Source organism: Mycolicibacterium sp. XJ662 (genome assembly GCF_053484035.1).
The window spans coordinates 1-53,585 of the sequence record NZ_JBEFTL010000008.1 but is presented as its reverse complement, the minus strand read 5'-3'; the positions used below and the strand labels follow the sequence as shown (position 1 = coordinate 53,585).

At 67.5% G+C, this 53,585-nt stretch carries 62 protein-coding genes (1 of these 62 running past the window's edge); 27 read left to right on the top strand and 35 right to left on the bottom strand.

Annotated elements, in window-relative coordinates:
* Window positions 1-1,292, bottom strand: the 5' portion of a protein-coding gene (locus ABQE93_RS19690; protein WP_448409968.1) for an FUSC family protein. It extends 694 nt beyond the left edge of the window; 1,292 of the gene's 1,986 nt are visible here — the first part of the coding sequence; the start codon lies at window positions 1,290-1,292; its stop codon lies beyond the left edge, outside the window.
* 243 nt (window positions 1,293-1,535) lie between these two features.
* On the opposite strand from ABQE93_RS19690, the gene ABQE93_RS19685 reads away from it, so the two are divergent.
* The 5 genes from ABQE93_RS19685 (at window position 1,536) to ABQE93_RS19665 (ending at window position 5,020) form a co-directional block, all read left to right on the top strand.
* Window positions 1,536-2,375 carry an SH3-like domain-containing protein gene (locus ABQE93_RS19685; RefSeq protein ID WP_448409970.1) on the top strand — a complete coding sequence of 280 codons (840 nt, stop codon included), beginning with the start codon at window positions 1,536-1,538 and terminating at the stop codon, window positions 2,373-2,375.
* Window positions 2,376-2,390: 15 nt separating this feature from the next.
* Window positions 2,391-3,110 (top strand): thiocyanate hydrolase subunit gamma, encoded by a 720-nt coding sequence (scnC, locus tag ABQE93_RS19680; protein ID WP_448409971.1) that lies wholly within the window; start codon window positions 2,391-2,393, stop codon window positions 3,108-3,110.
* A 68-nt stretch (window positions 3,111-3,178) separates the two neighbouring features.
* Complete coding sequence (locus tag ABQE93_RS19675) at window positions 3,179-3,460, top strand: thiocyanate hydrolase (protein WP_448410064.1); 282 nt, start codon at window positions 3,179-3,181, stop codon at window positions 3,458-3,460.
* A gap of 55 nt (window positions 3,461-3,515) precedes the next feature.
* The gene (locus ABQE93_RS19670; RefSeq protein WP_448409973.1) at window positions 3,516-4,244 is read left to right on the top strand and encodes an EthD domain-containing protein; all 729 of its coding nucleotides are present in this window, start codon (window positions 3,516-3,518) and stop codon (window positions 4,242-4,244) included.
* 14 nt (window positions 4,245-4,258) lie between these two features.
* Window positions 4,259-5,020 carry an enoyl-CoA hydratase/isomerase family protein gene (locus ABQE93_RS19665; protein ID WP_448410065.1) on the top strand — a complete coding sequence of 254 codons (762 nt, stop codon included), beginning with the start codon at window positions 4,259-4,261 and terminating at the stop codon, window positions 5,018-5,020.
* Between the two features lie 9 nt (window positions 5,021-5,029).
* Here the strand turns inward: ABQE93_RS19665 and ABQE93_RS19660 are convergent, their stop codons facing one another.
* Window positions 5,030-5,224 (bottom strand): (2Fe-2S)-binding protein, encoded by a 195-nt coding sequence (locus ABQE93_RS19660; RefSeq protein ID WP_448409974.1) that lies wholly within the window; start codon window positions 5,222-5,224, stop codon window positions 5,030-5,032.
* 8 nt (window positions 5,225-5,232) lie between these two features.
* Window positions 5,233-5,868, bottom strand: a complete 636-nt coding sequence (locus ABQE93_RS19655; protein ID WP_448409976.1) for a fatty-acid--CoA ligase — start codon at window positions 5,866-5,868, stop codon at window positions 5,233-5,235.
* A gap of 242 nt (window positions 5,869-6,110) precedes the next feature.
* On the opposite strand from ABQE93_RS19655, the gene bfr reads away from it, so the two are divergent.
* From bfr to ABQE93_RS19640, 3 genes are all read left to right on the top strand, one after another.
* A complete protein-coding gene (gene bfr, locus ABQE93_RS19650; RefSeq protein WP_448409978.1) occupies window positions 6,111-6,596 on the top strand; it encodes a bacterioferritin in 486 nt (161 codons plus the stop codon).
* A 110-nt stretch (window positions 6,597-6,706) separates the two neighbouring features.
* The gene (locus ABQE93_RS19645) at window positions 6,707-8,758 is read left to right on the top strand and encodes an MDR family MFS transporter (protein WP_448409980.1); all 2,052 of its coding nucleotides are present in this window, start codon (window positions 6,707-6,709) and stop codon (window positions 8,756-8,758) included.
* 21 nt (window positions 8,759-8,779) lie between these two features.
* A complete protein-coding gene (locus ABQE93_RS19640; RefSeq protein ID WP_448409981.1) occupies window positions 8,780-9,262 on the top strand; it encodes a carboxymuconolactone decarboxylase family protein in 483 nt (160 codons plus the stop codon).
* Window positions 9,263-9,266: 4 nt separating this feature from the next.
* Here ABQE93_RS19640 and ABQE93_RS19635 read toward each other — a convergent pair whose 3' ends face one another.
* The 3 genes from ABQE93_RS19635 to ABQE93_RS19625 all read right to left on the bottom strand — a co-directional run bounded on the left by ABQE93_RS19635 (window position 9,267) and on the right by ABQE93_RS19625 (window position 12,771).
* The gene (locus ABQE93_RS19635) at window positions 9,267-10,469 is read right to left on the bottom strand and encodes an FUSC family protein (RefSeq protein WP_448409983.1); all 1,203 of its coding nucleotides are present in this window, start codon (window positions 10,467-10,469) and stop codon (window positions 9,267-9,269) included.
* Between the two features lie 78 nt (window positions 10,470-10,547).
* Complete coding sequence (locus ABQE93_RS19630; RefSeq protein WP_448409984.1) at window positions 10,548-10,964, bottom strand: nuclear transport factor 2 family protein; 417 nt, start codon at window positions 10,962-10,964, stop codon at window positions 10,548-10,550.
* Between the two features lie 16 nt (window positions 10,965-10,980).
* Entirely contained in the window at window positions 10,981-12,771 is a 1,791-nt protein-coding gene (locus ABQE93_RS19625; RefSeq protein WP_448409986.1) for an N-acyl-D-amino-acid deacylase family protein, read from the bottom strand.
* Window positions 12,772-12,889: 118 nt separating this feature from the next.
* Between ABQE93_RS19625 and ABQE93_RS19620 the strand changes: the two genes are divergently transcribed.
* From ABQE93_RS19620 to ABQE93_RS19600, 5 genes are all read left to right on the top strand, one after another.
* On the top strand, window positions 12,890-13,795 hold the full coding sequence (locus tag ABQE93_RS19620) for a dienelactone hydrolase family protein (RefSeq protein WP_448409987.1): 906 nt from the start codon (window positions 12,890-12,892) through the stop codon (window positions 13,793-13,795).
* A gap of 80 nt (window positions 13,796-13,875) precedes the next feature.
* Window positions 13,876-14,274 carry a hypothetical protein gene (locus ABQE93_RS19615; protein WP_448409988.1) on the top strand — a complete coding sequence of 133 codons (399 nt, stop codon included), beginning with the start codon at window positions 13,876-13,878 and terminating at the stop codon, window positions 14,272-14,274.
* Between the two features lie 58 nt (window positions 14,275-14,332).
* A complete protein-coding gene (locus ABQE93_RS19610; RefSeq protein ID WP_448409989.1) occupies window positions 14,333-14,722 on the top strand; it encodes a cupredoxin domain-containing protein in 390 nt (129 codons plus the stop codon).
* Window positions 14,723-14,834: 112 nt separating this feature from the next.
* Complete coding sequence (locus tag ABQE93_RS19605; RefSeq protein ID WP_448409991.1) at window positions 14,835-15,221, top strand: hypothetical protein; 387 nt, start codon at window positions 14,835-14,837, stop codon at window positions 15,219-15,221.
* On the top strand, window positions 15,211-15,909 hold the full coding sequence (locus tag ABQE93_RS19600) for an HAD family hydrolase (protein WP_448409992.1): 699 nt from the start codon (window positions 15,211-15,213) through the stop codon (window positions 15,907-15,909). Before ABQE93_RS19605 ends, ABQE93_RS19600 begins: the two co-directional genes overlap by 11 nt.
* Before the next feature lies 1 nt (window position 15,910).
* Here the strand turns inward: ABQE93_RS19600 and ABQE93_RS19595 are convergent, their stop codons facing one another.
* Together ABQE93_RS19595 and ABQE93_RS19590 are read right to left on the bottom strand one after the other, a co-directional pair.
* The gene (locus ABQE93_RS19595) at window positions 15,911-17,008 is read right to left on the bottom strand and encodes an Rv2629 family ribosome hibernation factor (RefSeq protein WP_448409993.1); all 1,098 of its coding nucleotides are present in this window, start codon (window positions 17,006-17,008) and stop codon (window positions 15,911-15,913) included.
* A gap of 52 nt (window positions 17,009-17,060) precedes the next feature.
* On the bottom strand, window positions 17,061-18,344 hold the full coding sequence (locus ABQE93_RS19590) for a cytochrome P450 (RefSeq protein ID WP_448409995.1): 1,284 nt from the start codon (window positions 18,342-18,344) through the stop codon (window positions 17,061-17,063).
* A gap of 79 nt (window positions 18,345-18,423) precedes the next feature.
* On the opposite strand from ABQE93_RS19590, the gene ABQE93_RS19585 reads away from it, so the two are divergent.
* Window positions 18,424-20,343 (top strand): flavin-containing monooxygenase, encoded by a 1,920-nt coding sequence (locus ABQE93_RS19585; protein ID WP_448409997.1) that lies wholly within the window; start codon window positions 18,424-18,426, stop codon window positions 20,341-20,343.
* Here ABQE93_RS19585 and ABQE93_RS19580 read toward each other — a convergent pair.
* Window positions 20,340-20,843 carry a nuclear transport factor 2 family protein gene (locus ABQE93_RS19580; RefSeq protein ID WP_448409998.1) on the bottom strand — a complete coding sequence of 168 codons (504 nt, stop codon included), beginning with the start codon at window positions 20,841-20,843 and terminating at the stop codon, window positions 20,340-20,342. The genes ABQE93_RS19585 and ABQE93_RS19580 overlap by 4 nt on opposite strands.
* A gap of 75 nt (window positions 20,844-20,918) precedes the next feature.
* Entirely contained in the window at window positions 20,919-22,379 is a 1,461-nt protein-coding gene (locus ABQE93_RS19575; RefSeq protein WP_448410000.1) for a glycosyltransferase family 39 protein, read from the bottom strand.
* 25 nt (window positions 22,380-22,404) lie between these two features.
* Here ABQE93_RS19575 and ABQE93_RS19570 point away from each other — a divergent pair, with 25 nt between their 5' ends.
* Window positions 22,405-23,370 carry an alpha/beta hydrolase gene (locus ABQE93_RS19570; RefSeq protein WP_448410002.1) on the top strand — a complete coding sequence of 322 codons (966 nt, stop codon included), beginning with the start codon at window positions 22,405-22,407 and terminating at the stop codon, window positions 23,368-23,370.
* A 24-nt stretch (window positions 23,371-23,394) separates the two neighbouring features.
* On the opposite strand, the gene ABQE93_RS19565 is transcribed toward ABQE93_RS19570, so the two are convergent.
* Window positions 23,395-23,859 carry an SRPBCC family protein gene (locus ABQE93_RS19565; RefSeq protein WP_448410003.1) on the bottom strand — a complete coding sequence of 155 codons (465 nt, stop codon included), beginning with the start codon at window positions 23,857-23,859 and terminating at the stop codon, window positions 23,395-23,397.
* A gap of 160 nt (window positions 23,860-24,019) precedes the next feature.
* A complete protein-coding gene (locus ABQE93_RS19560) occupies window positions 24,020-24,319 on the bottom strand; it encodes a hypothetical protein (RefSeq protein WP_448410004.1) in 300 nt (99 codons plus the stop codon).
* 233 nt (window positions 24,320-24,552) lie between these two features.
* Between ABQE93_RS19560 and ABQE93_RS19555 the strand changes: the two genes are divergently transcribed.
* On the top strand, window positions 24,553-25,437 hold the full coding sequence (locus ABQE93_RS19555; protein ID WP_448410005.1) for a cyclopropane mycolic acid synthase family methyltransferase: 885 nt from the start codon (window positions 24,553-24,555) through the stop codon (window positions 25,435-25,437).
* Here the strand turns inward: ABQE93_RS19555 and ABQE93_RS19550 are convergent, their stop codons facing one another.
* The 3 genes from ABQE93_RS19550 to ABQE93_RS19540 are packed head-to-tail and all read right to left on the bottom strand — an operon-like array spanning window position 25,438 to window position 28,397.
* Window positions 25,438-25,668, bottom strand: a complete 231-nt coding sequence (locus ABQE93_RS19550; RefSeq protein WP_448410066.1) for a DUF1660 family phage protein — start codon at window positions 25,666-25,668, stop codon at window positions 25,438-25,440.
* A 5-nt stretch (window positions 25,669-25,673) separates the two neighbouring features.
* Window positions 25,674-27,500: an MFS transporter gene (locus ABQE93_RS19545; RefSeq protein ID WP_448410006.1), complete on the bottom strand. Its 1,827-nt coding sequence runs from the start codon at window positions 27,498-27,500 to the stop codon at window positions 25,674-25,676.
* 54 nt (window positions 27,501-27,554) lie between these two features.
* Window positions 27,555-28,397: an alpha/beta fold hydrolase gene (locus ABQE93_RS19540; RefSeq protein WP_448410008.1), complete on the bottom strand. Its 843-nt coding sequence runs from the start codon at window positions 28,395-28,397 to the stop codon at window positions 27,555-27,557.
* Between the two features lie 61 nt (window positions 28,398-28,458).
* Here ABQE93_RS19540 and ABQE93_RS19535 point away from each other — a divergent pair, with 61 nt between their 5' ends.
* On the top strand, window positions 28,459-29,109 hold the full coding sequence (locus ABQE93_RS19535; RefSeq protein WP_448410010.1) for a TetR/AcrR family transcriptional regulator: 651 nt from the start codon (window positions 28,459-28,461) through the stop codon (window positions 29,107-29,109).
* Window positions 29,093-29,638, top strand: a complete 546-nt coding sequence (locus ABQE93_RS19530) for a lipoprotein LppJ family protein (protein ID WP_448410011.1) — start codon at window positions 29,093-29,095, stop codon at window positions 29,636-29,638. The genes ABQE93_RS19535 and ABQE93_RS19530 overlap by 17 nt, the downstream gene beginning before the upstream one ends.
* A gap of 10 nt (window positions 29,639-29,648) precedes the next feature.
* On the opposite strand, the gene ABQE93_RS19525 is transcribed toward ABQE93_RS19530, so the two are convergent.
* Both ABQE93_RS19525 and ABQE93_RS19520 read right to left on the bottom strand, forming a co-directional pair.
* Entirely contained in the window at window positions 29,649-30,026 is a 378-nt protein-coding gene (locus ABQE93_RS19525; protein ID WP_448410012.1) for a thiol-disulfide oxidoreductase DCC family protein, read from the bottom strand.
* A gap of 5 nt (window positions 30,027-30,031) precedes the next feature.
* Window positions 30,032-31,021, bottom strand: a complete 990-nt coding sequence (locus ABQE93_RS19520; protein ID WP_448410014.1) for an NAD(P)H-dependent flavin oxidoreductase — start codon at window positions 31,019-31,021, stop codon at window positions 30,032-30,034.
* Window positions 31,022-31,054: 33 nt separating this feature from the next.
* On the opposite strand from ABQE93_RS19520, the gene ABQE93_RS19515 reads away from it, so the two are divergent.
* On the top strand, window positions 31,055-32,023 hold the full coding sequence (locus tag ABQE93_RS19515) for a threonine ammonia-lyase (RefSeq protein ID WP_448410015.1): 969 nt from the start codon (window positions 31,055-31,057) through the stop codon (window positions 32,021-32,023).
* Window positions 32,024-32,257: 234 nt separating this feature from the next.
* Window positions 32,258-32,971: a L,D-transpeptidase gene (locus ABQE93_RS19510; RefSeq protein ID WP_448410067.1), complete on the top strand. Its 714-nt coding sequence runs from the start codon at window positions 32,258-32,260 to the stop codon at window positions 32,969-32,971.
* Window positions 32,972-32,976: 5 nt separating this feature from the next.
* Here the strand turns inward: ABQE93_RS19510 and ABQE93_RS19505 are convergent, their stop codons facing one another.
* From ABQE93_RS19505 to ABQE93_RS19485, 5 genes are read right to left on the bottom strand one after another with little or no spacing between them, the layout of a single operon-like run.
* Window positions 32,977-33,651, bottom strand: coding sequence for a sterol desaturase family protein (locus tag ABQE93_RS19505; protein ID WP_448410016.1), 675 nt, complete (start codon window positions 33,649-33,651; stop codon window positions 32,977-32,979).
* A complete protein-coding gene (locus ABQE93_RS19500) occupies window positions 33,648-34,370 on the bottom strand; it encodes a FadR/GntR family transcriptional regulator (protein WP_448410017.1) in 723 nt (240 codons plus the stop codon). The genes ABQE93_RS19505 and ABQE93_RS19500 overlap by 4 nt, the downstream gene beginning before the upstream one ends.
* A gap of 51 nt (window positions 34,371-34,421) precedes the next feature.
* The gene (locus ABQE93_RS19495; protein WP_448410018.1) at window positions 34,422-34,793 is read right to left on the bottom strand and encodes a nuclear transport factor 2 family protein; all 372 of its coding nucleotides are present in this window, start codon (window positions 34,791-34,793) and stop codon (window positions 34,422-34,424) included.
* Window positions 34,794-34,801: 8 nt separating this feature from the next.
* Entirely contained in the window at window positions 34,802-35,221 is a 420-nt protein-coding gene (locus ABQE93_RS19490; RefSeq protein ID WP_448410019.1) for a lipoprotein LpqH, read from the bottom strand.
* A 42-nt stretch (window positions 35,222-35,263) separates the two neighbouring features.
* Entirely contained in the window at window positions 35,264-36,040 is a 777-nt protein-coding gene (locus ABQE93_RS19485; protein WP_448410021.1) for a helix-turn-helix domain-containing protein, read from the bottom strand.
* Window positions 36,041-36,143: 103 nt separating this feature from the next.
* On the opposite strand from ABQE93_RS19485, the gene ABQE93_RS19480 reads away from it, so the two are divergent.
* A complete protein-coding gene (locus tag ABQE93_RS19480; RefSeq protein WP_448410022.1) occupies window positions 36,144-36,455 on the top strand; it encodes a hypothetical protein in 312 nt (103 codons plus the stop codon).
* Here the strand turns inward: ABQE93_RS19480 and ABQE93_RS19475 are convergent.
* Complete coding sequence (locus ABQE93_RS19475) at window positions 36,434-37,675, bottom strand: cytochrome P450 (RefSeq protein ID WP_448410024.1); 1,242 nt, start codon at window positions 37,673-37,675, stop codon at window positions 36,434-36,436. The two genes, ABQE93_RS19480 and ABQE93_RS19475, sit on opposite strands and share 22 nt — an antisense overlap.
* A gap of 218 nt (window positions 37,676-37,893) precedes the next feature.
* Here ABQE93_RS19475 and ABQE93_RS19470 point away from each other — a divergent pair, with 218 nt between their 5' ends.
* Window positions 37,894-38,439, top strand: a complete 546-nt coding sequence (locus tag ABQE93_RS19470; protein ID WP_448410025.1) for a hypothetical protein — start codon at window positions 37,894-37,896, stop codon at window positions 38,437-38,439.
* 4 nt (window positions 38,440-38,443) lie between these two features.
* Here the strand turns inward: ABQE93_RS19470 and ABQE93_RS19465 are convergent, their stop codons facing one another.
* The 6 genes from ABQE93_RS19465 to ABQE93_RS19440 all read right to left on the bottom strand — a co-directional run bounded on the left by ABQE93_RS19465 (window position 38,444) and on the right by ABQE93_RS19440 (window position 44,918).
* Window positions 38,444-38,866: a hypothetical protein gene (locus tag ABQE93_RS19465; protein ID WP_448410027.1), complete on the bottom strand. Its 423-nt coding sequence runs from the start codon at window positions 38,864-38,866 to the stop codon at window positions 38,444-38,446.
* A gap of 2 nt (window positions 38,867-38,868) precedes the next feature.
* Window positions 38,869-41,091, bottom strand: a complete 2,223-nt coding sequence (locus ABQE93_RS19460; protein WP_448410028.1) for a molybdopterin-dependent oxidoreductase — start codon at window positions 41,089-41,091, stop codon at window positions 38,869-38,871.
* Window positions 41,081-41,677 carry a TetR/AcrR family transcriptional regulator gene (locus tag ABQE93_RS19455; RefSeq protein WP_448410030.1) on the bottom strand — a complete coding sequence of 199 codons (597 nt, stop codon included), beginning with the start codon at window positions 41,675-41,677 and terminating at the stop codon, window positions 41,081-41,083. The genes ABQE93_RS19460 and ABQE93_RS19455 overlap by 11 nt, the downstream gene beginning before the upstream one ends.
* 150 nt (window positions 41,678-41,827) lie before the next feature.
* Window positions 41,828-42,961 (bottom strand): nitronate monooxygenase, encoded by a 1,134-nt coding sequence (locus ABQE93_RS19450; protein ID WP_448410032.1) that lies wholly within the window; start codon window positions 42,959-42,961, stop codon window positions 41,828-41,830.
* 101 nt (window positions 42,962-43,062) lie between these two features.
* Complete coding sequence (locus tag ABQE93_RS19445) at window positions 43,063-43,827, bottom strand: HAD family hydrolase (RefSeq protein ID WP_448410033.1); 765 nt, start codon at window positions 43,825-43,827, stop codon at window positions 43,063-43,065.
* Window positions 43,828-43,844: 17 nt separating this feature from the next.
* Window positions 43,845-44,918, bottom strand: coding sequence for an NAD(P)H-dependent amine dehydrogenase family protein (locus ABQE93_RS19440; RefSeq protein WP_448410035.1), 1,074 nt, complete (start codon window positions 44,916-44,918; stop codon window positions 43,845-43,847).
* Between the two features lie 67 nt (window positions 44,919-44,985).
* Here ABQE93_RS19440 and ABQE93_RS19435 point away from each other — a divergent pair, with 67 nt between their 5' ends.
* Window positions 44,986-45,735: a glucose 1-dehydrogenase gene (locus ABQE93_RS19435; protein ID WP_448410036.1), complete on the top strand. Its 750-nt coding sequence runs from the start codon at window positions 44,986-44,988 to the stop codon at window positions 45,733-45,735.
* 84 nt (window positions 45,736-45,819) lie between these two features.
* Here the strand turns inward: ABQE93_RS19435 and ABQE93_RS19430 are convergent, their stop codons facing one another.
* Window positions 45,820-46,206: a PaaI family thioesterase gene (locus ABQE93_RS19430; RefSeq protein ID WP_448393894.1), complete on the bottom strand. Its 387-nt coding sequence runs from the start codon at window positions 46,204-46,206 to the stop codon at window positions 45,820-45,822.
* Window positions 46,207-46,263: 57 nt separating this feature from the next.
* On the opposite strand from ABQE93_RS19430, the gene ABQE93_RS19425 reads away from it, so the two are divergent.
* Window positions 46,264-47,535 (top strand): competence/damage-inducible protein A, encoded by a 1,272-nt coding sequence (locus tag ABQE93_RS19425; RefSeq protein ID WP_448410037.1) that lies wholly within the window; start codon window positions 46,264-46,266, stop codon window positions 47,533-47,535.
* Here the strand turns inward: ABQE93_RS19425 and ABQE93_RS19420 are convergent.
* The gene (locus ABQE93_RS19420; RefSeq protein ID WP_448410039.1) at window positions 47,532-48,029 is read right to left on the bottom strand and encodes a macro domain-containing protein; all 498 of its coding nucleotides are present in this window, start codon (window positions 48,027-48,029) and stop codon (window positions 47,532-47,534) included. The two genes, ABQE93_RS19425 and ABQE93_RS19420, sit on opposite strands and share 4 nt — an antisense overlap.
* Before the next feature lie 42 nt (window positions 48,030-48,071).
* Between ABQE93_RS19420 and ABQE93_RS19415 the strand changes: the two genes are divergently transcribed.
* Window positions 48,072-48,296: a hypothetical protein gene (locus ABQE93_RS19415; RefSeq protein ID WP_448393891.1), complete on the top strand. Its 225-nt coding sequence runs from the start codon at window positions 48,072-48,074 to the stop codon at window positions 48,294-48,296.
* On the opposite strand, the gene ABQE93_RS19410 is transcribed toward ABQE93_RS19415, so the two are convergent.
* From ABQE93_RS19410 to ABQE93_RS19400, 3 genes are read right to left on the bottom strand one after another with little or no spacing between them, the layout of a single operon-like run.
* Window positions 48,293-49,207 (bottom strand): alpha/beta fold hydrolase, encoded by a 915-nt coding sequence (locus tag ABQE93_RS19410; protein ID WP_448410040.1) that lies wholly within the window; start codon window positions 49,205-49,207, stop codon window positions 48,293-48,295. The two genes, ABQE93_RS19415 and ABQE93_RS19410, sit on opposite strands and share 4 nt — an antisense overlap.
* A gap of 36 nt (window positions 49,208-49,243) precedes the next feature.
* Entirely contained in the window at window positions 49,244-50,092 is an 849-nt protein-coding gene (locus ABQE93_RS19405; RefSeq protein ID WP_448410041.1) for a hypothetical protein, read from the bottom strand.
* Between the two features lie 58 nt (window positions 50,093-50,150).
* Complete coding sequence (locus ABQE93_RS19400; RefSeq protein ID WP_448410042.1) at window positions 50,151-50,390, bottom strand: hypothetical protein; 240 nt, start codon at window positions 50,388-50,390, stop codon at window positions 50,151-50,153.
* Window positions 50,391-50,510: 120 nt separating this feature from the next.
* Between ABQE93_RS19400 and ABQE93_RS19395 the strand changes: the two genes are divergently transcribed.
* Complete coding sequence (locus tag ABQE93_RS19395) at window positions 50,511-52,142, top strand: fatty acid--CoA ligase (protein ID WP_448410043.1); 1,632 nt, start codon at window positions 50,511-50,513, stop codon at window positions 52,140-52,142.
* A 2-nt stretch (window positions 52,143-52,144) separates the two neighbouring features.
* On the opposite strand, the gene ABQE93_RS19390 is transcribed toward ABQE93_RS19395, so the two are convergent.
* Window positions 52,145-53,005, bottom strand: coding sequence for an oxygenase MpaB family protein (locus ABQE93_RS19390; protein WP_448410045.1), 861 nt, complete (start codon window positions 53,003-53,005; stop codon window positions 52,145-52,147).
* A gap of 83 nt (window positions 53,006-53,088) precedes the next feature.
* On the opposite strand from ABQE93_RS19390, the gene ABQE93_RS19385 reads away from it, so the two are divergent.
* On the top strand, window positions 53,089-53,585 hold a 497-nt coding region (locus ABQE93_RS19385; RefSeq protein WP_448410047.1), incomplete at its 3' end, for a hypothetical protein.

Here is a 53,585-nt window from a genome sequence, read left to right as displayed (position 1 = left end):
CCGAACCGGCTGACCCCGTAGGTGATCGCGATGAACAGCGTCGCCAACACCGCCGCGACATACCCCGACGGCTCGACCAACAGCGTGATCGCCGACGTCAGCACGACGCCGGCCGCGATGCCCGCGATGCGCCCGATACAGCGGGTGTAGGTGTGCGCGGTCTCCGGGCGCAGCACCATCAGGACCGTCAGCGCCGCCCAGTACCCGTGGTTGACGGGGGCGAAGCGGTCGGCGGCGATGCCCGCCGTGACGGCCGCCGACAACCGCACGGCGTGGCGCAACACCGGTGACGTCCACGTCAGATGGTCGCGCATCAGGTCCACCGCCTTGCGGACCGGGCTGATCAGGTCGGGTCGGTACAGGTCGGGGAACCGCAGTTCTGCGGCCTCGTGCAACTGCTGGGAAAGCCGTTGCGCGGTTGTGGCTTCCGGTCCGGTGGTCATCGACACCGCGGTGTCAACGCGGACGAGCGCGTGCTCGGCATCGCGGCGCGCAGTGCGTTTGTGATCCGCGATCGCGTCGAGCACGGCCGCCGCGGAGCCCAGCGTCTGTGACACCTCGTCGCGCTCGCCGTCGGAGGAGCCGCGGAACGCGCGCAACGTGGTCATGATCCGCTCGGGCAGCCGGTGCCCGCCGAGGTAGGCCTTCGGTCGCCGGCTGGCCTGGGTGTCCATGAAGGCGTCGCGCAACGACGGTGACAGCGCCGCGTCCAGCGGCGCCGCCCGGTCAGCGGCGACCTGGCGGGCATCGTCGGCCAACGACCGGTAGGCAGTCGACAACGCCTCCCGTTGGGTTCGCCACCGCTGCGGTGGCCACACGGCGATCAGCGCCGCCTGCAGACATCCCGCGGCGACCGTCAGCACTGTCGGCACGAGCACCGAGGACACCGAGGGCGCCACCGGTGGTGCGACCACCAGCAGCGCGCTGGCGGCCGCGCCCACCAGACCGGCGTTGCCGCCGAGCGCCCACTGCAGTCCAGCGACGAAACACCACAACGCCACCGCCACGACGAACAACACGTTGTAGGCGCCGGTCAGTGCGCCGAGCAGCACGGCGCCGCCCATCTGCAACGAGACCGTGATGACCAACGGCACCCGGCCGCCGGGGCTGTCCTGCAAAGCGATCGCGCCGGCGATCGCAGCGGCCCCCGCAGCCCACACTGCGGCCGCGCCGGAGTCCCACAGCAGCGCCACGACCGCCACCGCGATGACCCCGAGCAGGCTGCGCACAACCGCCCCGATGTCCGGCGACGTCGGCCGCAGGGCTTCGAAAACCTTGGGCCCGGTGGTCACCTCCCCATTCTGACGCCTAACAGGGCGGTATCGGTGGACTACACGCGGTCACCGTATCCGGCCTGGACGCGAAGATATTTCGGTCACGCGGCCGCAAGAGCAAATCCGTTGCCGCGCAGGGCATCCGGAAAACTGCCGCCACCGTCAGGGAACCGTTGCGCCGCAGTAAGTTCGCAATTCGGGTGATAGCGGCAGTATCGCGGAGATAAAGTCAGCGCACTGCGAACCGGAAGGGGAGCTGTGATGAGCACAGCGGCCGAGCGTGCAGCTCAACTGGATCTTGTCGCGCGGCTCAAGTCGGCCTATCCCGAGCTTCCCGACGCCCCGACACCGGATCTGCTCGACCACGGCCGCATCACCGCCTACCTCAAACCCGTCCACGACGTGGGTGGTGAACCGGACGCGCCGATGAAGTACGAGAACAAACAGTATGAGCTGTGGGAGCACATGACGTACGTCATCTGCGAAGTGCTGGCGTGGCGCGGGATCTGGCTCTCGGAGGAGCGCCGGCGCATCGGCAACGTCGACGTCGGGCGCGCCCAGTACCTGGGGCTGCCCTATTACGGCCGCTGGCTGTTGGCCGTCGCGCGGGTGCTGGTGGAAAAGCACCACATTGCGCTCGGCGAGTTGAGCGAACGGATGGCCGAGGTCGCCGCGCGCTACGAGGGCGGCCTGGACGGCACGACGCTGACGGCCCAACCGAAGTGTGCAGGGGACGGGTCGGCCGTCAAACGCAACGCCCACCACAAGCACGCGGTCGGCAAGGGCGACCCGCAGGTCTACGCCGGGCAGGCCGGCGAGCCGAAGTTCAAGGTCGGCGACGCCGTGGTGGTGCGCGAACTGCCGGTCGTGTTCTACACCCGCACACCCGAGTATGTGCGGGGCGCGACGGGGGAGATCGCGACCGTGGCCTATGAAAGCCCCGCCGCCGAGGACGAGACCTGGGATCGGCCTCACGCACAGCCGGAGTGGTTCTACGTCGTCCGGTTCAACATGTCCGAGTTGTGGGACGGCTACACCGGCACCGCCGATGACGTCATCCAGACCGAGATTCCCGAACGCTGGCTGGCATCAGCCACCTGAGCCACAGGGGCGCACATGACCGAGCACGACCACGACCACGACCACGACCACGACCACGAGCGCACCGTCGCCCCGATGGTCGACGAGATCACCGACTTCGAGGTGCTCGAGATCGCGCTGCGCGAATTGTGTATCGAGAAGGGCATCTTCACCGCCGAGGAACATCGTCGTTTCACCGAGTTCGCCGAGCAGATCGGTCCGACCCCGGCTGCGCGCCTCGTCGCGCGGGCGTGGCTGGATCCCGAGTTCCAACAGCTCGCGCTGAGCGAACCGATGACGGCCAGCAAGGAAGTCGGCGTCGACTGGATGGAACCAACCGGCTTCGGCACGCCAAGCGATTTCACCGCGTTCGAGATCCTCGCCGACACCCCCAGCGTGCACCACGTCATCGTGTGCGCGCTGTGCTCGTGTTATCCGCGCCCGATCCTCGGCAACTCCCCGGAGTGGTACCGCACGCCGAACTACCGGCGCCGCCTGGTCCGCTGGCCGCGTCAGGTACTCGCGGAGTTCGGCCTCTACCTGCCCGACGAAATCGCCGTGCGGGTACAGGATTCCAACCAGAAGCACCGGTTCATGGTGATGCCGATGCGTCCCGAGGGCACCGACGGCTGGACCGAAGACGAGTTGGCGCAGATCATCACGCGCGACTGCCTGATCGGTGTCGCCCTACCGAAACCGGGCGTGACCGCGAACGTGATCACCGAAACCCGCTCCGCGATCCACCCGGTCACGTGAACGCCGCCGACCCGACGCCGGTCACACCGCTGCAGCAGGTCGTGCAGCGCAACCAGGTCTGGCCGCGGATGGCGGCCAAGTACGGCGTGGACAACCCCGTGCCGCCGTGGAAGACCAGCCTCGACGGTATGTGCGATGCCCTCGACCGCGCCGCGTGTGACACCGGGGTGCCGGACTTCAAGGAGCGCCGCGACGAGGAGGACGCGTTGTCGGCGACGGTGTACGCGGACCTGCCGTATCCGGAGAACCAGTTGGTGGCGCTGGCGCATTCGCTGCTCGCCCGCGGGATCATCGACGCCGACGAACTCGAACGGCGGATGGCCGCCGTGCGCGACCGGCTGGAGGCCTGACCCACCTCGCCACGACCAGCGTGCGGTTCACCGCGGTCGCGGTAGGTTCGGCTTCGTGGAGAAAGTCATCATCACCCTGCGGGGCGCCGAGCCGGACGAAAAGTGGTGCGCGCGAATGCGCGCCCGGGTGGCGGCCGACCTGCTCGACATGGATCTTCCGGGCCTTGCCATCAACCTGCGCGACGAGGTGGTGCGAGACTTCCTGATGACGCTGACGACGATGGATCCCGCGGTGGTCGGTTTCGTCACGCTGTGGACGCAACAGTCCTATGGCCAGCAGGTGAGGGCCGCGATCGAGCGGCTGCAGTCCGAAGCCGATGACGTCGCGGCCTATCTGGTCACCGAGTCGGTTCCGTTGGCCCCGCCCGACACCGTGCCCGGCCAACGCAGCCCCGGTCTGGCCAACGTCGCGCTGCTGCGCCGCCCCGCCGACATGGACGAGGCGACCTGGCGCACCCGGTGGCACGTCGATCACACCCCGGTGGCCATCGACACCCAGGCGACGTTCGGCTACGTGCAGAACGCCGTGGTGCGCGCGTTGACGCCTGACGCACCCACGTTCGCGGCGATCGTCGAAGAATTGTTCCCGCAGGAAGCCATCTCGGACCTGCACGCGTTCTTCGGCGCCGCCGATGACGACGATCTGCGTGACCGGATGGAGCGGATGGTGGCCAGCACGGCGGCGTTCGGCGCCAACCGTGACGTCGACACCGTGCCGACGAGCCGCTACGTGTACCGCACGCCGTTCGCCGCCAACCCGTCGCGCCGTACAGTCGACCGGTGACCGAAGAGCAACCAGTGCCCCTGCAGATCAGCGACGAGAACCGGGTTCGCACGCTGACGTTGAACCGGCCTGACGCCCTGAATGCGTTCAACGAACAGCTGTATCACGCGACCGCGACCGCGCTGCGCGACGCCGCCGACGACCCCGAGGTGGCCGTCGTGCTGTTGACCGGATCGGGTCGGGCGTTCAGCGCGGGCAACGACCTCAAGGAAATGCAGCGCCGCATCACCGATCCGGCGTTCAACGAGCAGGGCAGCCACTTCACCACGATGATCGACGCGCTCACCGAGTTCCCCAAGCCGCTGATCTGTGCGGTCAACGGCGTCGGTGTCGGTATCGGCGCGACGATCCTGGGCTACGCCGATCTGGTGTTCATGTCCACGACGGCGAAGTTGAAGACGCCGTTCACCAGCCTCGGGGTAGCGCCCGAGGCCGCGTCGTCATATCTGCTGCCGCGGTTGATGGGGCGGCAGAACGCCGCCTGGCTGCTGATGTCGTCGGAGTGGGTGGACGCCGACGAGGCGCAGCGGATGGGGTTGGCGTGGAAGGTGTGTGCACCCGACGACCTGTTGGCGCAGGCCCGCCGACACGCGAACGTCCTTGCCGAAAAACCTATTTCGAGCCTGATGGCGGTGAAGCAGACCATCGTCGCGCCGACGCGTGCCCCCATCGCCGCCGCGACGGCCAGGGAGAACGAGCACTTCGCCACGTTGATGGGCGCCGCGGCCAACGCCGAGGCGCTGGCCGACTTCACCGGCCGTCGCGCAGCGCAGTGATCCCTGCACTCAGTGGTTGACGGCCCTGGGCCGACCGTCGGCCTCGTGATGGGCCGCGATGATCGCGCGCAGGGTACGCCGGCACCGCCCGCAGTCACCGCCGGCACCACACGCCTCGGCGATCTGTTTGGACGTCGTCGCGCCGTTGGCGACCACCTCGTCGACGTCGCTGCTCGTGATTCCCATGCATAGACAGACGAACACCGGCGCACCTAACCGCTCTGCTCGTCGATGCTCATGATGTGGGCAAACCTGCCCACGAACTGGCTGGGGTAGGCGCCGAGGCCCGCCTGGCGCAGCCATTCGGCGGCGTGGTCGGGGTTGTCGATCCACTGCCGGGCGGCCTCCTCGTTCTCGATCTCCTGCAGGATCATCACTTCCTGCCCGTCGTCGAGCGCCCGATACACCCAGATCTTGCGCACGCCCGCGCGTTTGAACCGGTCCAACCCGTCGTGCACCTTGACCATCAGCGAACCGACGTCTTGCACCGAGGACATGACGCCGACGATGACGCGCCCCACGTGATCGACGGGAGAGGGCGGGTACAGGTCGATCTTCTCCACCACCTCGCCGCCGAATATGGGCGGGATATCGTCGACGCCGGAAATATCGAACAACTCGAATATCGCGGGGGACCGCAAAACCTCGCGGATCGAGCCGGCTTGCCGAATTCCAATTGTGGTCAATACCCGCTGGGCCTCCCAAATCGAGCTGTAGAGCACCACGTGGTGGGCACCGATCGACGCCAGACCGTCACGACGTTTCTTGAGCCAACCCCACATCCGTTCCACGTCATCGACACGGAAATCGCAGGCGAGAATGAAGGAATGCAGATCGTGCTCACCCATCCCTATTTCCCACCTGTCCGATACGCCGGTTTTTGGTTAGCGGAGTCTAACCTTAGTAAGCATAGGCAGTCCAGAGTTGATCCGTCCTCGACGGCCCACAACCGGTCAATCACTCGCCGGAACGCCGAAAAGTCGCGCCGCACAAGCGCAGAGACTGTGCATTGGCAGTCTTCTGCACTAGATTGGATCCCACACAACCGATAGCGACGCTTGACCAGCCCTCAAGGTGCTAAGGAGCCCCAATGCAAGGCGACCCGGACGTTCTTAAGTTGCTCAACGAGCAATTGACGAGCGAGCTCACAGCCATTAACCAGTATTTCCTGCATTCGAAGATGCAGGCGAATTGGGGCTTTACCGAACTCGCCGAGTACACCCGCAAAGAATCATTCGACGAAATGAATCATGCGGAGGCGATTACCGATCGAATTCTGATGCTCGACGGGCTGCCCAATTATCAACGGCTGTTCTCGTTGCGAATCGGTCAGACCCTGCGCGAACAATTCGAAGCCGACCTGGCGATCGAATATGAAGTGATGGAGCGGCTGAAGCCCGGCATCATCATGTGCCGCGAGCGGAAAGACGCCACCACCGCCACGCTGCTGGAGGGAATCCTCGCCAGCGAAGAAGAGCACATCGACTACCTCGAGACGCAGCTGCAGTTGATGGACAAGCTGGGCGATGAGCTCTACGCGGCGCAGTGCGTCTCCCGCCCGCCGACCAGCCTCTGACCTTCGCGTTTCTGCGCACCCGCTGCGGGCAACCCTTCCGTCGGTCGGCGTAACCTTTCTAGCTTGTCTAACGATAGGCCGGACGGGATACCGGCCGACGGAAGGCAGGGATGGGAAGTCCGGCGACACACGCCGCCGCCGAGGATCGTGAACCCGGCGCGCTGATCAGCCCACAGCGCCGCAACTTCATCTTCGTTGCGGTGCTCCTCGGCATGCTGCTCGCCGCGCTGGACCAGACGATCGTCGCGACCACACTGCCGACGGTGGTGGCCGACCTCGGCGGGGCCGGGCACCAGTCGTGGGTGGTGACGAGCTACCTGTTGGCCTCGACCATCGCCACCGCGGTGGTGGGCAAGCTCGGCGACCTGTTCGGGCGCAAAGCCGTGTTCGGGACAGCGGTGCTCGTCTTCGGGGTCGGTTCGGTGCTGTGCGCCATCGCCGGGTCGATGACGGCGCTGGTCGTATCGCGCGCTCTGCAGGGTGTCGGTGGCGGCGCCATCATGGTGACGGCCACCGCGCTGATCGGCGAGGTCATCCCGCTGCGCGATCGCGGCCGCTACCAGGGCGCGTTGGGCGCCGTCTTCGGTGTGACGACGGTGATCGGCCCCCTGCTGGGCGGCTACTTCACCGACCACCTCAGTTGGCGGTGGGCGTTTTGGATCAACATCCCGATAGGCGTCGTGGTGTTCTTCGTGGCGGCGGCCGCCATCCCCGCGCTCAGCGGCCGCGAGCGGCCCGTCATCGACTACGCCGGCATCGTGTTCGTCGGCCTCGGCGCGACCGGGCTCACGCTGGCGACCAGCTGGGGCGGCAGCACCTACGCCTGGAATTCGCCGACGATCATCGGGTTGTTCATCGGCTCGGCGGTCGCCCTTGCGATATTCGTCTGGGTGGAAAGCCGTGCGGCCGAACCGATTCTGCCGGTCCGGCTGTTCAGCAGCCCGGTGTTCACGGTGTGCTGTGTGCTGTCGTTCATCGTCGGGTTCGCGATGCTGGGGGCGTTGACGTTCCTGCCGACATACATGCAGTTCGTCGACGGGGTCTCGGCCACCGAGTCCGGGCTGCGCACGTTGCCGATGGTGGTCGGGTTGCTCATCACCTCGATCGGCAGCGGCGCCATCGTCGGGCGCACCGGACGCTACAAGGTCTTTCCGGTCGTCGGCACCGCGGTGATGGTGGTGGGCTTCGTGCTGATGTCGCGGATGGACGCCGACACGTCGCTGCTGGCGCAGTCGGCATACCTGTTCGTCCTCGGCACCGGCATCGGCATGTGCATGCAGGTACTCGTGCTGATCGTGCAGAGCACGGTCGGCTTCACCGATCTGGGCGTCGCGACATCGGGCGTGACGTTCTTCCGGGCGATCGGAAGCGCCTTCGGCGCAGCGATTTTCGGATCGCTGTTCGCCAACTTCCTCAACGCCCGCGTCGGCGCAGCCCTGGCCGTGAGCGGTGCGCCGCCGGCGGCCGCGCAGTCCCCGCAGGTGCTGCACGGGTTGCCATCCGACGTCGCCGCACCGATCGTCACTGCCTACGCCGATTCGCTCGGGTTGGTGTTTCTGTTCGCGGCGCCGGTCGCGTTCATCGGATTCCTGGTCGCGCTGACGCTCAAAGAGGTGCCCCTGCACGAGATGGAATCGGCGACCGTCGATCTCGGCGACGGCTTCGCGATGCCCGGTACCGAGAATTCGGAGCAGGTGCTGGAATCCGCGATCTGGCGCCTGCTGCGCCATTCACCCGAGATCCGGCTGCGCAGCATCGCGGGTCGGCCGGGCTGTGAACTCGACGTCGCGCGACTGTGGGCGTTGATCCAGATCTATCGGCACAACCAGGCCTTCGGCTCCGTACGGCTCACCGAGATCGCCGATCGACTCCGGGTGCCGTGCGAAGTCATCGAGCCGACCTTCGAGCAGTTGGTCGCCACCGGCTACGCGCTGCGCACCGGTGATCGGTTCTGGCTCACACAGGCCGGCGCGCAGCAGGTCGACACCGCCTCGTCGGTGCTGGTCGACGCGATCACCGAAAAGCTCGCCACTTCGCAGACGTTCGAGGGCAGACCCGACCATGTGCAGGTGGAGGCGGCGCTGGAGCGCATCGCGCATCGTGTGCTGGCACAGCGGGAGTGGGACGACGAGCGCAGCGAAATCACCGCCACCAGCACGTGACCGCCGCGTACGATCTCGGCCATGAGCCGAATAGGGGATTTCGCCGACGACGACGCGGCCGCCTGGGTGGTCAAGTCACCCGACATCGGGGTCGCGATGGCCGGTTTCACCAACGCGGTCTACACCAAGAACCGGCTTCCGATGCGGGTGCGCGAGTTGGCCAGGATGGTCATCGCCCTCGATAACGAATGCGTGGTGTGCCAGAACACCCGCGACTCGACAGACATCGCGGCCGGTGTCGACGAGGACCTCTACGACCACGCCGCGCAGTGGCGGACGTGGCCGGGTTACAGCGCCCAGGAGCGCATCGCCGCGGAGTTCGCCGAACGGTTCGCCTCCGACCACACCGCCCTGCGCGACGACGAGGACTTCTGGGCCCGCTGCCGCGAGCACTTCGACGAGGAACTGCTCACCGACCTGGCGCTGTCGTGCGCGATGTGGCTGGGCATGGGCCGGATGTTGCGCACCCTCGACATCGGCCAGAGCTGCAAGATCACGCTGTAGACGGTCAGCCGCGCGTGCTGCGCAGGCGGCTACGCACCGAATCGGCCACGTCGTTGAGCCCGTCGCGCGCCCATCCGACCTCGTCACACATCCGCTGCGCGTCGGTGTACAGGCCGCCGTACACCGACCACTGGGTCGGCTGATCGAGCGGTTTACCCTGCGCCTGCGAGCGCAGCTGCTGCAGCGCCGCCGTGCAGTCCCGGGCCGCCTCGCTCAGCTGTTCGCCGTCGACGAGGTCGTCGACGGAGTGAATACCGCCCATCGCGGAGACGGCGTCGCGCACCGCGGACAGCACGGCCGTGTAGTGCCGCAGAAACGCGTCGTGGTGCGGTTGCTGTTCGTCGTCGTCGCGTTCGCCGATCCGGACCAACCCGGTGATCACCGACCGCACCTGAGCGGTGATGCGGTCCGCCGCCTGAATCGTCACGCGGTACCCGTCGAAGCTGCGGTGGTCGTGCACCAGCAGCCGGCGCGGGTTGAACCGCGAGGTCTGATCGGCATGGTCGACGGTGTGACGCGCCTGCGGGGTCATGCGTGCGACGCCGTCGGCGTGCTGTCGCCAGTGGCGTGCCGCGTCCGCGTCGGGCGTCCCGTCTTTCAGTCCCTCGATCATGTCGGCCAGCAGGTCTGACAACGAATCGCAGAACGATTGGACGGCATAGCCGGCGCTGCGGTACCGCAACGGGGGCGCCACCAGCAGGTTGACGGCTAATGCGACCGAGGCGCCGAGCAGCACCATGCCCACGATCTCGGGGAGCTGAGAGGACGGCGACACCCCCGGTTCGGGCATGGCGAACGCGCCGTAGGCGAAGATCGCGGCGACCGTGACGTTGATGCCCTGGCTGCCGAGCCGTCGCCAGCGCCCGATGGTCAGCGCGACCACCAAGATGATCGGGAACAGCCACGGCTGCACGCCCCACGGCAGCACTATCGCCCCGGTGAGGCAGACGCCGACGATCACCGCGCCGGTGTAGTGCATCGCCATCTGCACCGAGTCGGCGATGGTGATCTGCATGAGCAGCACCGCCGAGAACGGCGCGAACGTGGCGTGGCTCGCGCCGAACACCTGCGAAGCCAGCAGCCAGGCCACCGTCGCCGCCAGCACCGACTTGCCGAGCATGAGCACGTTGTCGCGGTCGAAGTTGTGCTGCGCCATTGCGCGTCTCGCGCGTCCGACGAACGCGGACAGTGCCGCACGCGTACGCACGTCGCCTCTCCTTCAGCCGAGCCTCCCCGATCTGAAGGGTTTACCGCCTGTCGCCGACCTCAAACCGTCGCGGCACCGTCACACCAGGCCCGTGGCGTCGAACACCCAACTCATGTCGGCGTTCGCGAAGTCCTCCAGCCAGGTGGGCGGGGCGTTGTTCGCCAACGCGCCCATGTCCCAATAGTCTTTCCACAGCGTGATCTTGCCGTCCTGGACCTTGTGCACCGAGACGAACTTCAGCACCGCGGATTCGCCTGTGGGCCAGTGCCATTCCTCGCTGTGCTCATACATCGCGTCGGTGCCGTTGTCGACCAGTAGCCCGGAGAAGTTCTCGTAGGACGACAACGGCTCCAAGCCGATCTTGAGCCGCTTGACGATGTCCTCGGGTCCGCGCGCCGCCGCGGCCGGGCCGACGGGCATGTCGAGGTAGATGCAGTCGTCGGACAGGAACGTCTTGAGCTCCTCCCAGTTACGCGCGGACAACGCCTTCCACATACCCAAGACCGTATCTTCAACTGACACTGGCTAATTCGCCTTCCTGTGCGGAGATCGCGGGCGCCTTGTGCGCTGCGCGCAGAAACCGTCCGGTGCGCTTTTCGCCGACGACGTCGGTCGGCTGGCCGCCGACGAAGACCGCCCTGCCGCCGACGTAGACCGCGGTCACGGTGTCGTCGTTGCGGTTGACCATGCGCGACAGGCCCCCGTACTGCTCGACGGACTCCTCGGCGTAGGAGTCCAGCGAGTCGTCCAGGTGCTCTGGGTCGACGATCACCAGGTCCGCCCGGTCGCCGAGGCGCAGGTGCCCGGCATCCAGGCGGTACCAGTCGGCGAGTTCACCGGTCAACCGGTGCACGGCCTGCTCGACGCTCAGAAACGGCTTTCCTGCGCGCTCGGCGTCGCGCACATGACGCAGGAACCGCAGGCCCATGTTGTAGAAGGCCATGTTGCGCAGGTGCGCACCGGCGTCGGAGAACCCCATCTGGATGCCCGTGTCGCGCGCCAACTTCTTGAGCACGTCGGGCCGGTGGTTGGAGATCGTGGTGCGCCAGCGCAGCGCCCGACCGTGTTCGAGCACCAGGTCCAGGAACGCGTCGACCGGGTGCAGTCCGCCGCGCTCCTTGCCGACCTCGCCGAACGACTTCCCGACGATCGACGTGTCGGGACATGCCACGATCTCGGCGTCGAAGAAGTCGCGCTGCCACACCCGGATGCCCAGCTTGCTCTCGTACTCCTTGCGGAACCGGCGGCGGTAGGCCTCATCGCGCATCAGTTCGTTGCGCTCGACCTCGTCGCGCAGGTGCAGCGCCGCGGCACCGGCGCCGAACTCCTCGAAGACCACCAGGTCGATGCCGTCGGCGTAGACCTCGAACGGCACCGGCAGATGCTGCCAGCGGAAGTTTCCGCCGAGCTTGTTGACCAACCGGGCGCCCGGGCCCAGGGCATGGATGCTGTACGGATTGGACTTCACGTCGGCCGCCGAAAGCAGGCTGGTCTTGAGCGGGTTGCGAACCAAGCCCAGCGACTGCGCCAGTTGGGATACGAGGTTCAGCGGGTTCTGGATGTCGGGTCCGGACTGCAGCACCCGGCCCGTGCGCCGCAACAACGACTTGAGCCTGCGTAGCTCGCGGGGCTTGGCGTAGGTGGACGGCAGTGTCCGCGACCGGCACACGTCACCGTCGAGCTTGTCGAAAAGCAGCTGCTGCGAGGACATTCCGACGAAGCCGGCCTTCAGCGCCGCCGAGAGCCACCGCTCCATCTGGGCCTGTTCGCTGCGGGTGGGCCGCACGTCCTTGCGGGTCGCGCGGTCCAGGCCCATGGTGGCCGCCCGCATATCGGAGTGCCCGATGAACGCGGCGACGTTGGGGCCCAGAGGCCGTGCCTCCAACGCCGCGATGTACTGCTCGCAGTCCGACCACGTCTTGTTGCGGTCGACGGCGTCGATGACGTGGTCGCGCGGAATCGCCTCGACCCGGCCGAAGATGTCGCCGGCGTCGGTGCCGTCGACATGCACGGTGGACAGCGAGCAGGAGCCGAGCATCACCGTGGTCACCCCGTGGCGCAACGATTCGGCCAGCGCAGGGCCGTCGAGCACCTCGACGTCGTAGTGGGTGTGGATGTCGAGCATGCCGGGCAGCACCCATTTACCCGATGCATCGATGACGTCGGGGCAGCCGGTCGGGTCGAGGTCCTCCGCGGTGATCGCGGCGATGTGGCCGTCGCGGATGCCGATGTTCCTCACCGCGGACGCTGCGCCGGTGCCGTCGAACCAGCGGCCGTTGCGGATGATCGTGTCGTAGCTCACCCCGCCATAGAACAGCCCGCCGATTGCGGTGTCAATGAAAACCGTGAACAGATTCGCATTTCTGTCTATTTTGCGCGATGACCTGGCACTATCCGTCGTCCGGGGCATACTGACGAAGATGACGCCGCTGCAGCGCTACATCGCCGAGGAAATCGCCATCGACCACGTCGACGGGCTGTTGTCCAGACGCGAAGCGCTGCGCAGGCTCGCGCTGCTCGGCGTCGGCGCGGCCGCGGCGACGGCTTTGATCGCCGGCTGCAGCGATAACCGCCAGCCCGAGGCGCAGGCCCCGGTCACCTCGAGCGAGCCCGCGACGGCGGGCGCACCGCCGGGTTCGCAGACCGCGGTGGACACCACGGCGATCACCTGGCCCGGGCCCCGCGGTGAGCTGCAGGGAGCGTGGGCGGAGGCGCCCGACACGCGCGGCGCGGTGTTGGTCATCCACGAGAACAAGGGGCTCACCGACCACATCCGGTCGGTGGCGGGCCGGTTCGCGGGCATCGGCTACTCCGCGCTGGCGATCGATTTGCTCTCGGCGCGGGGCGGAACGGGCACCTTCGCCGATCCCGCGCAGGCCACCGCGGCCCTCGGCGAAATCCCACCCGAGGACGCGGTCGCCGACCTGCGCTCCGGGGTCGACGAGCTGGTGCGCCGCGTTCCGGATCGAAAGATCGCTGCGGTCGGGTTCTGCATGGGCGGGGCGATGGTGTGGCGGCTGCTGGACGCCGGCGCACCGCGGCTGGCGGCCGCCGTGCCGTTCTACGGCCCGACACCGGAGGATCCGGACTTCTCCGCGTCCAAAGACGTTGCGGTGCTGGGGATCTACGCAGCACAGGATCAGCGCGTCAACGCCACCGAACCGGTCGCACGCGCGGCGCTGGAACAGGCGGGCATGGTGTTCGAGCTGGTCACCGAGCCCGACGCCAACCACGCGTTCTTCAACGACACCGGCCAGCGCTACAACGCCGCCGCGGCGGCTGACGCCTGGCAACGGGTGCAGGACTGGTTCGCCCGCTACCTATAAGACGCAGAAGGGGGCGAGAACCCCGTCCAAGACCACCTTTTATGTCTGCTCGCCCGACGAAGGTGATCTACGATCCACACATGTTCAGGCCGTTGATGGTCGGCGTCGCCTCCGCCACCCTCCTCCTCGCGACCGGCGGGGGTGTCGCCGGTGCGGAACCGCAGACGTCGCCGTGCGACTACACGCTCTCGGCGCCCCACGTCGTCGACGTGTCCGGAACCCCCATGGTGACCGCGACGCTAAAGCCGGCCGCGTGCAACCGCGCTCAAGTGTTCTCCACGGTCGCGTGCGTGCAGTTGGAGGGCGCGTCGGGCCCCGGACAGTGTGCACGCCAAAACGGGTTGCTGACCGCGCAGGTCTACTACGCCCCGTATCAGCCGGGTGCGACCTACGTATCGACAGGGCGGGGATGCGCCAACGTCGGCAACCCACCACAACCGGCGTGCCAACCGACGGGTCCGTTCACCGCGACGCTGTAGCGAACCCGACCGGTCCGCTGCTCGTGTCCCGGGTGCAACAACAACGGAAGGGGACACGATGAGAAAGGTCTTGTTGTTCTGCACCGCCCTGTGTGCGATCGCCGCGCTCGCCGTGGGCTGCACCCAGTCGGCCACCACCGAACAAGACGCCACCGGGACGGCCACCGCGACCGCCCCGCCCGCCACCGCCACCAGCGCGCCCGCGTCGGGCCCGACGATCACCATCGCCGACATGAGCTTCGGGGATCCGGTCACCGTCGCTCCCGGTGAACAGATCACCGTGAGCAACGAGGACTCCGCCGAGCACTCGGTGACCTCGGAGACGTTCGATGTGCACGTCGACGGTGGCCAGCAGGCCACGTTGACGGCACCGACCGACCCCGGCGAGTACGACATCTACTGCGTGTACCACCCATCGATGACGGGCACGCTGATCGTCGAGCAGTAGGGCGCTGACCTCCCACTTCGCCTGAACCCGGTTTAGCCCTGGACCGCACGGGCATCCCGTCTTATTAGCGGGTCCGTCAGTCGCTGCGGCCCGACCGAACGAAGGAGCCGAGATGGACAACACCGTCGTATGGGTCATCGTGGCCGTGGTGGCGATCATCGCGATCGCGATTCTGGCCTACGTTGCAGTGCAGGGGCGCAACCGTAAGCGCCACGTTGAAGCCGAGCGCATCCGCGAAGAGGTAGACCACGATTCACACCGGGTGCAGAAGCGGGAGGCGCTGGCCCAGGAAACCGAGGCCAAAGCGCGTGCCGCACAGGCCGAGGCCGAGGCGAAGGCCGCAGAAGCCGCCAGGCTGGCCGACACCGCGGCGACGCGCCGTGATGCGGCGTCCACGTCGCGTCACGATCTCGACGCCCGCCGCGAACACGCCGACAAGCTCGATCCGAGGTCGAAGACGCCCGATCGTCGTGAGACGACCGATCGTCGTGAGCCGTAGCCCCAGCACGCCACCCGCCGTGTTGTTCGACATCGACGGCACGCTCGTCGATTCGAACTATCTGCACGTCCACGCGTGGTACCGGGCTTTCGATGAGGTCGGCATCCCCGTCGAGGCGTGGCGCATCCACCGCTCGATCGGGATGGACGGCGCCACATTGGTCCGCACGCTGACAGACGGTGCCGACGAAGACAGCCGCGAACGCGTCAAGGACCTGCATTCGCGCCACTACAAGGAGATGACGCCGGAGCTACGGCCGCTGCCGGGCGCCCGTGAACTGCTGGAAGCGGTCGCCAAGCTGGACCTGCAGGTCGTGCTGGCGACGTCGGCGCCCGAGGACGAACTGTCCATCCTGCGTGAGGTGCTCGACAGCGGCCACCTGGTGTCGGCGGTGACGTCGTCGGCCGACGTGGACACGGCCAAACCCCAGCCCGATCTCATCGAGGTGGCGCTGGACCGGGCCGGGGTGCCCGCCGCGCACGCCGTCTTCGTCGGCGACGCGGTGTGGGACGTCGTGGCCTGCCAGCGTGCCGGCGTGCAGACCGTTGCGCTGCTCAGCGGGGGAGTGTCGCAAGCCGAGCTGGAAAGCGCCGGTGCGGCACGGGTTTTCGACAATGCGTTGGATCTCTGCCAGCATCTCGACGACACCCCGATCGCCGCGCTGGCCAACATCGTCGGCGCGCGCTAGGTCAGGGCAGCGCGTAGCGCAGCACCGCGGCGACACCGTCGGCCGGCTCGATGCGCTCGTCGGTGCGGATCAGGTTGGCGCCGGTCGCGACGGCGGCCATGGGCAGCGCTTCGTCGGCCCGCAACGTCTGCGTCGGCGCCGTCCCCAACTCCGAGAGCACGTTCGGGTTCGGCGCGACGGTGGTGAGGTCGTCCCCGGCGACCACGGTTGCATCGCCGACGTCACCGATGATCAACGTCTCGACGGCACCGGCGCGCAGCGCGGCGGTCACCCCATCGAGCCCTTCGGTGGCCAGACCCGAGTCGTTGCCGATCGCGGCCTGGAACTGTTGTGCGGCACGGTCGATCGCGGCGAGCCGGCGGCGTAGGAACTCCTCGTCGATGGCCTGGTGCAACTCGGCGTCCTCGAAGCCGCTGTGCCTGGCGCCGACGGACAGCTCCACGACACGCGACGCGACCCGCTCGGGCAGGTCGGCGACCAGATCAGCCCGTGAGCTGACCTCGCCGACGACGAACACGATCTCGGGTGCGGCGTCGTCGACGAGCTCGGTGAGGCGGCTGGCCACGGTGCGCACGTTCTGGTCGCGGGCCGCGTCGGCGGTGCGCTGCGGATCGCCGTAGCCGGGTGTGTCAGCTCCCGACGCCTGGTGCACGGGGTAGCCGGCGCCGTCGACAGTCTCGGCGTCGGCGGTGTGGGCCCGGTACAGCGTGATGTCGGCGCCTTCGTGGTCGACGACCGCGACCACATACGTCGACCGGTCCACGCCGTGTGCGACGACGGGCACGATGTAGGGCAGCGCCGATACCCGCACCTCGGGGCCGGCCGGCCGGATGAGCGGTTCGTTGACCAGCACGCCGTCGGCAGTGGCGACCACCGCTCGACCGCTGCGACCAACCGGGGGAGCCGCCTCGAGGATGGCCCGTTCGATGTGGTCGGTGAGCGCAGGTTCGGCGCCCTGCTCCTCGAGCTGTTCGCGCAGCGCACGCCATCTCAGGTCGGTCTGCGCGGCGGCGTCCTCGGTGTTGTGGGAATCCTCGAAGTACACCGATCCGAAGGGACCGGACGAGTCCAGCAGCGAGCGAAAGTTTTCCGATTGCATGCTGTGTGGGTTACCCGCAGCGCGGGCGACGACACAGGTTCGCACGCACCCGTCAGCGCGGGGGAGTCCAGGCCACCGGTAGCCGCTTGATCCCGTGGATGAACGCCGAGTGCAGCCGGTCTGGTTCCTCGGTGGCGGTGATATCGGGCAGCCGGGCGTGCAGTTCCTCGAAGGCGACCGTGATCTCGCGGCGGGCGAGGTTGGCACCGAGGCAGAAGTGCGCGCCGCCGCCCCCGAAACCGACGTGCGGGTTGGGGTGGCGCCGCACGTCGAAGAGCCACGGGTCGGCGAACTTCGTCTCGTCGCGGTTGGCCGACCCGTACCAGAGCGTCACCTTGTCGCCTGCGGCGATCTGCACGCCACGCACCTCGGTGTCGCACGTGGCGGTGCGGCGCATGTACGCCACCGGCGACGCCCACCGCACGATCTCCTCGACGGCCGTCGGCGCCACCTCGTGGTAGTTGCGCCACCACAGGTCGCGCTGGTCGGGGTAGCGGCTCAGCGCAAGCACCCCGTGGCTGATGGCGTTGCGGGTGGTCTCGTTGCCCGCGACGACCAGCAGGATGAAAAACGACGCGATCTCGGCGGAGGTCAGCCCCTCACCGTCGAGTTCGGCCTGCACCAGGCTGGTGGTCAGGTCCTCACCCGGCCGGGCCCGCCGGTCCTCGGCCAGCGCCGTCGCGTAGGCACCGATGTCCATCGCGACGCGGGCGAACTCATCGAAGTCGGTGGCGATGTCGGGGTCGCCGAACCCGAGGATGACGTTGGTCCAGTGGAAGATCTGCTGGTGGTCCTGCTCGGGGATGCCCATCATGTCGCAGATGATCTGCAGCGGCAGGGGTCCGGCCAGTTCGGCGACCAGCTCGCCCTTGCCGTCGGGGTGCGCGGCCACCATGTCCTCGACCAGCCGTCGCGCCCGCTCACGCACGGAGTCCTCGACCATCGCCAGCACGCGCGGCGTGAACGCGCTGCGCACGATGTTGCGCAGCCTGGTGTGCCGCGGGTCGTCCATCGCGATCATCGAGCCGAAATATTCGTTGAGCTCCGGGTTCTGGTCGCCGATCGTGATGCCCAGCGCCGAGCTGAAGATCTCGGGGTGGCGGCTCGCGTAGAACACGTCGTCGTAGCGGGTGAGGGCCCAGTGACCGGCGACTTCGTTCTCGGCGTCCTCGATGTAGGCCGAATGGAAGGACACCGGCGCCTCGCGGCGCAGCGTGGTGAAGGCGCCGTCGCGGATATCGTCGTCGCGGCCCCAGAACTCCCAGGTGCCCAGGTCGACGTCGGTCAGCGGTATCTCGGGCGGTGCGGTGCCGTTCACCCGGGTCACGATTCCCACCTCCCCGAGCCTAGGCGCACTTCAGGCGGGCAGCACCGAAGCGGGCCAAATCCGCGTGTGCTCAGGCTAGAAAGGACGGGTGCGTAACCCACATGCCGGACAACCGTTTACGACGACGGACGAGGAGATCGCCGAGGCGCTGCTCGACGTCAGCATTCCCACACTGATGTTGTCGTGCGTGCACATGTCCGGTGACCCGAGCCTGATCCGCGGCGAGCTCAAACCCGCCGGCCTTTTCCTCAACGAGGTACAGGGCTACATGTCCGAGGAGGACAAGGCCGCTGCACGCAAGATCGCGCTGGAGGTCATCGCCGACTACCGCGACCGCGGCTGCCCCGAGCCCGAGCCGATCGGCGCGGACCTGCTGCACGAGTTGATGCAGTGGCTGGTGTGTGAGCCGGTGCCCGACGAGTACGTGCCGATGCTGCTCGAGGAGATGGAGCTCGACGGCCGCGATGCACGAGCGGTGCGTTCGTCGGGCGATGCCGCCGACTTCCCCGTGGTGGTTATCGGCTGCGGCGAGTCGGGCCTGCTGGCGGGGATCCGGCTCAAACAAGCGGGTATCCCGTTCACCATCATCGAGAAGAACGCCGGCGTCGGCGGCACCTGGTATCAGAACACGTACCCGGGCGCGCGGGTGGACGTGCCCAACCACTTTTACTGCTACAGCTTCGAGCCGACCGATCAGTGGACCCACTTCTTCGCCGAACAGCCCGAGCTGCAAGGATATTTCGAGCGCGTGATGGATAAGCACGACATCCGTCGCGACGTACTGTGGGAGACCGAGGTCACCGAGGCATCCTGGGACGACGACACCGCCACCTGGACCGTTCGTACCCGCGGCCGCAGCGGAACCACAACCGAGCTGTCGGCACGTGCGGTGATCAGCGCGGTTGGGCAACTCGACCGGCCGCTGATCCCGCAGATCGACGGACAGCACGAGTTCGCGGGCCCCACATTCCATTCCAGCGCGTGGAACCACTCCGTCGACCTTCACGGCAAGCGGGTCGCGATGATCGGCGCGGGTGCCAGCGGGTTCCAGATCGCCCCGGCGATCGCCGGCACCGTCGAGCACCTCACCGTATTCCAACGCACAGCGCAGTGGATGTTCCCGAATATGGGTTATCACGACGAAGTCGGCCCTGGCGTGCAATGGGCATTGCGGCACTTGCCCTTCTACGGCCGCTGGTACCGCTTCCTGCTGTTCTGGCCGTGGTGCGACAAGGGGTTCGACGTGGCACGCGTCGACCCGGATTACCCGGACCAGCAGAGGGCGGTCAACGAGGTCAGCGAGGGCGCCCGCGTCATGTTCACCGAGTGGATCAAGAGCCAGGTCGGCGACGACGCCGACCTGTTGGCCAAGGTGGTGCCGGACTACCCACCGACCGGTAAGCGCACCCTGCAGGACAACGGCAGCTGGCTCAAGACGTTGACCCGCGAGAACGTCGACCTCGTCCGGACCGGGATCCACCACATCGAGACCGACGCCGTCGTCACCGCAGACGGTACGCGGTATCGCGCCGACGTCATCATCTACGCCACCGGATTCGCGCACACCAAGCTGTTGTGGCCCATGACTATTCGCGGACGCGGCGGTGAAATCCTCAGCGAGCGCTGGGGCGAGCGACCGGCGGCCTATCTGGGCATCACCATTCCCGGCTACCCGAACTTCTTCTGCATGAACGGCCCCGGCACCTGGTTGGCGAGCGGCGGCAGCCTCATCTTCCACTCGGAATGCCAGATGCGCTACATCACACAGTGTCTGGAACTGCTGATCGCAGGCGGTCACCGGACGATGGAGCCCACGGTCGACAAAACGAGGGACTGGCACGAACGCAGCCAGGCCGAGATGCGCACGTTGGTCTGGTCGCAACCCACGATCAAACATTCCTACTTCAAGAACAGCTTCGGCGAGGTACACACGCTGTCGCCGTGGCGCCTCGTCGACTACTGGACCTGGACCCGCGAACCAGACCCGGACGACTTCGTGATCCGTTAAGCCAGTTCCCAGTTCATGTTCTTGGCGAACGTGCGGGCATCGTCGGAGATGGTCCCGAGTTCATGGCATCGCTTGATGTACTCCTGCACCATGACCAGGAAGTTCATCGGGTTGTAGGCGTCTTCCTCGTAGCTCCACTTGCCGTCTCCGGCGTAGTTGAGCACCGTGATCACGGGCGTCTGGTAAATGCTGCCGTCACCGGGATCCTTCATCCGGTTCATCACCTTGCTGATCACCATGCCCTTGTCGACGTCGATCGAATACCACTCGACCGGGTAGTAGGGCATTTCGCTACCGGGAAACATGTTCATCGTCGAGACGATCCACTCCCGGATCTGTTCGCGCCCAGCCATGTTGCCGAGGGCGTGCTCGACGTACGTCGCATCCGCGGTGAACTGGTCGGCGTAGGCCGACCAGTCCCAGCTGTTGCCGATCTCCACCACCGCCTGCTCGTAGCGGTGAAACGCTTCTTCGATCTCCTCGCGTGACCATCGACCCATTTCGCAAGACTCCTTCGGCACGCGGCGGCAGATTCGAACTGGTTCTACCAAACCGGGACCGGCGGCGAAGCGGTTTCAGCCGACCGTCAAGCTGCGCATCTGCGGCCAGATCTGCTCCCACGGCCGACGTTGCCCAATGAGCAGGTAGGCCTGCATGTCGTCGGCGATCTCGGCGATCGGCTCGCTCTCCGCGAAATACGAAGCGATCTCCTCGTCGTCGCTGCCGACGTAGAGCGCGGTGTCGTACTCGGCGGGCGGGGGAGGAAAGAATCCGTAACTGCGGTTGGTGCTGTAAGCCTGCGGCAGTCCGAATCGGGTTGAGTAGCCGTCGATGTAGGCGGCGACGATATAGGACTGCCCGATCACCACGGTGCGCGCGCGCTGCTCCTCGGGCAACGCGTGATAGGCGCCTGCGGTATCGCGGGCGATCTGCTCACCGGCGTCGGCACGAATGATCGTGACGGACAACACCAGCACCGCGGCGGCGAGCGCTGCGCTGGACACACCGGCCGACCACACCAGCCACCGACGCGCACGGCGACCCGCCTGCCGACGGCGCTGCAGGCCCAGCGCCCCGAGGGCCGCCAGCGGCGCGTACAAGCCGGCCACGTAGTAGGGGCGGCCCGGCGAGGCGACGAACACCGCGAACAACACCAGGAACGCGACGCCGAGGAAGCGGTAGTCGCGCAGCTCCGGCTCGCGCCACAGCCGCCAGAGGCCGTAACTCATCAGCGCGGTTCCGATGACCCCTGCGAAAAGCAGCATCTGCAGCGCGACGCCGATCCGCCCGCCGTACAGCGCGTCGGCCTCGCCGATCACCACCGACGACATGCTCAGCTGAGGCCACCCGTTGGCGTGCTGCCACAGCAGCGTCGGCGCCGCGAGCAGCGCGGCAACGGCCGCGCCTGCCCACAGCAACCGCCGGCACAACAACTCGCGCGGGCCGACCGCGGCGACCGCCACGACCAGCACCGCGCACAACAGCAACACCTGGAACTTCGTCAACGCGGCGATCCCGGCGACGACGCCCAACACCAGCAGCAGGCGATCGTCGCGCATCCGTAGCCACCGGACGAGCAGCCACACCATCAGCAGCCACTGCACCGGTTCGAGCATGTAGGGCGTCAGCCAATGCCCGCCCAGGGTGACCCACACACCCGTCGCCTGCGCGAACGCGGTGAGTCCCTGTGCGCGACGGTCACCTCCGAGTTCGCGCGCGATGAGCGCCGCGACCACCACAGCGCCCGCGGTTGCGAGCACCACCGGCACCCGCAGCGCCAACAGCGAGCCGGGAGCGATCGCGTCCATGACCGCCGCAAGTGCGGGTGTGAGCGGCGGCTGGTCGGCCGACCCCCAGTCGAGGTGATGACGGCCGATGGCCAGCATGTACACCTCGTCGAACCAGTAACCCTGCGCTGATGACCCTGCAACACAGTGCAATACGGCGACCAGGCCCGCGATCGGCAAGACCGCCGTCGTCGCGAAGGGGCTGATGGTGTGTTGATCGTCGGCGGTGTCCAATCGCGTCGCGGCCATATAGCGCCAGGCTAGTGTTTGGCCTATGGCACTCGGGATGGACGCCAAGGTGCTCGACCAGATGGCCCCGCTGGTTGCGGCGCTCGGCGACGTCGAACAGCCACCGGTCGGCGATGTGGAAGCGCGCCGTGTCAACGGGCACCGGATGTTCGACGCGGTCGCGGCGGCCAGGACGCCGGCACCCGGGGTGGCGGTCCAGCGGCACTCGCTGACCGTCGCCGACGGTACGACGGTCGAGCTGCTCTGGTATCACCTGTCCGGCGCGTCTGGCGGTCCCGGCAGCGCAGCGCTGTACTTACACGGCGGCGGAATGATTTTCGGGCTCGAGCACATCGGCGCCCTGTACGACATCGCGGTGCGTGACTACGTCGCGGTCTCCGGGGTGCCGATGCTCGTCGTCGACTACCGCATCGCACCCGAACACCCCCATCCGACGCCGGTCGAGGACTGCTTTGCGGCGCTGGAATGGCTGGTGGCAAACGCATCGACGCTGGGCGTGGACCCGGCCCGCATCGCGGTGATGGGCGACAGCGCGGGCGGCGGCCTGGCGGCCGGGGTGTGCCTGATGGCGCGCGACCGCGACGGTCCGGCGATCGCGCAGCAGTTGCTGATCTATCCGATGCTCGACGACCGCACGACCATCCCCGATCCCCAGCTCGTGCCGTTTCTGACTTGGACGTACGACGACAACATCACCGGATGGAACGCATTGCTGGGCGCGAGCGCCGGAACCGACGCGGTGTCACCGTATGCCGCACCTGCGCGCGCCGCTGACCTCGCCGGCCTGCCCGACACTTACCTCGACGTCGGCGATCTCGACATCTTCCGCCCCGAGAACGTCGCGTACGCCATGCGGCTGGCCGACGCCGGGGTTTCGACCGAACTCCACGTATATCCCGGCTGCCCGCATGCGTTCGAGGCGCTGGCCGCCGACGCGCCGGTGTCGCGCCGCGCCGTCAGCGACCGGGTACATCGTCTATGCAACCTTTAGCTGATCCGTTGCCGGACAATGATTTCAGGTGCTGCCGGGTGTTTCGACCACAGCCTTGATGCGTTCCAGCGTCTTGCGCATATCGCGGATGTTGCGTCGACGTCTCAGCTGGCCGCCGAACATCGAGAACAGCTTCATCGGCAGGGATTCGCTGAGCCGGAAAGACTCGGTGACGTCGGTACCGCCGTCGGCCGGGGTGAGGCGGTAGTGCCAGTTGTTGACGGGTTTGTCGCCGAGCAGTACCGCGAAGCCGAACTCGCGGCCCGGTTCACAGGCGGTGACCTCGCACGTCGTCCAGTACACCGGCCCGATCTCGTTGCGTTTGACGTGCCCGCGGAACCGCGCTCCCAGCGCCGGTCCGGTAGCACCGTCGAGCCATTCGGCCTCCATCACCTCGGGTGAGAACTTGCCGGTGTTGCGCACGTCCGCGATCAGCTCCCAGATGCGCTCCGCCGGCGCCGCCATCGATACCGTCACCGAACCGTCCATGTGTGGCTCTCCTCAACCTCGTCGCTACCCACCTTGCCCGGTTTCCGACGGATCGTCAGCGCCTTCGGCCTGATCGGGTCGTGTTCCCCGCCGTCCGGCTTCGGTCCGCGGTCAGTGGTCATGGGCACGCTCGTACCCTGGTCCGCGCGGCCAAACTTGGCTAGCGCAACTGGGCGATGTCGCCGTACAGGTCCGGCCAGGGTGGCCGACGCACCATCGTCACCCCGGCGAACACCGCCGATACCAGGCCGACCAGGATGCCCAGCAGGGCGATGCGGGTGGTGTCGACCGCCGGTTTCCACCGCACGCGGCCGTCCTTGATGACGAAGACACCGACCGGCTTGGTCACGGGGATCACCGTTGCTCCGTCGGTCGTTTCGTAGGGCTGTCCGTAGCGGCCCCTGGCATCCGGGTCGGCTTGGAGTCGCCGCAACATCTCGTCGGCATCCTGCAGGTTCATGTCCTCATCCTTACCTGTGGCCCGGCCATCCGTGAGACACCCCCGAACAATGCCGTCCGCGCACGTCACCGGTGTTCGCTGGTATTCTCGCCGCCGTCGTCGCACAGCCGCGTCCGAATCGCGTTCGGCATACCCGGACACTGCGCGTAGACTGCGCTGATGACGGGGGCGGCGCTCGCCCGAGATGCGAAGCCTTACTGATCAAACAATGCTGATGTGCAGAGGGTTGAGTTTTGCCAGAAACCACGAATAACGCCGGGGGCCTGGAGCCCCACTTCGAGGATGTGCAGTCGCACTACGACCTCTCTGACGACTTCTTCCGGCTCTTCCTCGATCCGACGCAGACCTACAGCTGCGCGTACTTCGAGCGTGACGACATGACGCTGGAAGAAGCGCAGATCGCCAAGATCGACCTGTCGCTGGGCAAACTGGGACTGCAGCCGGGGATGACGCTGCTCGACATCGGCTGCGGTTGGGGTGCCACGTTGAACCGGGCGCTGGAACGCTACGACGTCAACGTCGTCGGCCTCACCTTGAGCGAGAACCAGAAGGCCCACGTCGAGAAGGTGTTCGCGCAGTCGCCGAGCACGCGAAGCAAACGGGTTCTGCTGCAGGGCTGGGAGCAGTTCGACGAGCCGGTCGACCGGATCGTGTCCATCGGCGCGTTCGAGCACTTCGGTCGCGACCGATACGACGACTTCTTCAACATGGCCTATTCGGTGCTGCCCCAGGACGGCGTGATGTTGTTGCACACCATCATCAAGCCGAGCGACGAAGAGTTCGCCGAGACCGGGCTGCCGTTGACGATGAAGCTGCTGCGGTTCTCGAAGTTCATCATGGACGAGATCTTCCCCGGTGGTGACCTGCCGAAGCCGAACGTCGTCGAGGAGCACGCCACCAAGGCTGGCTTCGAACTCACGCGCGCCCACCGGCTGCGCCTGCACTACGCCCGTACCCTCGACATCTGGGCCGCGGCGCTCGAAGCCCGCAAGGACGAGGCGATCGCGATCCAGTCCGAAGAGGTCTACGACCGGTACATGAAGTACCTGACCGGCTGTGCGGATCTGTTCCGCGAGGGCTACACCGACATCTGCCAGTTCACGCTCGCCAAGAGCTGATCACCCGCGCCGGAACCGGCGCCACAGCCGCAACGGCAACAGCCCGATCAACGGTGCGCGCTTGCCCAGGTCGTCGGCGTCACGCTTGTTGAACGCCGCGGCATAGCGTTTCGCATCAGCGGCGCTGCGATATTGCTTGGCGCCGGCGGCTTCTCCGCACCGCTCACACGCCCACCGCATGGTCTTGCCTTCGGCGACAAACGTCGGCTGGTGCCCGAACACCCGACACATCGCGGTCACGTGGACGCCGTCTCGCTCTCCGGCGCGACGATCAGACCGCGGCGCTGGCGCGCGATTCGGTTCTCGGCCAACGCTTCCCGCATGGCCTTACGGAACTCGCCGGGACCCCAGTAGCGCGCTCCGACAGCCCTGTGCAGTTCACGCAACGTCATCGGCCCGCGTTCGCGCACGGCGCGGGCCATCGTTTCGATCTCGTGGTCCAGTGCGGTCTCCGGCACCCCCGGGGTGGGCGGCTCGCGCCAGGCTCCCCGCCATCCCGGAGCCGGGCCGGGACGGTACCGCCGCGCCGACGTCATGCTGGCCTGCTGGCGTTCAGCGCGTGCGGCGATGCGCTCGGCGCGCGCCTTGCGGTCGGGATCCTCATCCGGCACCGACTCCGCGGCCGCGGTGGTCAACGGCGCTGCCAGCGACTCGAGGTCTTTCCCTTCCGCCTTCACACCCAAGAACAGTTCGACCACTCCGGCGATCGCCATCACCGCGGCACCGATCAGAAATCCGATCGCCACCAGGCCGCGGTCCCCGGATCCGATCAACTGACCGAACAGCAGCGGTCCGCTGATGCCGCCGATCGCGGTGCCGACCGCATAGAAGAACGCGATCGCCATCGCGCGGGTTTCCATCGGAAAGATCTCGCTGACCGTGAGATAAGCCGCGCTGGCACCCGAGGACGCCAGGAAGAAGCAGACCGCAAGCACCGCGATGAACACCCAGGCCCCACCGGCTTCGGCCAAGAAGATCCCCGCAAGCACCGCCGCGACGACCGCCGACCCGATGTAGGCGAAGGAGATCATGGGTTTACGCCCGATGGTGTCGAACAACCGCCCGAGCACCACGGGCCCGCCGAAGTTGCTCAACGCCCACACGATGAAGAACAGCGGGACGAGCCCGGACGCCACGCCGTAGAACGTGCTCAAAATGGTGCCGAGGTTGAACGTGAACGCGTTGTAGATGAACGCCTGCCCGATGAACAGCGCCAGGCAGAGGAAAGCCCGTCGCGGATACAGCGTGAAGGCGACCTTGGCGATCTCCCGGAACGAGATCGCTTTGCGCTGACGCACGGTGATCGAGCCTTCGGCTTCCTCTAACGGCTGCTCGGTCTCGCGTTCTATACCGCGTTCGATCTCGCCGACGATCCGTTCGGCTTCGTCCTCGCGTCCGTGGATGAAAAGCCAACGGGGGCTTTCGGGTACGTTGCGACGCACCACCAGCACGATCAGTCCGAAAACGGCGCCGAGCCCGAATGCGACCCGCCAGCCGATGTCGGCGGGGAAGATCGAGGTGTCCAGCAACAGCAGTGCGCCCGCGGCGCCGCCGGCTGCGCCCAGCCAGTACGAGCCGTTGATCACCAGATCGACCCGGCCCCGTACACGCGCCGGAATCAGTTCGTCGATCGCGGAGTTGATTGCGGCGTATTCGCCGCCGATACCGGCGCCGGTGAAGAACCGGGTTAGATAAAAGTACCAGGGCGCGAACGCGAAAGCCGTTGCCACCGTTGCGGTCAGATACACCACGAGCGTGAGGATGAACAGTTTCTTGCGGCCGAACCGATCGGTCAGCTGACCGAAGAACAGCGCTCCTAGACATGCCCCCGTGATGTAAATGGCTGCGGCGATGCCGATTTGACCGGCAGTGAGCTCGATGCCGCTGCCTTCTTCGGTCAGCCGGGACGCGACATTGCCCACCATGGTGACTTCGAGCCCGTCGAGGATCCACACCCCGCCCAGCCCGAGGACCACGCGCCAGTGAAAACCCGACCAAGGCAGTCGGTCTAGCCGGGACGGAACCTGAGTTGTGATCGTGCCGGTCTCCACCTGACTGCCCATCACGCCCTCCCTACCCGTTGGTGGCTGGCAGGGGAGTACCCAACGCGCGAGCGGTTATGCCCGGGCGGCGCGCACACCGGCGATCGCGTCGACCACGGCGCCAGGTGCGTCCAGCGACACGAACGTCCTCGCGTCGGGCACCTCGACCAGGGTCGAGTGGGGGAACTGGGCGGCCAGTCGCCGACCCAGCGCAGGCGTGAACGAACGGTCGCGTAGCCCCCACACCACGGTGACGGGCTTGGTGAACTGCGGCAGCCGAGCGGCCACGTCGACCAGATCCGTCTTGGCCACCGCACGCAACAGGGTGGCCAGGTCCCGGCGGATGCGCGCGTCGGTGCGGGCGGGTTGCACCCAGGACGCCGTGAGTTGCGGTTCGGGGCGCAACAGCAGGCCGTAGCCGAGCGGGGAGTGGCGCAGCGGTCGCCACCTCAACGCTTCGAACAGCACCTTGATCGAAATCTGTCCGCGCAGCATGCCGAACACGAGGTTGAACGGGAACGGCGGAAACTTGTCGAACGCATCGCAGTTGGTCAGCACCAACCGGCCGATGTGTTCGGGATACGCGTCGACGACGAGTTGGCACAGGGCGCCCCCGGTGTCGTTGCCGACCAACGTCACGTCGGAAAGGCCGAGCGCGACGACGAAGTCCCGGATCAGCGCCGCGAGCCCCGCGGGCGTGAGCTGCGCCGAGTGCTCGACCGGGATGGTGTGCGCGCCCAGCGGCCAGTCCGGCAGATAACAGCGGTACCCGCGGGCGGCCAGCCCGTCGGCGACCCGGTCCCACAGCCGGCTGTCGGCGAGGATGCCGTGGACGAACACCACCGGCGGATGCGGCGATTCCTGCGGACCCAACACGCGGTAACCGATTCTGGCCTGCTTCAGCGCTACCTGCGGCATCTTCGCTATCCTTCCGATCAGAACTTACAAACAACTAGTATGGAAGTTACGTGCAGACTGTATGAAAGTCAACGACGGGAATGATACTGCGCCTTCGGTGCGGCGCACCCAGGCCGAGCGGTCGGCGGCCACCAGGGCGCAGCTGCTCGGCGCCGCCCGGAAGTTGTTCGCCGACAAGGGATTTTCGGAGGTGTCCACGCAGGCAATCGTCGACGCGGCCGGCGTCACGCGCGGCGCCCTCTACCACCAGTTCGCCGACAAGACCGAGTTGTTCGCCGCGGTCTACGAAGACGTGGAGCGGGAATTGGTCGCCGATATCGGACGCCGGATCAGCTCTGCGCAGCCCCGCGATCCGGTGCAGGCGATGCGGATCGGCGCCCGGTTGTTCTTGGACGGGTGTTCGGCGCCCGATGTGCAGCAGATCGTGCTGATCGACGCGCCCGCCGTGCTCGGCTGGGAGCGGTGGCGCGCCGTGGGTGTCAAATACGGGCTCGGCGTCATCGAAGCCATGCTTGCGGCCGCCGTCGAACAGGGCGCGATCCCGCAGCAGCCGTTGCGTTCGACGGCTCATGTGCTGCTGGGTGCGCTCGACGAGGCCGCGCTGTTCGTCTCCCGTGCGGCCGATCGCGACCAGGCGCGCAGCGATATGGAGGCCGTCTGTGACCGATTGATCAGCGGCATCGCCGGGAAGGGCCATGCCGGACCGGGGTGACTGGTTACGGTCGCGGCAGTCCACGGCGCTGCTGTGGGCCGCTTTGATGCTGTGCCTGCTTCTCGGGGTGGGGTTCGTGGTGGTCAACGAACCGGCCGTGCAGGCGCCGCGCCAACACGCCGAACCCCTCACCGACGAGCAGGCCGCGGCTCAGGTCGTCGACGCCGCGCGCCAGATCGTCGCCGCAGCGCAGCTGCAGCGGCTGGCGGGCGGCTATGCGTACATGTCGTGCAAGAACGTCGACGAGCCGCCGTATCAGGCGGTCTTTCACCTCAATTTCGCGTATCCACAAGATAATTGGCGCTATCTGGCCGACGTCGCCGCGGCGATGGCCGAACACGGGTGGGCGCAGGCGCCGACGACGGCCGAACGCTTCGGGCACAAGCTCACCAAGGACGGCGTCCTGGCGGTGCTGCACCGCCAGGACGATGGCGTCGCGGTGCTGCGGCTTTACGGGGAGTGCCGCAACACCGGTGATCACCGCGACGACAACCCGGCATGGATCGACGTCGACCTCGCGCCGCGCTGAGCGGGCAGGTTCAGCAGGAAACCGGATGCGACTGGCAGTACGGGGTGGTGCCGGGAAAACGGTGCCGGTGGTCGGCGACCCAGCGGTACACCGCTTCCTGGACCACGCCGACGCCGGGCAGGTGGTAAAGCCGCAGCGGCAGGCGCGAACCCAGCGCGCAGGACAGGGCGGCGTTCACCGCTTCGGCGCCGCCGCAGACCGCGCCGGATGCATCGAGCCAGCGCACCGACTCCAGCAGTTGTGATTCCGCAATGCCGAGGCGTTGCGCGGCGCCTTCCCCCTGCAGCGGTTCGGTCGTCAGCTCACCGGTGCGGTCGAACTTCAGTAGAAGGTTTCGCGCCCTGGTGCACATGCCGCACCGGCCGTCGAAGAACAGCACTCCGTTCATGGTCTTCATTGTCCTCGCGGCGCGAGCAGCGCGACAGCCTCGCGCGCCGAGATCACCGAGTCGATCCGCAGCACGGTTTCACCGGCGTAGAGCGCGGTGCGGTCGACCGAGGAGTCCGGCATGTCCACCGTCGGGGCGACGGGGGAGAACAGCGGCACGATCGGCTTCTGCAGGCCGCCCACCGATGCCGCCGCACGGTCGGGGAGCCGGGCCAGTGGGGCGCTGAATGCGTTGAGCAGCCGCGGCGCCAGCCGTGCGCGTCCGTCGTCGTCACACCAGCGCCGGGTGGCGGCGTTGGCCACCACGCGGTGCGGTGCGGGCCAGCCGAGCCCGAACAGGGTGGTGCGAAACGTCTTGTCCGCGGCGAGGATCCGCTGCTGATATGCGCGATGGGCGCGTGACTCCCGGGTCAACAGAAACCGCGTGCCCGCCACCACGCCGTCCGCGCCGGCCGCCAGCGCCGCGCGGGTGTCTTGCGCCGACGCGATACCCCCGGCCAGCAGAACCGGCCGGCCGTCGGCGTTGCGCGAGGCCACCGGCAAAAAGCTCAGCGCCTCGGTGTCGCCGGTGAGGTGGCCGCCGGCCTCGCGTCCCTGCGCGATCAACCCGTCGGCGCCCCAGGCGATGGCCCGGCGGGCCTGCGCTTCGGTGCCGACCATGACGAACACGAACACCCCGCCCTCGCGGAGCTGCGAGATCATCGCCCGGTCGATTCGAAACGCCATCACCGCGACGTCGACGCCCGATTCCACGCACGCCTGGACATGGCTGCGACGGACGAAGGGCATCAGCAGGTTCACCGCGACCGCGCGGCCGGGCGCGGCCTCCCGCAGGTACCTGACGGCGTCGGTGAGCCGGTCGGGTGCCGTCAGGCCGAGGGTGCCCAAACCGCCGGCCGCCGCGACCGCAGCGGCCAGTTCAGGGCCGGCCAGCCCGCCGCCCATCCCCGCCTGGGCGACCGGAACGTCGAGGCGCAGCCGGTCAAGCAGATCCATCAGCCGTCACGACGCCACCCTATCGCTGCCGGGATGCGTCAGACTGGACGCGTGCGGCTCGTGACGGTCGACGACATCGAAGAGGCGGCCACCAGGGTCCGCGCCTTCATTGTGCGCACACCGCTGCTTGCGGCGGCGTGGGCGGGCGACGACGACCGGCCGCTGTGGGTCAAACCCGAAAGTTTGCAAACGATCGGCGCATTCAAGGTGCGCGGCGCGTTCAACGCGATCGGTCGTCTCGACGAATCCGTGCGCACCAGGGGAGTGGTGGCTTACTCCAGCGGAAACCATGCGCAGGCGGTCGCGTACGCCGCCGCGGTGTTCGGGATCCCCGCGCATATCGTCATGCCGCGCGAGACCCCGCAGGTCAAAGTGGCTGCGACGCGCACCCACGGCGCCGAGGTGCTGCTGTGCGACGCGGGGCAGCGCGAGCGCGTGGCCGGCGACGTGGTCGAGCAGACCGGCGGGGTGTTGATACCTCCGTTCGACCACCCCGACATCATCGCCGGGCAAGGCACCATCGGGTTGGAGATCGCCGAGGACCTGCCCACCGTCGACAACGTGCTGGTGCCGGTCAGCGGCGGCGGCCTGGCGTCGGGGATCGGGACAGCGATCAAGGCGCTGTGCCCGAACGCGCGGGTGTTCGGGGTGGAACCGGCGTTGGCATCGGACACCGCTCAGGCGCTGCGTGTCGGTCACCGCGTCGAGTGGCCGATCGAGGACCGCAACCGCACCATCGCCGACGGGCTTCGCTCCCAACCGTCCGAGTTGACCTTCGCACACCTGCAGGCCGTGTTGGACGGCGTCATCACGGTGACCGAAGGTGAAATCCGGTCCGCGGTAAGCGAACTCGCGCTGCGGGCGCGGCTGGTCAGTGAGCCAAGCGGCGCGGTTGCGTTGGCCGCCTACCGGCAGGGCTCAACCCCACCCGGGCGCACGGTGATGGTGTTGTCCGGCGGCAACATCGAACCCGCGCTGCTGCAGGAGATCCTGAGCTCGTAGGCCGCGTGGGCGATAACGGCGTCGGCTCGAGTTTCACTCGAGTTTGCCCTGAAACGATTTGGGCAACCAGATCGATGAACGGGTAGACCGCATGTATGGAGCCAGCCGACATGGGCGCTGTTCCGCGTGCGGTTGCCGAGGTAATCGGCCGAGAGAACTTAGGATGGCAGTGTGCTGAACGACGCAACGCACGGGTTGCGGGCCCTACGTCGGGCCCTGCGATTGGTCGTGGTCATGGCAGGTGTTGCCGCGCTCACGACGATGGGGTCCGTCGCGGTCAGCCCTGCCGCCGTGACCACGCCCACCCAAGTCGTCGGCATCCATCCGGCAGGTCAGACGGTCGGCGTGGCGCATCCGGTGACGGTCACCTTCGCAGGCGCCGTCGCTGACCGGGCCGCCGCCGAGCGTGGCATTGACATCGCATCCCCGGAACCGCCCGCCGGCACGTTCACGTGGCTCAGCGACCGGGTGGTGGAGTTCACCCCGACGACGTTCTGGCCGGCTCACTCGACCATCGCGATCACCGCGGGTGGCGCGAAGGTCAACTTCCAAACGGGCGCGAAAGTCGTCAGCGTTGCTGACATCAGCGCCTACACGTTCACGGTCAGCATCGACGGTGAGGTGGCGCGCGAGATGCCCGCGTCGATGGGCAAACCCAAGTTTCCGACGCCAACCGGCACGTTCACCGCACTCGAGAAGCAACGCCGGCTCACGTTCGACTCGCGCACGATCGGTATTCCGCTCGACGATCCCGAAGGCTATCTGATCAAGGGCGAGTACGGCGTTCGCGTCACCTGGGGCGGTGTCTACGTGCATTCGGCGCCGTGGTCGGTGGGTTCACAGGGCTACGCCAACGTCAGCCACGGCTGCATCAACCTCAGCCCATCGAACGCGGCCTGGTACTTCGACACCGTCCGCATCGGCGATCCGATCATCGTCCGGGCCTAAGAGCTTTACCTGCCCGCCGATATTTGTTCGGCGTGAAGGTTTTTCACCGTAGGTGAGTTCTCCACCGTGGCCGGGTCAGGATACGTCCCGAGCACCCGGTCGGCGGTGCCGGAACTGGTGACGGTGAACCAGTAGCGCTCGTTCTTGAAGTGGTGCTGACGATGGTTGCGCCAAATCGCGCGGTACAGACGTGTTTTGGGCTTGTAGTCGGTATGGATCAGGTAGTGCGTCCACTCATAGGCCAGGCCGAACGCCGCGATGCACACAAGGAAAGTCAGGCCCATGCCCAACCGTGGGAAGGCCAGCAACGCGACGCCAAGCGTGAGCGGAAGCACCCACAGCAGCGCCTTCCACGGGATGAAGATCAACGCGACGGTCCGCGGGTCCCGGTGGTGCGCCCGGTGCTCGCGGGCGAGTAGCGGATCGAAGGTGAACGGACCGAATCTCTTTGGCCGCCAGTGCAGGATGAACACGTGCACGATCCACTCGAGGAACGGGAACAACGCCACCATCACCAACGGCACGACCGCGTCGGTGGGCTGAAAGTCGCCGACGGCGATCCGCGCCACCAACGCGACTGCCAACAACGCGCCGATCATCCACGGGGACGGGTGCTTCCAGAACTCGCGGCGCGCATCGGCCAAGGTGAATGTCTTACGGGTGGCACGTGTGGCGGTCATCGCGGTTCCTCCAGGTTCTCCAAGGCCGCCAGCAGGGCCGTGGTCGCGGGCTCGAGAAGCTCGTGTGCGGCCTGTCTGGCGCGCTCCGGCTCACCCGCCTCGATCGCGTCGGCCACCGCGCGATAAGCCTGCGGGCGTCCGACCTCATCGGCCATCACCGCGGCCAGGGCAGGCAGCGCGGGTTCATAGGTGGCGCGCAGCGTGTTGTACATCAGCCGGAACGCGATCGAATCGGCGCCGTCGACGACGCGATCCCAGAAGTTCAGCGCATGGCGCTGCTGTTCGACCGGGTCGGGTTCGGCGCCCAGAGCGCGCAATACGTCGTCGAGCAGTCCCGCCAGCTCCGGACCGCGTCGCTCGGCCGCCAGCTCAGCCACCTTGGGTCCGTTGTGCAGCCGCGTCTCCAGGATGCTGCGGACCACCGCCACATCGAGTTCGCCCGAGCGGATGAGCAGCCGGGGCAGCAGGTCCAGCCCGGCGTGCCTGCGGAAGTCGCGCACGGTGGTGGCGTCGCCCTGTCGCACCTCGACCAGCCCGGCGGCGGTGAGCCGCTTGAGCGCTTCACGCACCGCGGGCCGCGACACCCCCAGCACCTCGGCCAACCGGCGCTCACTGGGCAGCGTTTCCCCTGGCTGCATCTCGCCGCTGAGCACCTCGGCGACGATCTGCTCGAAGACGTCTTCGGGAACGGAGCGTCGGTTCACCGGTTGCAGGGCCATGCCGCCACCCTGCCAGCGCACCGGCCAGAGGTCAAGTGGTCTGACCAGTTGTCAGGTCGCGCTGAGCCGGGCCTTCATCGCCTCGGCCAGCGCCAGCAGCGCCGACATGGGCCGCACCATGACGGTGAGCTCGGTGATCACGCCGTCGTCGTCGCGCCGGATGAAGTCGCAGCCCTCCAGGCGTTTGTCACCGACCCTGGCCTCGAACACCAACGCATGATCGGGACCGTCGTCGGCACCGATCTCGCGGACATAGCGGAAATCCTCGAACACCTCCACCACGGCCGTCAGGATCTGCCGCAGCGGTTCCCTCCCGACGTACGGGGTGAACACGACCGGGCTCTTGAACACCACGTCATCGTGGGTCAGCGCGAGGGCCGCGTCCAGGTCGTTGGCTTCGATTGCGCGGCGGAAAGGATGCATCGCCGGGTTCAGCAGTTGGCTTCGATGCGGAACTGCGCGGTGACGGCGTTGCTCGGGTTGTCGGTGAACGCACCGTCGGCCGACCCGTCGATGATGAAAGTCCCGCGCTCGCTGGTCACCTCGGCTTCACCGATGCTGCCGTTCCAGAAGGTGCCCGTGAAGCCGCCGATGTCGCGGAACTCCACCGACTGGACGGTGACCTGATCCCCGGTGTCGATGCTGGCCGTGAACCCCTTGTCCTCGTCGGGAGTTTCGATGGTCCACGCCCATCCCGACTGTGAGCAGCTCACGGGATGTGGCTGGCCCGTGCTCTCGCCGTTGATGATCACCTTCGCGGTCGTGCTGCCCAACGCCGCCGGCTGCCCTGCACATCCAGCCGCGCCGGCGATCAGGGCAACGGCGGCCGTCGCAACAAGTCGGTTGTCCATGGGGCCAGACTCTATTGCCGTTGGCGGTCATCGGGGTGTGTTTCACCGCAGAGCGGCGGCGGTGTCGTCGTCGGCAGGCAGGAACGCCTCGATGGAAAGCTCTGCGGCGGTGACGTCGAGCGCGGTGCCGAACGTGGTGACCATGCTGAGGAAAGTCAGCAGTCGACCGTCCGGCGTGTAGAGCTCGAGGGGTACGGCGACACCGCCGAGGTCGAGGGTTTCGTCGAAACCTCCTGGATAGTCTTCGATCTCGGCCAATAGCGCCGAAAGGTCGGCCGAGCCGCTGACAGCCGCTTCGCGGCGCAACCGGGCGATGAGGTGGTGGCGCCACTGCGCGAGGTTGCGGATCCGCGGTGCCAATCCGTCGGGATGCAGAGCCAGGCGAAGCGCGTTCGGCCGTTCGAGAAGGTGGGATGCGACGCCCTCCAGCAGCACCCCCGTGCCGGCGTTGGCGCGCACGATCTGCCAACCCCGGTCCACCACCACGCACGGAAAAGGGTTGTAGGCGCCCAGAACCCGATCGACCCCTTCCCGCACCGCGGCCATGTCCGGATCATCGAGGGAGCGTTCGCCGTACACCGGCGCCAGCCCGGCGGCCAGCAGCAGCTGGTTCTGTTCGCGCAGGGGCACGTCGAGCACCCGGGCGAGGCGCAACACCATCGCCCGACTCGGCGCCGACCGTCCGGTTTCGATGAAGCTGACGTGGCGCGCCGAGACGTCGGCCTCGATCGCCAGGTCGAGTTGCGACAAGCGACGGCGTTGGCGCCAGTCGCGCATGAGGGCGCCGAACGCCGGAGCCGGTGCGTCGAGTGTGCTCACGGGTTCAGTGTCGCCCACCACGACGTGCGCGACCACTACCTGTCAGGTAATTGCGGCGCTTACCTGCGGGGGGGACGGTGAGGGTGTCAGCCCGAGCCAAGGAGTGACGATGACGACCACATCGCCCACCGATACGCCGATTCCACGGTGGCTGCGTTTCGTGTTGGCCTCCGACCGCGCGGGGTCGGCGGCCTACATCGGCGCCGGTTTCTTCTTCGCCCCGGTGCTCGCGGTGCTGTCACCGTGGCCGACGGTGACCGCGGTGCTGTGGGCGGTCATCGGGCTGTTCGGGTTGTGGCTGGCCCTGCTCGGGATCGCGATGGCGACCGGCCTGGCGATGGTCTTGCGCGCGAACGCCGAGATCCCCGAGGAGTACTGGCGTTCGATCATCGACTACGCGCCTGCGCCGGAGTAATCCACCTGCCAGTGTTTGATGCCGTTGAGCCAGCCCGACCGTAGCCGTTCGGGCTTGGCGAGCGGAGCCAGGTCGGGGATGTGGTCGGCGATGGCGTTGAACATCAGGTCGATCGTCATGCGGGCCAGGTTGGCGCCGATGCAGTAGTGCGCGCCGGTGCCGCCGAATCCCACGTGCGGGTTGGGATCTCGCAGGATGTCGAACGTGAACGGATCGTCGAACACGTCCTCGTCGAAGTTGGCCGAGCGGTAGAACATGACGACCCGCTGGCCCTTCTTGATTTCGACGCCGGCCAGCTCGGTGTCCTCCAGTGCGGTGCGTTGAAACGAGGTGACCGGGGTGGCCCACCGGACGATTTCGTCGGCGGCGGTGCCCGGGCGGTCCTTCTTGAACAGCTCCCACTGATCGGGGAAGTCGGTGAACGCCATCATGCCCTGGGTGATGGAGTTGCGCGTCGTCTCGTTGCCCGCGACGGCGAGCAGAATGACGAAGAAGCCGAGTTCGTCGTCGGAGAGCTTGTGCCCTTCGACGTCGGCCTGCACGAGCTTGGTGACGAGGTCTTCGCCGGGCTGGTCGGCGCGCTCGGCGGCCAACTTCATCCCGTACATGATCAGCTCGGCCGACGCGGTGAGCGCGTCGTTGTCGGCGAACTCCGGGTCCTGGTCGCCGACCATCTGGTTGGACCAGTGGAACAGCTTCATCCGCTCTTCCTGCGGCACCCCCATCAGGCCGGCGATGGCCTGCAGCGGCAATTCGGCGGACACCTGCTCGACGAAGTCGCCGGTGCCTTCGGCGGCGGCGGCCTTGGCGATCGCTTGTGCCCGCTGGCCGAGTTCCTCGCGCAGCCGCTCGACGGCCCGAGGGGTGAAGGCGCGCGAGATGATCTTGCGCAGATGGGTGTGGTGCGGTGCGTCCATGTTGAGCAGGACGTACTTGCCCCGCTCGACCTGCTCGCCGACCGTGCCGTCGCGGTAGCGCGGCAGCGCGGTCTTGGCCAGGCTGGAGAAGACGTCGCTGCGCAGCGACACCTCCTTGACGTCCTTGTGCTTGGTGACCACCCAGAAGCCGCCGTCGTCGAAGCCGCCCGTTCCGATCGGTTGCTCGTTCCACCAGATCGGTGCGACCCTGCGCATCTCGGCGAGTTCCTCGACCGGCAGTCGCTCGGCGTAGATGTCGGGATCGGTGAAATCGAAGCCGGGCGGGAGGTTGGGGGTCGGCATGGATGCATTCCTCACATGACGGGATCTAGTGCGCCTATCGCATTGCTACACCACAGTTGAGCCTGTTGAGCCGTGTTGAGGAATTTCGGAAGTGAAACGTGTTCCGGCGGCATCGCTAATTGACTTCTTGGTCACCGGGGCCACAGGTGTAACAATTTTGGCGGCCCGGCATATTCATCCAGTGACGCCACCTGTGGAGTAACCGGAAGGGGGCATGCGTGAGGTTGGACATCGACGCGAAGGCACTCGGGGTCACCGCGGGTTTCGGCCTGCTCTCGGCGCTGCTCATCGCGGCGCCGTCGGCGCTGGCCGCGCCCGTCTCGCCCACGCCGCCCGCCCCACCGCCGCCCGCACCGGTTGCCGCCCAGACGGTGCCCGTCCCGCCCGCACCGCCCACGCTCGCTGCGCCCGCGCCGACCACGCCGGCACCTGCCCCGCACACCCCGCCTGCGGATGGAGTCGTCGCCGCCGCCGCTGGCCCGGTGGAAGGTACGCCGCACCTGCCGAGCCCGCAGAACCTACCGCCCGACACCACGATGGCGCCGACCGACAGATCGCATAGCCGAGGGTTGACCTACCTGCGCGAGCTGTGGCATGCCGTGCGGACTCAGGAGGTCAGCGGCGAGGACGCCCTGCTGCTGCTGACGCAACGTCCGCTCGACCCGAACGCCACCCCGCCTCCCGGCTTGTCCGCGCACCCGAGCCCGCCGCAGCCTGCCCCGGCACCTCCGCCACCCGCACCCGCACCCGCGCCTGCACCCTGAGCGGTTAGCGACGGCTGGCGTGCTCCAGCAGCGAAGTCACCGTGCGCACATGCGTGTCTTTCACGGCCGCCCACAGCAGCCGGACGAACGGGTTTCCGAACCGCACAAAGCTCGCGAACGACAGGCCGTGCTCGGTGCGCCGCAACAACAGCTCGCCGGGCATTCCGATGCGCGATTCCCGGCCGAGCAACACGAAATCGGCTGTGCTGTCCTTGATCTGCCAGCCCAGTATCGACCCCTCGGAGTCGTCCGGAACGGCTTTGAGCCCTAACGACTTCCAGCCCGAAAGCAACTGCAGCCGCACCGCCGAGGGCGCCTCTTCGAGGATCACCCGCATCCATTGTTCGGCCGTGCGAGCCTGCGGCGATGCGACGTGGACGAAAAACGCGTCCTGGTAGTCGATTCGGGAAAGCGTGCTCGCGGTCATCGTCAGTTCTCCTGGAGCGCTTCGATGCGGGCCGGCACATGCTTGTGCCACGGTGTCGCGGAGAAGGCGTCACGCCACTCGGTGGATGTCAGCGCGTTCGGCGCGACGCCCGCGACATCGTTTCCGAAGTCCAGGCCGTAACCGTTGGGCAGCGACGCGTGCCCGGGCATCATGGCCTCGCTGATTTCGACGCTCGCCTCGGCGACGCCCGCGACGGTGGTGATGCGCGCGCGGCCGCCGTCGCTCAAACCGAGCGCCTCGGCATCTTCGACGCTTATCCGCAGCGCACCGTCACGATCGCGCTTGCGCCAGGACGGATCGCGCAGGATGTCGTTGGCGGTGTAGGCGCGGCGCTCACCCGCCGACAGCACGATCGGGAACTGCGCGCTGGTCAGCGCGGGCTTCGCCGCGGCGAGCCCGCGCATCTCGTCGAGCATCTCGGGCATGTGCAGAGCGATCTTGTGGTCGGCGTGGGTGATCAGCTCGAAGTCGTCGCCGTACTCATGCGCGGTGAACGTCAGCCCCGACGGGCTCGCCAGGATCGCGTCGAACAGTGCGTTGCCGTCGGCGTACCCGGCGCGGCGCACCGCATCCGGATAGGTCAACGCCACTTTCTGCGCCAATCCCCACAACGCCGCCGCGCTCTGAAGGCCGTCGGGCAGCGTGGGTCCCAGCGTCTCGTACAGCACGAAGGGCAGCACCTTACTCAGCATCGGCGAGGATGCGACCGCGGTGAAAAAGGCTCCGGCGAAGTCCACGCGGCTTTGTTTGGCCGCCGAGCGCAGCGGTGCCAGCTCGGCCTCGTCGACGACGTCGAGCCGGCGAATGAACCGCGCCCAGATCTCAGCCTCGGGCAGGGTGCCCGGCAATGGATCCATCAGCGGGTGGCGTAGGTGAAATGTGTTGTGCGGGAACTCGAAGTTGAAGAACGTCGCCTCGGCCTTCTCGAACTGGCTGGCAGCGGGCAACACGTAGTGGGCGAGCCGGGCCGTTTCGGTCATCGCGACGTCGATGACCACCAGCAGTTCCAGCGACCGGAACGCCTCGCGGCAGGCAGCGGAGTTCGCCAACGAGTGCGCCGGGTTGCTGCTTTCCACGATCATCGCCCGGAACCGGTCGGGGTGGTCGGTCAAGATCTCGTCGGGCACCACGTTTCCCGGCACCAGCCCACCGATGATCGGCGCGCCGGTAACGGGTGTCCGGCCGATCTGCGGCGCGTGGCGCAGCAGGGGACCGAACGTCGAATGCAGATGCTGCCCACCGCGCTTGCCGAAGTTTCCGGTCAGGATCGACAGCAGCTTGTCGAGGTAAGAGCACAACGTGCTGTTGGGCGCCTGTTGGACACCGAGGTCTTCGAACACCGCGACGCTTTCGGCGGTGCCGATCCGTCGTGCCGCCAGCCGGATCAGTTCGTCGTCCACGCCGCACCGCTGCGCGTAGTCGGCGACCGAGACGTCACGCAACACCTCGCGCACCGGTTCGACGCCGGTGACATGTTCGGCCAGAAAGGTCTCGTCGCAGAGGTTTTCCTGAACCAGCACGCCGGCCAGCGCGGCCAGGCACCAAGCGTCGGTTCCCGGCCGCACCCGCAGATGGAGGTCGGCCATCTTCGCGGTGTCGGTGAGCACCGGGTCGATGACGATCATCGAGCGGGCGGGGTCCTTGGCGATGTCGTTGAGCACGACGCGCGCCCGCGGGAAGCTTTGCGACATCCACGGGTTCTTGCCGACGAACACCGACACCTCGGCGTGTTCGAACTCGCCGCGGGTATGGCCGCCGTAGAGGTGCGCGTCGACCCATGCCTCACCGGTCTTCTCCTGCGCGAGCGCATTCGACCGGTACCGCGAGCCAAGCGCCTTGAGAAAGGCACCGCTGTAAGCGCCACCGAGGTGATTGCCCTGACCGCCGCCGCCGTAATAGAAGATCTTGTCGCCACCGTGGCTATCGGCGATGCTTTTGAACCCGTCGACTATCTCCGAAACTGCGGTGTCCCAGTCGATTTCCTCATAGCTACCGTCGGGCCGTCGCCGCATCGGCGACGTCAGCCGGCCTGGGCTGTTCTGGTAGTGGTCCAAGCGCAGCGCCTTGTTGCACGTGTAGCCGAGTGAGGCCGGGTGCGCCTTGTCGCCGCGGATCTTGGTCAGGTTGCGGCCGTCGAGCTGTACCACGATGCCGCAGTTGCATTCGCAGAGGATGCAGGCTGTCGGCTGCCAGTCACCGGTCATCTTCGGATTTCCTTTCCGGAATCGCCGCCTGCAGCAGCGCCCGCAGTTGGCCGTGGACCAGGTCGAGCGGTGTGACGTCGCGGGATGCGCGGGCCACGACGATCGCGCCTTCGAACGTGGTGATGACGAGCATCGCGAGCTCTTTCGCACGCTTGGCGGGCACGCCGTCGGCGACCAGCTGTGCTGCGATGAGGTCGGTCCAGCGAGCGAACGCCGCCGCCGCGCGCTCGATCACGGGCGCGGACTGCTCCTGCTTGGCGGGATCGCCGGCCTCGACGCTGACCGCGACGACGGGACAACCCGCCCGATAGTCGGTGTCGATGAGTTCCTTGCGGTAGTCGCCGATGAGCTGGTCGAGGATCTCGGCCCCGCTGCGGGCCTTTGCCATTCGCGCGGCGATGTGGTCGGCGGCGAAATCGATGGCTTCACAGAGCAGTTGAGTCCGGCCACCGGGGAAGTAGTGGTATGCCGAACCGCGTGGGGCGCCGCTGTGTGCGAGCACATCGGCGATGGCGGTCGGGTGGGCGCCGCGCTCCCGGATCAACAAGGCGGCCGAGACGACCATCCGCTCTCGAGGGCTGACCATGCGCGTCCGACCTTTCCGCCGCGATTATGTATGTCACCTTACATAATCGCGTGGCCGCGCACTAGACCAGATTCAGACGGTTTGTGGAGCCCGGCTTGCGGAGCCGTAGCCGCGCTCACCCGCGGCCACGGCTCCACAAGTCGCTAGCCCTCAGACAGAAGCGGCCTCGTTGAGTTCGTTGAGCCGGTTGGTGGCCTCGAGATACTCCTGAACCCAGCGCTCGATCACCGCGGCGGACTTCTCCACCTTGGTGAACTGGCCGACGACCTGACCGATCGGGTTGAACGCCACGTCGACGCTTTCGTTGGGGTACTTGTGGGTGGCCGCGACCGCCATGCCCGACACCATGTACTGCAGCGGCATTCCCAGCGGCTTGGGGTTGTCCGGGTTCTCCCAGGCCTCGGTCCACTCGTTGCGCAGCATCCGCGCGGGCTTGCCGGTGAACGAACGGCTGCGCACGGTGTCGCGGCTGGTGGCGTTGGCGTAGGCGGCGTGCTGCACCGGGGTGTGCTCGGACTCCTCGACCATCACCCACTGCGAGCCGGTCCATGCGCCCTGCGCGCCCATGGCGAGCGCAGCGGCGATCTGTTGGCCGCTGCCGATTCCGCCCGCCGCGAGCACCGGCACCGGCGCGACCTCCTTGACGACCTGGGGCCACAGCACGATCGAGCCGATCTCGCCGCAGTGACCGCCGGCCTCACCGCCCTGGGCGACGATGATGTCCACGCCGGCGTCCGCGTGCTTACGGGCCTGCGACGGCGAACCGCACAGCGCCGCGACCTTGCGGCCGGACTCGTGGATGTGCTTGATCATGTCGGCGGGCGGGGTGCCCAGCGCGTTGGCGATCAGCGTGCACTTGGGGTGCTGCAACGCCACCTCGACCTGCGGGGTGGCGGTCGCCTCGGTCCAGCCCAGCAGCTGCAGCGCGTCGTCGTCGCTGTGCTCGACGGGCACGCCGTGGTCGGCGAGGATCTTCTTGGCGAAGTCGATGTGCTCCTGGGGCACAAGGTCGTTCAGCGTCTTCTTCAGCACGTCGGGGTCGAGGTCGCTGGCGTCCATGCCCTCGTACTTGTTCGGGATGACGATGTCCACGCCGTAGGGGTGGTCGCCGATGTTCTCGTCGATCCACTTGCACTCGATCTCGAGCTGCTCGGGGGTGAACCCGACGGCACCGAGCACACCGAACCCGCCGGCCTTGCTCACGGCGACGACGACATCGCGGCAGTGGGTGAAGGCAAAGATCGGGAACTCGATGTTGAGTTCGTCGCAGATGGGGGTGTGCATGCCGGCTCCTCGATAGGACGCTGTCGCGAACTGAAACGTGTTCTAGTTTAGCGTAGTGGCTGCGTCAACCGCACACGTCGGGGCACCGCTGCGGACAGTGATCAGTCATAGCCGACGAGCCGGCGTAGCGACCGGCGCCGTCGCGGCGATCCGGCCACGCGCAGCACCGGCCAGCCGTGCTCGGCGGCGATTGCGGACAGCCGCGGCCGCGGGTTGACCGGCCGGGGGTGGCCGACCAGCACCATCAGCGCAGCGTCCTCGTCGCCGTCGGCGTAGAAGTAGCTGTGCTTCAGGTCGATCTCGTTTGACCCGCAGAAGCCCTGCACCGCAGTGGATTTCCGCCGCCCCCAGATGACGGGTTTGGCGATGCGCCCGGTGAGCAGACCGGCATCGTCGAGCTCGAAGCGGTTGCACAGCACATGGTCGATACCCAGGTAGCGGGCGACGGGTTCGGCGTGGATGGTCAGCGCCGAACTGCTCAGCACGACCGTGTGCCCGCGCTGCTGGTGGGCGACCACGATGTCGTGCATGACGGGAAACACCCGTGACAGCACGCGCTCGACGAACAGGCGCTCGCCGAGCACGTCGAGTTCGGCCAGCGATTCGCCGCGCAGATATCCGGCGGCCCGGGTGAGCAGGCGCTCGAACTGCATGCGCCCGAAGCGATATCGCAGTGAGGCCTCCACGACGCCGAGCACCTCGCCGATACGCGCCTGCCTGCGCCTGATGCGGTCGGCGGCGTGCGCGGTCGCGGTGAACCCGTCGACGAGCGTGCCGTCCAGGTCGAAGAACGCGCCGATGTGCGGTCCGGGCGGGCTTGCGGCGATTTCCGCGATCGGATCGGGTGCCACCGGGTGGGCGCTCATGTTGCGCTCCAGACTACTTAAGGGCGCAGCAGGCCCCTACCGGTCACGAGCGGCATGTCCAAGGTGGTCCGGATGCCGGGCGGCGCGGCGAGCACGTCGGGGATGGCGTTGACGATGCGTCCGGCCGCAGCGAGGATCGCCGCATAGTTGTGGTCGCCGTTGCGGCTGGTCGGGCAGATGTCCATGGTGTAGGACGGCTCGCCGACGATCTCCACGCGGTAGGAACCGCCGGGCTGGGCGGACTGCGCCCAGTCCGGGCGCAGGTCGGACCGCAACCGGGTGACGTGTTCGACGACGATCACCGGTTTGCCTTTGACCATGCCTTCGATCTGGAAGCGCAGCGCGGCCACGGTGCCCTTCTTGATGGTGCCGACGGCGACGTCGAAGTCCTCGGGCGCCGGTTCCTGTTCGACGGAGTCCTTGATCTCGTCGACCTCGACGCCGAGCCCGGCGGCCAGCTGCCGGATCGCGGTGCCCCAGGCGATGGACAGCACCCCGGGCTGAAACAGCAGCGGGAAGTCGCCGATCTGGTTGCCGAAGCCCATCACCTCGAACATCACCGTCGCGCCGTCGTAGCTGGCGTAGTCGGCGATCTCCATGGTGCGGATCTGCTCGATGCGCTGGCAGGTGCCCGCCAGCGCGAACGGCAGCAGGTCGGTCGCGAACCCGGGATCGACGCCGGTCATGAACACACTTGAATCACCTTGCCGCGCAGCGTCTTCGATGCGTTCGATGTACTTGTCGGGAATCACCTGCCACGGGTACTGCAACACCCCCGGCGCCGAACCGACCACATCGATGCCTGCGGCCAGGATCTGGCGGATGTCGGCCATGGCCTGGGGCAGGCGGGTGTCGCCCATCGCGCAGTACACGATGGCCTGCGGTTGTGCGGCGATGATCGCCTCGAGGTCGTTGACCGCGGTGACGCCGGTGGTGACGTCCAACCCGGCCAACTGCCCGGCGTCCTTGCCGACCTTGGCGTCCGAGGACACCCAGACGCCGGTGAGGTCGAAGCGCGGATCGTCGACGAGTTGCCTCAGCGCGAGGCTGCCACAGTTGCCGGTACCGATGAGGGCGACGCGGATGGCCATCTGTTTCCCTTCGCCGAACTGGAACAGGTTCTACTTGTAGCACGTGTGCCCTGTAGCCTGACCCCTCATGGGACGCGTGGACGGAAAAGTTGCACTTATCAGCGGTGGCGCGCGGGGGATGGGCGCCGCGCACGCCCGGATGCTCGTGGCCGAGGGCGCCAAGGTGGTCATCGGTGACATCCTCGACGGCGAGGGCAAGGCGCTGGCCGACGAACTCGGCGGGGCGTCGCGCTACGTGCATCTCGACGTCACCGACTACGACCAGTGGCAGGCCGCGGTGTCGACCGCGACCCAGGACTTCGGCACGCTCAACGTGCTGGTCAACAACGCCGGCATCGTGGCGCTGGGGCCGCTGAAGACGCTGGACGTGAAGAAGTGGCAGGACGTGCTCGACGTCAACCTGACCGGCACCATGCTCGGAATCAAGGCCGTGATCGATCCGATGACCAATGCCGGCGGCGGTTCCATCATCAACGTCTCGTCCATCGAGGGTCTGCGCGGCGCCGCCTGGGTGCACAGCTATGTCGCCTCCAAGTGGGCGGTGCGTGGGCTGACCAAGTCGGCGGCACTTGAACTGGCGCACAACAAGATCCGTGTCAACTCGATCCACCCGGGCTTCATCCGGACCCCAATGACCAAACACCTGCCCGATGACATGGTGCAGGCGCCGCTGGGCCGGCCGGGCACCGTCGACGAGGTGGCGACGTTCGTGCTGTTCCTGGCCAGCGACGAATCGTCGTTCGCGACCGGCGCGGAGTTCGTCATGGACGGCGGCCTGGTCGCCGACGTGCCGCACAAGGCGCTGCCGACGGGCTGACCTCGGCGCCGCCGAACGTGGGTTACCCGCACGGGTCGGGCGCCCCAAGCGTGCGTCGAGCACACACTCGGGCTGACCCGGCGTTCAGTCGACGGCGGCGAAGTTGACCGTCGCGGTGGCGCAGACCTGCTCGTCGTTGCCGCGGTAGATGTCGACCTGCACCACCACCGAACGCTTGCCGGTGCGCAGGATGCGCGCCACGGCGCGGGCCGGGCCGACCTTGATCGGCCGCAGATAGCGGATGAACAGGTCCGTGGTGGCGATGGCCAGCCCGAACGGGGTGGCCCGCGACGCGAGTTGGCCCGCGGTGACATCGGCCATCGTGGCGATCAGCCCGCCCTGCAACCCGCCCGCGGTGTTGACGGTGCGCTCGTCGACGGGCATCTCCATCACGACGGTGTCGTCGGACGACGGAACCTCGGTCAACCCGAGCTGATCGAACAGTTCGCGAAGCGACTTCGGCGCCGTCATGGGTAACGACATTACCGGCCTGCGGCGTCGCCGCCGCTGTGCGTAGTCTCGTAGCTCGTGAGCGCACGCGCGGGCATCGTCGTCACCGGGACCGAGGTCCTCACCGGCCGCATCCAGGACCGCAACGGCCCGTGGATCGCCGACCGTCTCCTCGAGCTCGGCGTCGAGCTGGCGCACATCACGATCTGCGGCGACCGCCCCGGCGACATCGAGGCCCAGTTGCGGTTCCTGGCCGGCGAAGGGGTGGACCTGATCGTGACGAGCGGCGGCCTCGGCCCGACCGCCGACGACATGACCGTCGCAACCGTGGCCCGGTTCTGCGGGCGCGAGCTCACGCTGGACAGCCGCGTCGAGGCGATGGTCGCCGATATCGTGGCGCGGCTCATGGTGCGCTTTCCCGACGTGAACGCCGAGGCGCTGCACGCGGCCAACCGCAAACAGGCCCTGATCCCCGAGGGTGCGCACGTCCTGGACCCGGTCGGCACCGCACCCGGTGTGGTGGTCCCCGGTAAGCCGACGGTCGTGGTGCTGCCCGGCCCGCCGCGCGAACTGCAGCCGATGTGGCGGGCCGCGGTGCAGACACCGGCTGTGCAGGAGGCGATCGCGGGCCGCACCACCTACCGCCAGGAAATGGTCCGGATGTTCGGGCTGCCCGAATCCGGGCTGGCCGAGACACTGCGCGAAGCCGAACAGCGCGTCGACGGATTTGACCGGCTCGAGATCACCACCTGCCTGCGCCGCGGCGAAATCGAAATCGTGACGCGCTATGAACCCGATGCGGCCGCGGCGTACGCGGACCTGATGGCGCTGCTGCGGCAACGCCACGGCCACGAGATCTTCTCCGAAGACGGCTCCAGCGTGGACGAGCAGGTCGCGGACCTGCTGGCCGGGCGCTGGCTGGCCACCGCGGAATCGTGCACGGCCGGTCTGCTGGCGGCTCGCCTCACCGATCGGCCCGGCTCGTCGGCGTACGTCGCGGGCGGCGTGGTGTCCTACTCCAACCAGGCCAAGTCGGAGCTTCTCGGCGTCGACCCGGCGTTGATCGAAACCCACGGTGCGGTGTCGGAGCCGGTGGCAGAAGCCATGGCCGACGGCGCATTGCACCGCTTCAGCGCGGACACCGCCGTCGCGATCACCGGGATCGCCGGACCGGACGGCGGCACCGCCGAAAAGCCGGTGGGCACAGTGTGTTTCAGCCTCAAGACGCGTGACGGCCGCACCGTGACACGCACCTTGCAGCTGCCGGGGGACCGCGCGGATGTCCGCGAACGGTCGACCACCGTCGCCATGCATCTGTTGCGCCGCACATTGAGCAGCGACGCGGTTTAGCCGCGTCGCGCCTCGGTCGCGAACGCCTGTTCGGCGGCGTCGCCGTGGACGGCGAACACGACGCGCTGCAGGCTCTTCGGCTCGTGGCGACGCACGACGCCGACCATCAGCCGCGCGGCCTCCTCGAGCGGGAACCCGCCGACGCCGGTCCCGAAGGCCACCAAAGCCAAAGAGCGGCACCCGAGTTCGTCGGCCTTGGCCAGCGCGGAGCCGGTGGCGCGTTCGATGATCTCGGCGGAGGTCGGCCCGCCGAGCTCCATCGTCGCGGCGTGGATGACGTAGCGGGCGGGCATGTCGCCAGCGGTGGTTTCGACCGACTCACCGAGTCCGATCGGCGCCTTCTGCCGCGATTCCCGCTGCAGTTCGTCGCCGCCGGCGCGGGCGATGGCGGCGGCCACCCCGCCGCCGTGCCGGAGCTCGGTGTTGGCCGCGTTGGTGATCGCGTCCACGTCGAGTTTGGTCACATCGGCCTGAAGCACCTCGAGTTCAATCATGCGGGTATCGTCTCTCGCCGGGCGACACAGGAGGAATACCTAATGACGACAATCGTCGAACGAGGGGAGCTGTCCGAGTTCGCCACGGAGGCCGGATGGCACCGCAGGGACTCGGACCGGGTCGACTACTACACCCGCAGCCCGGTGCGCGTGCACGTGATCTGGCAGGGCGACGACGCGATCAGCGGCGGCGCGCTGTATCAGGACGATGTCCTGATGGCCTACTCCCGCGACCTCAAAACCGTCGTGGGCTGGCTGAAACGCTAAGCCGCGTACTCGTCCCAGACCTTCATCATGGTCTGCAGGATCTCCTCGGCGCGGCCGAGACCGGCGAGGTGGCTCTCACCGGGCATCGGGTAGAGCTCGGCGTCGGCCAACCGCGACACCACGTGCTGACCGTGGGCGTACGGGACGATGTGGTCGGCGTCGCCGTGCCACCAACGCACCGGCACGTTGATATCGGCGAGTGTGAAGCCCCAGTACCGGGAGAACGTGACGATGTCGGAGAACGGGGCGGCCATCTGCTTGCGGCTGCCGTAGAGGATGTCGTCGAGGAACATCGCCTTGACCTCGGGGCGGGCCAGCAGCCGCCGGTCGGCCTCCGGTGACACCCGGCCGTACAGGTCGGCGACGGGCTCGGCGACCGGCTTGATCACCCGGATCAGCGCACTGGCCACCGCGCCGATCGGGGCGCCGGCGATCTGCAGCAGCGGCGCCACGCGAGTGCCGACGTTGCCCATCAAGCCACCGGAGATGGCGTCGACGCCCACTGTCGGGGCCACACCGCCGATGACACCGGCGGCCACGACGCGGTCCGGCAACGCCGCCGCGGCACCCAGCGTGTAGGGGCCGCCGCCGGACAAGCCGATCACGATCATTTTGTCGATGCCGAGTGTGTCGGCGATGATGCGCAGATCATCTGCGACGGCGATCACGCAGTCGTACTGGTGCGGGGTGGACGAGCCGATGCCGGGCCGATCAAGGCCGATCAGCCGGATCGCTTCGCGCTCCGCGTAGACCCGGGCCTCCATCGGGATCTGCCGACGCGCGCCGGGGGTTCCGTGCAGCCAGAAGACGGGGCGGCCCCGTGGATCGCCGAACTCGGCGAACCCGATGCGCCGGTTGTCACCGACGGCGATGCTGCCCTCGAGCTTGGGACGGGCGATTGCGACAGCCATACCGAAAGTGTCTCACGGCCCACAGGTGGCCTGCGGCTACACCACCCGGAACTGATAGGAGCCCACGGTGGTGAGCCGGTCCTCGAACCCTTCGTCGTACATGTGCACACGCACGGCGACCATGCCGTCACGGCCGGATATGGGTTCGGTCTCCAGCCGGAACGGGCCGGCTTTTCCGCGGGCCATGAACATGACGTGGTTCGACACGCCCTGGATTCGGTCGGTGCCCGCGAACGTCGCCGCCGCGTCGATGGCGGCCGTCTCGAGCATGACGAACTGCGGACCGATGTGCAGGGCTGCGTCCGGCGATGCGACCTCGACGGCGAGTTCGGGCAGCCCCCAGTAGCCGTCGTCCCTGCGGAACCCGCCGAAGACCTGCCACAGCGGCGGCAGGTCGGGGGAGTCGACGACCTCCAGTGGGTTGGCCTCCATCTTCTCCAGGCCTTCGGGCGGTGTGCCGATGCTGACGCCCTGGCCTTCGATGAGCGCGAGCACCCGGTCGGGGTTTTCCGCGTCGACGATCTTGGCGCGGCTGTAGCCCATCTGGCGGCCGCGGCGCAGTTCCTCGGAGATGATCTCGATGCGCGCGACGTCACGGCCGGGGTCGAGGATCTGACACGAATGGATGACCGGGTTGGGCACCGCCTCCAGATCCGACATGTGCCCGCTCTCCGGCGCCGAGATGCCCAGCACCGCGAACAGCAGCCCGCCCGTGGTGTTGCGCATGTCGCGGCGCAGCGGAACGGTGTTGTCCTTGGGGCCGAGATCCATTTGCGCGTAGCGGCGCCCGATGTAGCGGTAGCTCAGCAGGCCGCCCCAGCGACGACGCAGTTCGGCGGCGTACTCTTGCGGCGAATCGGTCAGCTCACGGATGTCTCGCAGCATGGCTCTCCCATCGGTGTCGACGTGCTGAGCTAATCATGTGCGCGGCGCACCGGCGCGGCTACCAGAAGTGCCGAGGCGACCTGCCCATCTGATATCCGGCGGGGAACGACATCTCGATCACCCGAAACTGCTCGTCGGCCTTGGATTCCAGTTCCAGCACCACACAGCCTTCGCCGAGGACCTTGGATTCCAACACCTTGTAATGCTGACCGCCACCGTTGACGTCGGTGATGGGGTCCCCTGGGCGCAGTGCCTCGACCGGGATCAGGTCGGGGGCTTTTCCGGGGTGTGCTTCCACGCCTGAAACGGTAGGGGAAACCGGCGCGGTGATACGCCTTTTTCCGTTTCCCGCCGCACGGCTGCGGCATCGACCATCATGGCGCTCATCGGGCGCCGGCACCTGCTTTGGGAGTGGTTCATGGACAGTACGATGCAAGACTTTCCGTTGACGGTTACCGGGATTCTGCGGCACGGAACCGGGTTCTACTCGGGCCGCAAGGTCATTACGGCGACCTCTGACGGTCACCGTGAGATCAGCTTCGGTGAGCTGGGGACGCGGGTGGCCCAGCTCGCCCACGGGCTGCGGGAACTGGGCGTCACGCCCGGCCAGCGGGTGGCGACGTTTCAGTGGAACAACCAGGAACACCTCGAGGCGTACTTCGCCGCACCGTGTATGGGCGCGGTGCTGCACACGCTCAACATCCGCCTGACGGCTGACCAGCTGACGTTCATCGCCAACCAGGCCGAGGATTCGGTTGTCCTGGTTGATATGTCGCTGGCCCCGTTGCTCGCGCCCATGTTGCCGGAGATGACCTCGGTGCACACCGTGGTGGCCGTGGGCGAGGGCGATCTGGGCCCGCTCGAGGAGTCCGGCCGCAACGTGGTCCGCTACGACGACCTGATCGAGGGCCGGCCGATCACCTACGACTGGCCCGACCTCGACGAGAAGAGCGCTGCCGCAATGTGTTACACCAGCGGCACCACCGGAAAGCCGAAAGGCGTGGTGTACAGCCACCGCTCGAGCTATCTGCATTCGATGGCGGTATGTGCGGCCAACGCGGTCGGTCTGGCCGACGGGGACCGGGTGCTGCCGGTGGTACCGATGTTCCACGCCAACGCGTGGGGGCAGCCGTATGCAGCGGTGATGGCGGGCGCCGACCTGCTGCTGCCCGACCGGTTTCTGCAGGCCGCTCCGTTGGTCGACACGATCGAACGCCACCGCCCGACGGTCTCGGCCGCCGTTCCGACCATCTGGAACGACGTGCTGCAGTACCTGCACGCCAACCCCGGCCGTGACATCTCGTCGCTGCGACTGGTCGTCTGCGGGGGTTCGGCGGTTCCGCTCGGGATGATGAAGGAGTACCAGGAGCACTACGGCGTGATGATCCGCCAGGGCTGGGGTATGACCGAGACGTCACCGTTGGCGGCGATCGCCACCCCGCCGCCGGAGGTCACCGGAGCCGACCACTGGGCGTTGCGCGCCTCGGCGGGCCGGGTGATGTGTGGGGTGGAGACCCGTCTGGTCGACGACGACGGCAACGTGTTGCCCAACGACGGAAAGGCCGTCGGGGAGATCGAGATCCGCGGACCGTGGATCACCGGCTCCTATTACCTCAATGCCGATCCGGAGAAGTTCGACGACGGCTGGTTGCGCACCGGAGACGTCGGCCGCATCGACCCGCAGGGCTTCATCACCCTCACCGACCGCGCCAAGGACGTCATCAAGTCCGGCGGGGAGTGGATCTCTTCGGTGGAGCTGGAGTTGCGCATCGCCGATCATCCGGCCGTGCGGGAGGCGGCCGTGGTGGCGGTGCCCGACGAGCGGTGGCAGGAACGCCCGCTGGCGGCGGTCGTCGTCCAGGAGGGCGCCTCGATCACACCCCAGGAGCTGCGAAACCATCTGTGCGATCAGGTCGCCCGGTTCTGGTTACCGGAGTGGTGGACCTTCATCGACGAGGTCCCCAAGACCAGCGTCGGCAAGTTCGACAAGAAGCAGATCCGGTCGCGCTACGCCGACGGCGGTTACGACGTCGTCGAGTGCCGGGAATAGCGTCAGCGGGAGGCGCTGAGCGCCCAGCGGATACCGCCGACCAGGACGCGACCGGACATCCGGATCACGGTCGACTCGATCGGCGGAAAGTAGGGCAGCAGCAACGGCTTACGGGCCCAGCCCGGCAGCATCGACACCGACGTCGCGGCCAATACGCCGTAGGGTGCGCGCGCCACGAGCGGTAGCGGGGGAGTCAGCAGCAAAAACCGGGCGGCTTCGCGGGCGGCGGCGGTGCCGCGCAACTCGGGTCGGTAATCCTGGATCCGTTGGGCCAGTTGGCGTTCGGTGCGTGGCGGGTCGGGCACCCCGAGTGCTTCGGCGACGCGCGCGGTGTCGGCCACATAGTCGTCGCGGCCGCGTTGGTCGAGCGGCGCCGCACCATAGAGTTGGTGGGCGAGCAGAAAGCTGTCCGTCTCGGCGATGTGCACCCACTCCAGCAGGTGTGGGTCGACGGCGTGATACGTCCGCCCGTCGGGTGCGGTGCCGCGCACCCGCTGATGGATGCCGCGCACGCGATCCACCGCGCGCTGGGCGTCGGCGGCGGGACCGAACGTGGTGACGGCGAGAAACGTGCTGGTTCGCTGCAGGCGGCCCCACGGGTCGGCCCGGTAGTCGGAGTGGTCGGCGACACCCGCCATCGCCAGCGGATGCAGCGACTGCAGAAGAAGTGCCCGCAATCCGCCGACGAACATCGACGCGTCGGCGTGCACACGTCGGATCGGGCGGTCCTGGTCGAACCAGCGCGGGCCTGGGGTGTCGTGGATTTGTGCCCGGTTGGCTGGGCCTTCGGGGCCGGCGACCATGCTGAACAGACTGCGTCCCAGGTTCTCCCGCACGCCGTCTAGGACCGGCACCACCGACATGGGTCCAACACTACTGACGGCGCCAACGCGCTACTGCACGCGAAGCGGTGTCGGCGGCCGCGCGGGTGGTTTAACGTAATGACGTGCGGAAATTGACTCGGGTTGTGACCATGGCGACGGCAGCTGTAGTCGCGGCGCCGCTGACGCCGGCACTGACGACTGGTGCCGGCACGGCGGGGGCTTCCGACAGCACCTTCATGCCGTTCTCCCAGGTGCTGCGTCGCTGCGACTTCAGCGAAACGAATTACAACGGCCCGACGGGCCAGGGCAGACCCACCGCCAATGTCCGTTCGGACGGGTCCGGGGTGACCGCTGACGTCCAGTTGGTGGTGGCGATCCCCAACACTGCCTACCAGGTCCGGCTGATCCAGACGCCCCGGCCGTCGTCGGCGCCGTGCTGGGGTAACGATCCCGGCGTCGCACAGGCCACCTTGCACACCGACGGGGTGGGCGCTGGCGCGGTGACGCTGTCGGATGCGATCGAACCGGGCGCCACCGGCGTGTGGGTGTTCGTCACCCGCCCGGACGCCTTTTCCCAGACCCCCGCCGAGTTCTACACCACCGATCTGATCGCCGACAT

What these genes read in the sequence shown, in the direction of transcription:
- ABQE93_RS19685 (WP_448409970.1), top strand. Translation starts at nt 1,536, where the DNA reads ATGAGCACAGCGGCCGAGCGTGCAGCTCAACTGGATCTTGTCGCGCGG.
- scnC (WP_448409971.1), top strand. Translation starts at nt 2,391, where the DNA reads ATGACCGAGCACGACCACGACCACGACCACGACCACGACCACGAGCGC.
- ABQE93_RS19675 (WP_448410064.1), top strand. Translation starts at nt 3,179, where the DNA reads ATGGCGGCCAAGTACGGCGTGGACAACCCCGTGCCGCCGTGGAAGACC.
- ABQE93_RS19655 (WP_448409976.1), bottom strand. Translation starts at nt 5,868, where the DNA reads ATGGGTGAGCACGATCTGCATTCCTTCATTCTCGCCTGCGATTTCCGT.
- bfr (WP_448409978.1), top strand. Translation starts at nt 6,111, where the DNA reads ATGCAAGGCGACCCGGACGTTCTTAAGTTGCTCAACGAGCAATTGACG.
- ABQE93_RS19645 (WP_448409980.1), top strand. Translation starts at nt 6,707, where the DNA reads ATGGGAAGTCCGGCGACACACGCCGCCGCCGAGGATCGTGAACCCGGC.
- ABQE93_RS19640 (WP_448409981.1), top strand. Translation starts at nt 8,780, where the DNA reads ATGAGCCGAATAGGGGATTTCGCCGACGACGACGCGGCCGCCTGGGTG.
- ABQE93_RS19630 (WP_448409984.1), bottom strand. Translation starts at nt 10,964, where the DNA reads ATGTGGAAGGCGTTGTCCGCGCGTAACTGGGAGGAGCTCAAGACGTTC.
- ABQE93_RS19620 (WP_448409987.1), top strand. Translation starts at nt 12,890, where the DNA reads ATGACGCCGCTGCAGCGCTACATCGCCGAGGAAATCGCCATCGACCAC.
- ABQE93_RS19615 (WP_448409988.1), top strand. Translation starts at nt 13,876, where the DNA reads ATGTTCAGGCCGTTGATGGTCGGCGTCGCCTCCGCCACCCTCCTCCTC.
- ABQE93_RS19610 (WP_448409989.1), top strand. Translation starts at nt 14,333, where the DNA reads ATGAGAAAGGTCTTGTTGTTCTGCACCGCCCTGTGTGCGATCGCCGCG.
- ABQE93_RS19605 (WP_448409991.1), top strand. Translation starts at nt 14,835, where the DNA reads ATGGACAACACCGTCGTATGGGTCATCGTGGCCGTGGTGGCGATCATC.
- ABQE93_RS19595 (WP_448409993.1), bottom strand. Translation starts at nt 17,008, where the DNA reads ATGCAATCGGAAAACTTTCGCTCGCTGCTGGACTCGTCCGGTCCCTTC.
- ABQE93_RS19580 (WP_448409998.1), bottom strand. Translation starts at nt 20,843, where the DNA reads ATGGGTCGATGGTCACGCGAGGAGATCGAAGAAGCGTTTCACCGCTAC.
- ABQE93_RS19575 (WP_448410000.1), bottom strand. Translation starts at nt 22,379, where the DNA reads ATGGCCGCGACGCGATTGGACACCGCCGACGATCAACACACCATCAGC.
- ABQE93_RS19570 (WP_448410002.1), top strand. Translation starts at nt 22,405, where the DNA reads ATGGCACTCGGGATGGACGCCAAGGTGCTCGACCAGATGGCCCCGCTG.
- ABQE93_RS19565 (WP_448410003.1), bottom strand. Translation starts at nt 23,859, where the DNA reads ATGGACGGTTCGGTGACGGTATCGATGGCGGCGCCGGCGGAGCGCATC.
- ABQE93_RS19560 (WP_448410004.1), bottom strand. Translation starts at nt 24,319, where the DNA reads ATGAACCTGCAGGATGCCGACGAGATGTTGCGGCGACTCCAAGCCGAC.
- ABQE93_RS19550 (WP_448410066.1), bottom strand. Translation starts at nt 25,668, where the DNA reads ATGTGTCGGGTGTTCGGGCACCAGCCGACGTTTGTCGCCGAAGGCAAG.
- ABQE93_RS19545 (WP_448410006.1), bottom strand. Translation starts at nt 27,500, where the DNA reads ATGGGCAGTCAGGTGGAGACCGGCACGATCACAACTCAGGTTCCGTCC.
- ABQE93_RS19540 (WP_448410008.1), bottom strand. Translation starts at nt 28,397, where the DNA reads ATGCCGCAGGTAGCGCTGAAGCAGGCCAGAATCGGTTACCGCGTGTTG.
- ABQE93_RS19535 (WP_448410010.1), top strand. Translation starts at nt 28,459, where the DNA reads ATGAAAGTCAACGACGGGAATGATACTGCGCCTTCGGTGCGGCGCACC.
- ABQE93_RS19530 (WP_448410011.1), top strand. Translation starts at nt 29,093, where the DNA reads ATGCCGGACCGGGGTGACTGGTTACGGTCGCGGCAGTCCACGGCGCTG.
- ABQE93_RS19525 (WP_448410012.1), bottom strand. Translation starts at nt 30,026, where the DNA reads ATGAACGGAGTGCTGTTCTTCGACGGCCGGTGCGGCATGTGCACCAGG.
- ABQE93_RS19520 (WP_448410014.1), bottom strand. Translation starts at nt 31,021, where the DNA reads ATGGATCTGCTTGACCGGCTGCGCCTCGACGTTCCGGTCGCCCAGGCG.
- ABQE93_RS19515 (WP_448410015.1), top strand. Translation starts at nt 31,055, where the DNA reads ATGCGTCAGACTGGACGCGTGCGGCTCGTGACGGTCGACGACATCGAA.
- ABQE93_RS19510 (WP_448410067.1), top strand. Translation starts at nt 32,258, where the DNA reads ATGGCAGGTGTTGCCGCGCTCACGACGATGGGGTCCGTCGCGGTCAGC.
- ABQE93_RS19505 (WP_448410016.1), bottom strand. Translation starts at nt 33,651, where the DNA reads ATGACCGCCACACGTGCCACCCGTAAGACATTCACCTTGGCCGATGCG.
- ABQE93_RS19500 (WP_448410017.1), bottom strand. Translation starts at nt 34,370, where the DNA reads ATGGCCCTGCAACCGGTGAACCGACGCTCCGTTCCCGAAGACGTCTTC.
- ABQE93_RS19495 (WP_448410018.1), bottom strand. Translation starts at nt 34,793, where the DNA reads ATGCATCCTTTCCGCCGCGCAATCGAAGCCAACGACCTGGACGCGGCC.
- ABQE93_RS19490 (WP_448410019.1), bottom strand. Translation starts at nt 35,221, where the DNA reads ATGGACAACCGACTTGTTGCGACGGCCGCCGTTGCCCTGATCGCCGGC.
- ABQE93_RS19475 (WP_448410024.1), bottom strand. Translation starts at nt 37,675, where the DNA reads ATGCCGACCCCCAACCTCCCGCCCGGCTTCGATTTCACCGATCCCGAC.
- ABQE93_RS19465 (WP_448410027.1), bottom strand. Translation starts at nt 38,866, where the DNA reads ATGACCGCGAGCACGCTTTCCCGAATCGACTACCAGGACGCGTTTTTC.
- ABQE93_RS19460 (WP_448410028.1), bottom strand. Translation starts at nt 41,091, where the DNA reads ATGACCGGTGACTGGCAGCCGACAGCCTGCATCCTCTGCGAATGCAAC.
- ABQE93_RS19455 (WP_448410030.1), bottom strand. Translation starts at nt 41,677, where the DNA reads ATGGTCAGCCCTCGAGAGCGGATGGTCGTCTCGGCCGCCTTGTTGATC.
- ABQE93_RS19450 (WP_448410032.1), bottom strand. Translation starts at nt 42,961, where the DNA reads ATGCACACCCCCATCTGCGACGAACTCAACATCGAGTTCCCGATCTTT.
- ABQE93_RS19445 (WP_448410033.1), bottom strand. Translation starts at nt 43,827, where the DNA reads ATGAGCGCCCACCCGGTGGCACCCGATCCGATCGCGGAAATCGCCGCA.
- ABQE93_RS19440 (WP_448410035.1), bottom strand. Translation starts at nt 44,918, where the DNA reads ATGGCCATCCGCGTCGCCCTCATCGGTACCGGCAACTGTGGCAGCCTC.
- ABQE93_RS19435 (WP_448410036.1), top strand. Translation starts at nt 44,986, where the DNA reads ATGGGACGCGTGGACGGAAAAGTTGCACTTATCAGCGGTGGCGCGCGG.
- ABQE93_RS19430 (WP_448393894.1), bottom strand. Translation starts at nt 46,206, where the DNA reads ATGACGGCGCCGAAGTCGCTTCGCGAACTGTTCGATCAGCTCGGGTTG.
- ABQE93_RS19420 (WP_448410039.1), bottom strand. Translation starts at nt 48,029, where the DNA reads ATGATTGAACTCGAGGTGCTTCAGGCCGATGTGACCAAACTCGACGTG.
- ABQE93_RS19415 (WP_448393891.1), top strand. Translation starts at nt 48,072, where the DNA reads ATGACGACAATCGTCGAACGAGGGGAGCTGTCCGAGTTCGCCACGGAG.
- ABQE93_RS19410 (WP_448410040.1), bottom strand. Translation starts at nt 49,207, where the DNA reads ATGGCTGTCGCAATCGCCCGTCCCAAGCTCGAGGGCAGCATCGCCGTC.
- ABQE93_RS19405 (WP_448410041.1), bottom strand. Translation starts at nt 50,092, where the DNA reads ATGCTGCGAGACATCCGTGAGCTGACCGATTCGCCGCAAGAGTACGCC.
- ABQE93_RS19395 (WP_448410043.1), top strand. Translation starts at nt 50,511, where the DNA reads ATGGACAGTACGATGCAAGACTTTCCGTTGACGGTTACCGGGATTCTG.
- ABQE93_RS19390 (WP_448410045.1), bottom strand. Translation starts at nt 53,005, where the DNA reads ATGTCGGTGGTGCCGGTCCTAGACGGCGTGCGGGAGAACCTGGGACGC.